Annotated in this window: 38 protein-coding genes and 1 pseudogene (2 of these 39 only partly in view); 15 read left to right on the plus strand and 24 right to left on the minus strand. The window is 47.3% G+C overall.

The window, feature by feature from the left end; genetic code table 11:
• Both LL912_RS04930 and LL912_RS04935 read right to left on the minus strand, forming a co-directional pair.
• Positions 1–2,201 carry the 5' portion of a GH92 family glycosyl hydrolase gene (locus tag LL912_RS04930; RefSeq protein WP_235552444.1) on the minus strand. 79 nt of this gene lie to the left of the window's left edge, so the window shows 2,201 of its 2,280 coding nt (coding positions 1–2,201); the start codon lies at positions 2,199–2,201; its stop codon lies beyond the left edge, outside the window.
• 2 nt (positions 2,202–2,203) lie between these two features.
• Positions 2,204–2,782 carry an RNA polymerase sigma-70 factor gene (locus tag LL912_RS04935; RefSeq protein ID WP_235552445.1) on the minus strand — a complete coding sequence of 193 codons (579 nt, stop codon included), beginning with the start codon at positions 2,780–2,782 and terminating at the stop codon, positions 2,204–2,206.
• Positions 2,783–2,967: 185 nt separating this feature from the next.
• Here LL912_RS04935 and LL912_RS04940 point away from each other — a divergent pair, with 185 nt between their 5' ends.
• Positions 2,968–6,096 carry a ligand-binding sensor domain-containing protein gene (locus LL912_RS04940; RefSeq protein WP_235552446.1) on the plus strand — a complete coding sequence of 1,043 codons (3,129 nt, stop codon included), beginning with the start codon at positions 2,968–2,970 and terminating at the stop codon, positions 6,094–6,096.
• 6 nt (positions 6,097–6,102) lie between these two features.
• Complete coding sequence (locus LL912_RS04945) at positions 6,103–6,870, plus strand: response regulator transcription factor (RefSeq protein ID WP_235552447.1); 768 nt, start codon at positions 6,103–6,105, stop codon at positions 6,868–6,870.
• A gap of 48 nt (positions 6,871–6,918) precedes the next feature.
• Here LL912_RS04945 and fucP read toward each other — a convergent pair whose 3' ends face one another.
• Together fucP and LL912_RS04955 are read right to left on the minus strand one after the other, a co-directional pair.
• A complete protein-coding gene (gene fucP / locus LL912_RS04950; protein ID WP_319941326.1) occupies positions 6,919–8,241 on the minus strand; it encodes an L-fucose:H+ symporter permease in 1,323 nt (440 codons plus the stop codon).
• Positions 8,231–11,152, minus strand: coding sequence for a discoidin domain-containing protein (locus LL912_RS04955; protein WP_235552449.1), 2,922 nt, complete (start codon positions 11,150–11,152; stop codon positions 8,231–8,233). Before LL912_RS04955 ends, fucP begins: the two co-directional genes overlap by 11 nt.
• Positions 11,153–11,290: 138 nt before the next feature.
• On the opposite strand from LL912_RS04955, the gene LL912_RS04960 reads away from it, so the two are divergent.
• Both LL912_RS04960 and LL912_RS04965 read left to right on the plus strand, forming a co-directional pair.
• Positions 11,291–13,843: a glycoside hydrolase family 38 C-terminal domain-containing protein gene (locus LL912_RS04960; RefSeq protein WP_235552450.1), complete on the plus strand. Its 2,553-nt coding sequence runs from the start codon at positions 11,291–11,293 to the stop codon at positions 13,841–13,843.
• Positions 13,844–13,853: 10 nt separating this feature from the next.
• A complete protein-coding gene (locus LL912_RS04965) occupies positions 13,854–16,223 on the plus strand; it encodes an alpha-L-rhamnosidase-related protein (RefSeq protein ID WP_235552451.1) in 2,370 nt (789 codons plus the stop codon).
• A 932-nt stretch (positions 16,224–17,155) separates the two neighbouring features.
• Here the strand turns inward: LL912_RS04965 and LL912_RS04970 are convergent.
• Positions 17,156–17,770, minus strand: coding sequence for a response regulator (locus LL912_RS04970; protein WP_235552452.1), 615 nt, complete (start codon positions 17,768–17,770; stop codon positions 17,156–17,158).
• A gap of 80 nt (positions 17,771–17,850) precedes the next feature.
• On the minus strand, positions 17,851–19,809 hold the full coding sequence (locus tag LL912_RS04975; RefSeq protein ID WP_235552454.1) for an ATP-binding protein: 1,959 nt from the start codon (positions 19,807–19,809) through the stop codon (positions 17,851–17,853).
• A 314-nt stretch (positions 19,810–20,123) separates the two neighbouring features.
• Between LL912_RS04975 and LL912_RS04980 the strand changes: the two genes are divergently transcribed.
• Both LL912_RS04980 and LL912_RS04985 read left to right on the plus strand, forming a co-directional pair.
• The gene (locus LL912_RS04980; RefSeq protein WP_235552455.1) at positions 20,124–21,287 is read left to right on the plus strand and encodes a LamG domain-containing protein; all 1,164 of its coding nucleotides are present in this window, start codon (positions 20,124–20,126) and stop codon (positions 21,285–21,287) included.
• 146 nt (positions 21,288–21,433) lie between these two features.
• Entirely contained in the window at positions 21,434–22,615 is a 1,182-nt protein-coding gene (locus LL912_RS04985) for a hypothetical protein (RefSeq protein WP_235552456.1), read from the plus strand.
• Positions 22,616–23,453: 838 nt separating this feature from the next.
• Here the strand turns inward: LL912_RS04985 and LL912_RS04990 are convergent.
• Together LL912_RS04990 and LL912_RS04995 are read right to left on the minus strand one after the other, a co-directional pair.
• Entirely contained in the window at positions 23,454–23,630 is a 177-nt protein-coding gene (locus LL912_RS04990; RefSeq protein ID WP_235552457.1) for a hypothetical protein, read from the minus strand.
• 11 nt (positions 23,631–23,641) lie between these two features.
• Complete coding sequence (locus tag LL912_RS04995) at positions 23,642–24,352, minus strand: DUF998 domain-containing protein (RefSeq protein WP_235552458.1); 711 nt, start codon at positions 24,350–24,352, stop codon at positions 23,642–23,644.
• Between the two features lie 584 nt (positions 24,353–24,936).
• On the opposite strand from LL912_RS04995, the gene LL912_RS05000 reads away from it, so the two are divergent.
• Genes LL912_RS05000 through LL912_RS05010 form a run of 3 tightly spaced genes read left to right on the plus strand, consistent with a single transcriptional unit; the run spans position 24,937 to position 27,694 of the window.
• Positions 24,937–25,827 carry an SDR family oxidoreductase gene (locus LL912_RS05000; RefSeq protein ID WP_235552459.1) on the plus strand — a complete coding sequence of 297 codons (891 nt, stop codon included), beginning with the start codon at positions 24,937–24,939 and terminating at the stop codon, positions 25,825–25,827.
• 1 nt (position 25,828) lies between these two features.
• Entirely contained in the window at positions 25,829–26,755 is a 927-nt protein-coding gene (locus tag LL912_RS05005; protein WP_235552460.1) for an NAD(P)H-binding protein, read from the plus strand.
• Between the two features lie 12 nt (positions 26,756–26,767).
• Positions 26,768–27,694 carry a helix-turn-helix domain-containing protein gene (locus tag LL912_RS05010; RefSeq protein ID WP_235552461.1) on the plus strand — a complete coding sequence of 309 codons (927 nt, stop codon included), beginning with the start codon at positions 26,768–26,770 and terminating at the stop codon, positions 27,692–27,694.
• A 365-nt stretch (positions 27,695–28,059) separates the two neighbouring features.
• On the opposite strand, the gene LL912_RS05015 is transcribed toward LL912_RS05010, so the two are convergent.
• From LL912_RS05015 to LL912_RS05030, 4 genes and pseudogenes are all read right to left on the minus strand, one after another.
• On the minus strand, positions 28,060–28,743 hold the full coding sequence (locus tag LL912_RS05015) for an MBL fold metallo-hydrolase (RefSeq protein WP_235552462.1): 684 nt from the start codon (positions 28,741–28,743) through the stop codon (positions 28,060–28,062).
• Between the two features lie 51 nt (positions 28,744–28,794).
• On the minus strand, positions 28,795–29,382 hold the full coding sequence (locus tag LL912_RS05020) for a Crp/Fnr family transcriptional regulator (RefSeq protein WP_235552463.1): 588 nt from the start codon (positions 29,380–29,382) through the stop codon (positions 28,795–28,797).
• A 234-nt stretch (positions 29,383–29,616) separates the two neighbouring features.
• Positions 29,617–30,138: pseudogene (locus tag LL912_RS05025) on the minus strand (helix-turn-helix domain-containing protein); the annotation flags it as partial.
• Between the two features lie 192 nt (positions 30,139–30,330).
• Positions 30,331–32,163 carry a sensor histidine kinase gene (locus LL912_RS05030; RefSeq protein WP_235552464.1) on the minus strand — a complete coding sequence of 611 codons (1,833 nt, stop codon included), beginning with the start codon at positions 32,161–32,163 and terminating at the stop codon, positions 30,331–30,333.
• Positions 32,164–32,438: 275 nt separating this feature from the next.
• Here LL912_RS05030 and LL912_RS05035 point away from each other — a divergent pair, with 275 nt between their 5' ends.
• Positions 32,439–33,389, plus strand: a complete 951-nt coding sequence (locus LL912_RS05035; RefSeq protein WP_235552465.1) for a helix-turn-helix transcriptional regulator — start codon at positions 32,439–32,441, stop codon at positions 33,387–33,389.
• Between the two features lie 65 nt (positions 33,390–33,454).
• Positions 33,455–33,904 carry a DUF6223 family protein gene (locus LL912_RS05040; protein ID WP_235552466.1) on the plus strand — a complete coding sequence of 150 codons (450 nt, stop codon included), beginning with the start codon at positions 33,455–33,457 and terminating at the stop codon, positions 33,902–33,904.
• A gap of 349 nt (positions 33,905–34,253) precedes the next feature.
• On the opposite strand, the gene LL912_RS05045 is transcribed toward LL912_RS05040, so the two are convergent.
• Positions 34,254–35,384 carry a glycoside hydrolase family 88/105 protein gene (locus LL912_RS05045; RefSeq protein ID WP_235552467.1) on the minus strand — a complete coding sequence of 377 codons (1,131 nt, stop codon included), beginning with the start codon at positions 35,382–35,384 and terminating at the stop codon, positions 34,254–34,256.
• 220 nt (positions 35,385–35,604) lie between these two features.
• Here LL912_RS05045 and LL912_RS05050 point away from each other — a divergent pair, with 220 nt between their 5' ends.
• From LL912_RS05050 to LL912_RS05065, 4 genes are all read left to right on the plus strand, one after another.
• Positions 35,605–37,752, plus strand: coding sequence for a hypothetical protein (locus LL912_RS05050; protein WP_235552469.1), 2,148 nt, complete (start codon positions 35,605–35,607; stop codon positions 37,750–37,752).
• 123 nt (positions 37,753–37,875) lie between these two features.
• The gene (locus tag LL912_RS05055; protein ID WP_235552470.1) at positions 37,876–38,103 is read left to right on the plus strand and encodes a hypothetical protein; all 228 of its coding nucleotides are present in this window, start codon (positions 37,876–37,878) and stop codon (positions 38,101–38,103) included.
• Positions 38,103–39,548 carry a pectate lyase family protein gene (locus LL912_RS05060; protein ID WP_235552471.1) on the plus strand — a complete coding sequence of 482 codons (1,446 nt, stop codon included), beginning with the start codon at positions 38,103–38,105 and terminating at the stop codon, positions 39,546–39,548. Before LL912_RS05055 ends, LL912_RS05060 begins: the two co-directional genes overlap by 1 nt.
• 125 nt (positions 39,549–39,673) lie before the next feature.
• Positions 39,674–40,732 carry a glycoside hydrolase family protein gene (locus LL912_RS05065; protein ID WP_235552472.1) on the plus strand — a complete coding sequence of 353 codons (1,059 nt, stop codon included), beginning with the start codon at positions 39,674–39,676 and terminating at the stop codon, positions 40,730–40,732.
• A 202-nt stretch (positions 40,733–40,934) separates the two neighbouring features.
• Here the strand turns inward: LL912_RS05065 and LL912_RS05070 are convergent, their stop codons facing one another.
• The 11 genes from LL912_RS05070 to LL912_RS05120 all read right to left on the minus strand — a co-directional run.
• The gene (locus tag LL912_RS05070) at positions 40,935–43,622 is read right to left on the minus strand and encodes a glycoside hydrolase family 127 protein (protein ID WP_235552474.1); all 2,688 of its coding nucleotides are present in this window, start codon (positions 43,620–43,622) and stop codon (positions 40,935–40,937) included.
• A gap of 59 nt (positions 43,623–43,681) precedes the next feature.
• Entirely contained in the window at positions 43,682–45,016 is a 1,335-nt protein-coding gene (locus LL912_RS05075) for a rhamnogalacturonidase (protein ID WP_235552475.1), read from the minus strand.
• A 6-nt stretch (positions 45,017–45,022) separates the two neighbouring features.
• Positions 45,023–45,814 (minus strand): rhamnogalacturonan acetylesterase, encoded by a 792-nt coding sequence (locus LL912_RS05080; RefSeq protein ID WP_235552477.1) that lies wholly within the window; start codon positions 45,812–45,814, stop codon positions 45,023–45,025.
• 81 nt (positions 45,815–45,895) lie between these two features.
• Complete coding sequence (locus LL912_RS05085; RefSeq protein ID WP_235552478.1) at positions 45,896–46,819, minus strand: glycoside hydrolase family 43 protein; 924 nt, start codon at positions 46,817–46,819, stop codon at positions 45,896–45,898.
• Between the two features lie 43 nt (positions 46,820–46,862).
• Positions 46,863–47,231, minus strand: a complete 369-nt coding sequence (locus tag LL912_RS05090) for a hypothetical protein (protein WP_235552479.1) — start codon at positions 47,229–47,231, stop codon at positions 46,863–46,865.
• A 4-nt stretch (positions 47,232–47,235) separates the two neighbouring features.
• Complete coding sequence (locus LL912_RS05095) at positions 47,236–49,221, minus strand: RagB/SusD family nutrient uptake outer membrane protein (protein WP_235552480.1); 1,986 nt, start codon at positions 49,219–49,221, stop codon at positions 47,236–47,238.
• A 30-nt stretch (positions 49,222–49,251) separates the two neighbouring features.
• A complete protein-coding gene (locus LL912_RS05100; RefSeq protein ID WP_235552481.1) occupies positions 49,252–52,509 on the minus strand; it encodes a SusC/RagA family TonB-linked outer membrane protein in 3,258 nt (1,085 codons plus the stop codon).
• Positions 52,510–52,637: 128 nt separating this feature from the next.
• Positions 52,638–54,011, minus strand: a complete 1,374-nt coding sequence (locus LL912_RS05105; protein WP_235552482.1) for a glycoside hydrolase family 88/105 protein — start codon at positions 54,009–54,011, stop codon at positions 52,638–52,640.
• Between the two features lie 41 nt (positions 54,012–54,052).
• On the minus strand, positions 54,053–56,875 hold the full coding sequence (locus tag LL912_RS05110; protein WP_235552483.1) for a glycosyl hydrolase: 2,823 nt from the start codon (positions 56,873–56,875) through the stop codon (positions 54,053–54,055).
• A 140-nt stretch (positions 56,876–57,015) separates the two neighbouring features.
• The gene (gene rhaM, locus LL912_RS05115) at positions 57,016–57,342 is read right to left on the minus strand and encodes an L-rhamnose mutarotase (protein ID WP_319941323.1); all 327 of its coding nucleotides are present in this window, start codon (positions 57,340–57,342) and stop codon (positions 57,016–57,018) included.
• A 170-nt stretch (positions 57,343–57,512) separates the two neighbouring features.
• A protein-coding gene (locus LL912_RS05120) for a sulfatase-like hydrolase/transferase (protein ID WP_235552485.1) crosses the window boundary here: on the minus strand, positions 57,513–57,671 show its 3' portion. 120 nt of this gene lie beyond the right edge of the window; the window shows 159 of its 279 coding nt (coding positions 121–279); the start codon falls outside the window, past its right edge — the gene reads right to left on this strand; its stop codon occupies positions 57,513–57,515.

Below are 57,671 nucleotides of genomic sequence, written 5' to 3' on the forward strand. Positions count from 1 at the left end.
AGCTCTAAAACACCTCCGTTTGCAATATCCGCATACCGGATCCAGTTTTTACTATACACTTTATTGTTCAGTTTTGCTGCCCTGATGTATACGTTTTGCTCGCTGTTGTTTTTTGCCAGTACTGTAAACTTTTTACCGTTTTCCAGTGTAATGGTAGCCTTGCCAAAAAGTGGGCTTCCAATAATATACTGATCTGTGCCCGGGCAAACAGCGTATAACCCCAAAGCGCTCAGCACATACCAGGAGGAGGTTTCGCCCTGATCCTCATCACCCGGAAATCCGCTGGGAGTGGCGTTATAAATTTTGCGCATGATCTCCCGCAACTGTTTTTGAGATTTCCACGGCTGCCCTGAATAATTATAAAGATAAGCCGCATGCTGCACCGGCTCGTTACCATGTGCATACTGACCAAGTCCCTGCAGCACCATTTCCTTCATTTCATGTATCTCATGACCATAAGAACCATACTTTACGGTATTGGGAGCTGTAAAGAGGCTGTCCAGCTTTGCATTGAACCGGCCGGCACCGCCCATTAACTGAATAAGGCCGTTTATATCATGAAAAACCGACCAGGTCCATTGCCAGGGATTTCCTTCAGTGAATGGATCGCCCCACTCTACCGGATCAAAGTCCGCTGGCACCCAGTTGCCGTTCTTATCGCGGCCGCGTACAAAACCCACAGTTGTATCAAATACATTTTTATAATTATATATTTGCCTTTCAAATATATCCTCATAAAATTTATTGCCGGTAAGTTTCGCCAGCTGATACGCACACCAATCGTCATATGCATACTCCAGCGATTTAGCGCCGCTTTCAGAAACCTCCTTATAGGGGATATATCCCAAGCTAAACCAATAGGAACTTCCTTCCCTGCCGCTGGAACCGCCCCAGGGGCCTTTATTGGTAGCTTCATGGTAATAGGCCGCTAATGCCTTATACGGATCAAAACTCCGGATGCCCTTCACCCAGGCATCAGTTAATAAAGATATTGCGTGGTTACCGATCATTACACCGGACATACCAGGATTTGACCATGTAGGAAAAAAGCCGTACTGCTCCTGAGCATCCAGTAATGATTGCATATAGCGCCCCTGCATGGTCGGGTGCAGAATATTGGTTAACGGGAACTGTGCCCTGAAGGTATCCCAGAAGCCATTATCGGTATACATATAACCGTCATGAACTTTATCATCATAAGGACTAAAATAATAAGGGGTACCGTCTTCTTTCAGATCATAAAATTTATGGCTGAATAAATTTGCCCGGAATACGCAGGAATAAAAGGTTGCTTTATCATCCTCACTACCGCCTTCAACCCGCACCCTTCCCAGCAGTTCATTCCATACCTGATCTGCCGCTTTTTTTGTATCTTCAAATTTTGCATACCCGCCCAGTTCCTGCTTAAGGTTTAATGCGGCCTGTTGCGGGCTGATGTAGGAAGAGGACATCTTTACCTGTACACGGGTACCCGGCCGGAATTGTACAAAAGCACCCCGTTTGTCGCCGGAATCCGATAAGGCTTTTTCATTGATACTGCGCCCCTCGTTGCTCCAGGTGCCATAATTTACGAATGGCTGATCGAACTCGATAACAAAATGATTTTTAAAATTCCTGGGAATGAAGGTTCCATTCGTTACATACCCGATCAGTTTCCTTTCTTCCGGGATGATCTTTACAAAGGAAAATTGGGTATACCCATCCAGGACCAGATAGGCATCACCTCCCTTAGGAAAAGAGAACCGCATATGTGCTGCGCGCTCTGTGGGCGCAATTTCGGTAACTACATTGTTATCGAACTTCACTTTATAATAGGAGGGTTTTGCAATTTCATTGCCATGATCGAAGGCGGTTGCCCGCGCTTCCTCATTAACCACCAGTTTACCCCAAACCGGCATTAGGGAAAAAACACCGTAGTCCCCCATCCAGGGGCTGCACTGGTGCACCTGCTGAAAGCCCCGTATTGTTTTAGCTTTGTATGTGTATTTCCAGCCATCACCGTTCTTACCGGTCTGGGGCGACCAGGAATGCACCGGAAAGGGCAATGCAACAGTAGGATAAACATTGCCATAAGATAAATCCCAGCTGGAATTTGTTCCCTGCAGGGTGCTCACATAATCTACCAGCTGCCGCTGCGGCCGCGCTGTTAATGCAATACCCATACTGAACAGGCAGCACAGTAAGAATGTCTTTTTAATCATTTCTAATTAATTGAAAAGTCCGAAACCGGTAAATTACTTTTTAAAAGGCGTAAGGCTTTGCTGATATGCTTCTCCACCGTGCTGATCGAGATCCCCATAAAGCCGGATATATCTTTATAGGACAGATCCTCATTACGGCTGAGCAGGAAAGCGGTCCGGCATTTGTCCGGCAACATACTTATGGATAGTTCGATATTGGACGTAAGATCTTTAAGCTCGCAATGATAATGACAATGATGCCCCGCAAACATATTGCGGTGGGTATGCACCTGCTTCCGGTAAGCATTGCGTACTCCGGACGAACGAAACTCATTCAGGATCTTAAATTTCATCGACTTCATAAGATAGGCTTTTAGAGACACCTGGATCTCGATCCGCAGCCGCCGGTCGAACAAACTGAGAAAAATCTCCTGCACAATATCTTCCGCTAATTGCCGGGATGTCACCATCCGTTCTGCCACAGAGGCCAACAGCTCCCAGTACCGGCGGTATAGCTCATCAAATGCCCTGGTTTCCCCATTCTGAAACAGGCGAAAAAGCACTTCATCTGTCAAAATACTGTAGGTTTCTGCTTTTATCATAGCAATCGTTGTTTTTGATATACAATCGTTTCAAAAAAAATACTGCTGCAATAATGAAAAACTTCTGACACAAATAAGGTGATTTTTGTTTCATATATCTCCGTATTTGTTCCACCTGCCGGTATTTGTCCAAAATGTCCGGTAAATTAACTATTTTGTTGTGTCTCAGCTTTGTGATCGTCATAATGAAAGAAAGGGTACTGCTCATATTTATTTTTCTGCTTTTCAGAAGCACAGGAGGCATTGCACAATCCTTTTATTTTACCCACTACCAGGTAGACGATGGATTGTCAAACAATGCCGTTCTGTGCATGATGCAGGACAAGCTGGGGTTTATGTGGTTTGGCACACGCGACGGACTGAATCGCTTTGATGGATTGTCCTATAAAGTTTTCGGAAACGGCCCCCTGGATCCGAATACGATCGGGAGCAATGCGATCATGTGTTTGTCGGAAGATACGTATAAAAATATATGGGTGGGCACCGAAAAAGGGCTTTATGTTTTTGATCAGCTTACCGAAAAATTCACACAGTTTCCAAAAGCCGGCAACGGGGCCATACAGGCGCTTAAAGTGGTCGACAACAAAGTTTACTATATAACGCTCTATGTGCTTTACTGTTTTGACATCAGGACAAAAGCATTAAAAACATACACATTTCCCAATGAAGTAACTGCTTTTTCCTTATTTAAGGATGGCGCTCTTTGGATCACCTCTACAGCCGGGCAGGTAGCACGATACAATCCCGCAACAGACCGGTTCGACAACCTGTATAATGTCTTTACCAAATCCAGGAATACGGTTTCACAGCGGATACAATCTATTTGTGAGGCCGGAGCAGGCAAAATTCTGGTGGGCACTTCCAACGAGGGATTGAAATTACTCGACACAAAGAACGGGGATTATAAAGACCTGCTCACTTACAATGTAGACAGGACCGATATCAACGTAATGGACATCCTGAACACCGGTACAGATGAGTACTGGATCGCTACACAGTCGGGTATCTATATCATGGATCTCAAAAGCAATCAGTACAGTTATATCAGCAAGCAATACGAAGACCCCTATTCACTTTCTAACAATATCGTACAATCGCTGTTTGAAGACCGGCAGGGGGGCATCTGGGTCAGCACCTATTTTGGCGGGGTCAACTACTTCTCCACCCGGCAAATGATCTTTAAAAAATATTTTCCAAAAAAAAGCGAACCTTCCATCAGCGGATACGCCGTGGGTGAAATGAAAAGCGATAAAAACGGGAAATTATGGATCGCTACAGAGGATGCCGGTCTTAACCGGTTCGACCCGGCAACCGGGCGCTTTATCAACTTTAACCCCGCGGTAAAAAAAGGAAGCATTACCTACTCCAACGTTCAATGTTTGCTGGTAAGTGAGGACTCTGTATGGGCCGGCACTTTTTTACACGGCCTGGATCTTTTAAATCTGAAAGGAGAAAAAATACGAAACTACAATACGCTTAACTCTTCCATTGGCAGCAATTTTTCCGATGCCCTATTAAAAACTTCAACGGGTGTTATTATGGCAGGAACAGACAAAGGCGTTTACACCTTTAACAGATCAGGGAATACTTTTGAGCCGGTTCGGGCATTGCCACAAACGTTCTTCAGAGCACTAGGCGAAGACAGCTCCGGAAATATATGGGCAGGAACCTACGGAAATGGGGTCTATCAATACAATCTTAACACCAATCAAACGCAGCACTACCTGCTTTCACCCGGCACTAATAAAAGCGTGGCCAGCAATACGATCAATTATATTTTTTGCGGGGCCGATCATACAGTCTGGTTTGCCACGGAAGGTGGTTTGGGTAAGCTTAACTCCCGTACCGGCGCTTTAACTATTTACACCACCCAGCAAAATCTTCCGGCTAACGTTATTTACGCCATCGTGGAAGACGACAAAAAAGATCTCTGGCTCAGTACATCAAGAGGATTGGCCCGGTTTACGCCGTCCACCAATCAGGTAAGGGTTTTCTCCAAGTCGGACGGGTTATTAACAGACCAATTCAACTACCGGTCGGCCTGCAAAGACCAGAACGGCAATATCTACTTTGGAAGTATCAAGGGGATGATCAGCTTTCATCCGGATTCCATCCGCGAAACCCGGTTACCGGCTCCGGTGTACATTACCGGATTTCAGGTGTATAATAAAGAACTGCCGATTAATGCACAGTCGCCACTCCGGCAATCCATTCTATTCACATCCGGCATCACGCTGCCATACAACCAGTCTTCATTTAGTATTGATTTTGCTGCTTTGGATTACAGCTCACCGCTTACCATAAAATATGCCTATAAAATGGAGGGGCTGGATAAAACCTGGAACGTCCTGTCTACAAACCGGAAGGCTTATTTTACAGAGCTCTCACCCGGTAAGTATACCTTTATTGTAAAAAACATCAGTGATACCGGGCAGCAGCCGGCTCATTATGCCCGGTTAACCATCGAGATACTGCCGCCGCTCTGGCTCACCTGGGAGGCGTATCTGGCCTATATTGCGGGCACATTGTCCCTTACCTATTTTTTGATCATGTTCTTTATAAACCGGTCAAAAGAACGGCACAAAAGAAGACTTGAAAAAATGGCCTTTGAAAAAGAAAAAGAACATTATGAAGACAAAATTGATTTTTTTACCAATGTGGCTCACGAGATAAAAACGCCGCTGACCCTCATAAAAGGTCCGATGGAAAACATAATGGATGCGATCGGCACTTCATCCCCCATTCAGCGGAACCTGGATCTGATGAATCGCAATACCGACCGGCTGATGCATCTTGCCAACCAGATCCTTGATTTCAGAAAGATCGAGTTAAACGGTTTTCATCTGAACTTTGCACAGATCAATATTTCGGAGCTGCTCCGGGGAATTTATCAACGGTTCAAACCCATTGCGGACAGCAATCATCTCCATTTCGCACTGGCCGCTGATGAAGAGATCTATGCCTGTGCCGATGAGGAAGCCCTCATAAAAATATTCGGTAACCTGATCGATAATGCGATAAAATATGCAGCTACATCCGTTATGACCACATTGGAATACAGCAACCATAACAACAGCTACAGAATGATGGTAACCAATGATGGCTTTGTTATACCGGAAGGCGACCGGGAAAAAATATTCGAAAGTTTTTACCGGGTCAAAGATACCGCAGCGCAGTCCGGCACCGGAATCGGGCTCACGCTAAGCCGTACCCTCGCAGAGATGCACAGTGGAACCCTGGTACTGGATACCGGGGCAAAGGAGCAAAATGTATTTATCCTTGAGCTGCCGGTGAATCCCAATAACGGAAATTGATTTTTTATGAAACCCGTAATATTATTAGTAGAGGACAACAAGGATATACTTGACTTCATTGAAAACAATCTGGAAGATCAATACGAAGTAAAAAAAACCACCAACGGGAGGGATGCGCTGGCGGTGCTTCGCAATGAGATCATAGATCTCATCGTGAGTGATGTAATGATGCCGGTAATGGATGGATTTGAGCTATGCCGGACGATTAAATCAGATGTAGAGCTCAGCCACCTCCCCTGCGTACTGCTCACTGCAAAGAACACGCTGCAGGCCCGGCTCCAGGGGCTTGAGCTGGGTGCTGATGTATATATTGAAAAGCCCTTCTCTCCCAAACATCTCAAAATGCAGATCGCCAGCCTGCTGGCAAACAGGGCCAAGATAAAAAATTATTTTGCCAACTCTCCTGTTGCACATCTCAAAACCATTGCCCATACAAAGGCCGATGAGCGTTTTTTAGAATCGGTAAACCTTATTATTGAAGAACATTTACAGGAGCCGGAGCTCGATGTTGATCGCCTGGCCCGGTATATGAATATGAGCCGCACCACCTTTTACCGGAAAATCAATGCGATATCCGATCTTACACCAAACGACCTGATCAATTTAACCCGGCTAAAAAAAGCAGCTACGTTAATGAATGAAGGATACAATATCAATGAAGTATCGGACCGTGTGGGCTACAACTCCCCCAAGATATTCAGCAAAAATTTCGAAAAGCAATTCGGGATGATGCCTTCTGAGTACATACAGGAGCATCTGAAAGGGAAAAAGTAACGCCAGATAGTCCCGTCCCCCTGTGTCCGCATTTCCAGGTAACGCGTATCATCTGGCCCGTATACGCGGTTTATAAAATAGAGCTGTAAATAAAAAAATAATCACATAACAAACCACAGGCAGATAATAGGCGGCTGCCACATCTTCATCCGCTATTTTTCCCATAAAATAAGGCATCACGGAACCACCAACCACCCCCATCGAAATAAAAGAGGACGCCTGCTGGGTGCGCCTCCCGAGATTTTTAAGACCCAGGCTGAAAATAGTCGGAAACATGATGCTGAAAAAGAAATTGATCGCAAACAGTGCACCATAGGATACCCAACCCCATTTTTGCGCAACCACCAGGCAGGATAGAATGCTTCCCAGCGAAAAAACAGCCAGCAGCCGGTTGGGAGCGATCCATTTCATAAGATAGGTACCCACAAAGCGCCCGGCCGCCATCATTGCCATAAACAGCACCATCAAGCTCCCGGCCTTTTCATCGCTTAACCCCATTACATCATGCCCATAGTTGATAAAATAGCCCCAGGTACCGGCTTGTGCCGCTACATTAAAAAATTGCGCGATGGCCGCCCAGACAAAATGCCGGTGCTTTACCAATGTTTTCCCCGGAACCGGATCCACATTCTCAGCATCCGTTGCTCCGGTATGTCCGGCATGCGCAGCGAACATCAAAGGCATCCGCAGCAGCAGGAATACAACAGCAATAAGCAAAATAAATATCCCCAGGTCTATATATAAAATTTTTACCGGGCTGAGGCTGTCCTCCATATTATTGCCGGTATTGCCCAGCAGGAGAACCGTACCGATGGCAGGCCCTACAATGGTGCCCACCGCATTAAAAGATTGCGCAAAATTAACACGCCGGTCGCTGCTACGCTGGTCGCCCAATGCCGCGGCAAATGGATGCGCCACCGTTTCCAGAGTAGCCATACCACAGCCCAGTACAAATAGAGCGATCCTGAAAAAATCAAAGGACCCCGCATTGGCGGCAGGTACAAATAAAAACGTTCCGCCCGCAAAAAGGATCAGTCCAAGCAAAACGCCCGGTTTATATCCAAAACGTTTCATAAACCAGCCCGCAGGAATACTCATTACGAAATAAGCACCGAATACCGACATTTGAATCAGCCCCGACTGTGCCTTTGATATATTCAGCACATTCTGAAAATGCTTGTTCAGTACATCACTGATGGAATGCGCAACGCCCCATAACATAAACAAAGCCGTCACAAACACAAAAACAGGGATATATTTCTTTTCTGTAAACTTTATTTTTTCTATTGCTGAGGTGTTAGCTGTTATTGGTCTGTATATTGCTTTTTCCAGGAGTGATCTATGGTTGTTAAAACAGGCTTTATTTATTATAAGGCTCGGCTTTCAGCAGGTATTCCCCGTCCGGCAACAGCTTTTCATCAAAGGTGATCGTAATCCGCTTTGATTCGCCTCCAAGCAGTGTAAAGTAATTGCTATTCATTATCGCCGGCAGGATCCTCTCGCCGTCGCTTTTGCGGTATGCCTGTACCCGTATTGCAAAAGCTACGGACTTTTTCAAGTTACCAATGACCGCACTGATCGTGGCCCTTCCGTTATCCCTGGAAAGTTTTGAACTGATTTCCAGATCCGATTTGGGTAACCTGTTTAAATCCTTATAGTCATTGGGTTTATTGCCCCGCCAGTAGAAATTATCACTGATCAGTTTCCCGGCATCATCGGTTAACCGCAGTTTAATAAAATGGACAGCCGATAAACCCGTTGCCACTTTCTTAGCGCGGTATACTTCCATTTCATATAGAGAGTATCCCCATTGTGTAGCCCGCTTTACGCCCCGCATTTTTACATACCGCGCCGTTACCGGTTTAAAACGAATGGTTTCCAAACCTCCTTTTCCGTTTGTTGTGCTATATACCTCCTGCCAGCTGGAAGTGTCTACAGCCACCAACAGCCTGTATGCCTTACCATAAGCGGCTTCCCAGTTCAGCACCACCGAAGCTATCTCGGTTGGCGCGCCCAGGTCAATACAGATCCACTCATCATCATGGTATGCGCTTGACCATCGGCTTCCCCTATTATTATCTGCAACGCATAAGGCCGGCTCAAATACACCAGGCGACGAAGATGCGGTCACTGCTTTGCGGTAAGCCAGGTTGTCCACCGTAAAGGGAATATTGAAAAATGAAGTGGATGCATTGGACGGTGCATCCGATCTCATACTTTTTGAATATTTCTGCTGCAGACGGCCGTCCATATTATATACCTCCGCAACCGCGGTAACCTTGCGTGCATCTGCCGGTGAAGTATTCACCACATTAACGGCGTTGTCTGCAGGATTCCACTGAATGTGTACCGGCTCGCAAGCCTTTTTAACGCCCCAGTAAGCACCGTTCAGATCATAGTAATAATCATAGGTCTGCCATACAAAAGACGGGTAGGCCGACTGACTCATCCAGGTCATTACACCAGACGCATCATTCCACATATGATGTTGCCACCCCTCATACAATGCTTTATTGGTTTCAATATTCAGCAACTGCGCTTTACGGCAAAAGTCCTCGATACCCGTTGCGGTTCCGTAACTTTCATTAATGCTTTTCTCATACCGGTCCGGACCACCGTTGGCTGCAGACTTTCCAAAAAAATGTTTATCCCACATATCATTGCGCGGCCACCAGTCTTTTTGAGGCATGAATTTTTTAAAGCTCTCAAATGTGGTGAAAACAGCGGTCCCGATCTCCGTGCGAAATCCCCACCCGCTATTACCTCCAAAGCCTCCGGGATATTTCGTAAAATACCAATCCGGCTGAAAATTGGTCCAGGGGCCGCTTCCGGTCAAAGCGTCGCTGTGCGAATTGGCCTGATACCAGCGGTCTCCTTTGTCATAGGCGTTCACATTCTCGCGCAGCCAGCCGTTTAACGGAGGTAGCGGATAACCCTCATTATCACCGCACCAAACGGCAATGCTTGCATGGTTGCGCAGGCGCCTGATCTTTTCCACAGCGTTCCTGTTAAATGCAAAAACATCTTCCGGCAGATTGGGGTGTGAGTTCAGCCAGAAATCATCCCAAACCATGATGCCGTACTTATCGCAGGCATCATAAAATTCTTCGTCGGTCACGGAACCGATCCAGTTGCGGATCATGTTCATGTTCATTTCTCTGTGCAGCTTTACCTTCAGGCCATATTCTTCGCCCCGGCAGCGCAACAGATATTCGCTCATGCCCCAGTTGCCTCCCTTAACAAAAACCCTTTTACCGTTAATATACAAATGAAGTACGCTTCCTGTTGTATCATACGCATATTCCCTGATCCCGAATTTTATTTCCCGGCTATCCAACACAGCACCATTCGCAACGTACTTAATGGAACAGGTGTATAAATGAGGGGCGCCATAGCCGTTGGGCCACCACAGTTTTGGGTTCTTAACCACCAATTGCTTATATGTAGCCGTATCAAAAGATGCTTCCACTTCCTTTCCGGCGGCAATTTTAAAGTTCCGGTGCAGCTCAATATTGCCGGGCTGGATATTTATAATACACTGCCCGCTGATGTCCTTTTCGCTGCCATTACGAAGACCGGAGGATATGGACACCACGCCCCGGTCGGCCGCCGGCACCCGGGTTCTTATCCAGGGATCCTCGATCGTAACGCCGCCGGTCACTGATAAAAACACATCGTCAGTGATACCGGATAGCAAGCCGGGCACAGAAGGCATCCAGTCCCATCCATCGCTTGAAATATAGGTCGGGCTCTGATAATTAGGGATGGGTGTTGGTGGATAAGCCACCAGCACGGCCAGCACATTCTTCCCACTCCGGTTCAGCAGGCGGGTTATATTAAAATGACCACGCTGCATAAATCCGTCCAGCATCCCCAGACGGTAACCATTCAAAAACAGCTCTCCTTTCCGGTTAATACCCTCAAAATTCAGCCATACATTTTCACTGTTGGAGAAAGACGGAGTATTGAATACCGCGCGGTACCAAAAATTCCGGTTATATTTATGCTTGTCTACCTGGTAAATATTGTCGCCAAAGTTGGGATCCTTTTCTATTCCGGCTTCTACATAAGAGGTAAAGACCGTACCAGGCACTACGGCCTTTATCCAGTTCTCAGCAGGGTAGTTTTCAGAGAAGATCTTAATACTGTCCCGGCCAACTTCGTCCTGTGACCGCAGCTTCCAAGAGCCGGTACCGGCACTACTGTTTAAGGAAATTACCCGCTGGGCGGCTACATTTCCTGCAATAAAAACGCAACAAAATATGAGTACAATTCTTAACATCCTTATCCAGGTTTGCATAATAGTCACCCCAACAAATATTTACCCCAACCGTTATAGAGGAAAATGTTGGTAAAGGGTACTAAATAAACAACAGCTATCCGATTGGAACGCTGCCTGGTCACTAAAATCGTTGATATTTTGAGGTATATATTGAAGTGTGCATTGGTTGTTTTAGCGGGTTTACTAACCGCACAAAAGATCAGCGCCCAAACCAGTTATTTTGTAGACGGCTACCACGGAGGGATTTACGGTCATTACCCCCTCTGGGTCACTAAATTTATTGCAGACAATGCAGACCGGGAAAAAGACTGGCGGTTAAACCTGGAGATCGAGCCGGAAACCTGGGACACAGTGGCAGAGAAAGACCCGGAAAACTATGAACGTATAAAGAGGATCATTAATGATGCTTCGCAAAACGGAATTGCCGAATATGTAAACCCCACATACGCGCAAAGCTACTTTTTTAACAGCTCCATCGAAAGTACCATCCGCCAGTTTCAATATGGCGTCGAAAAGCTGCGGCAACATTTCCCTTTAATCACTTTCACTACCTATGCTTCTGAAGAACCGTGTTTTACTTCAGCATTGCCCCAGGTATTAAAATCGTTCGGTATTCGATATGCTTCATTAAAAAACCCCAATACCTGCTGGGGTGGTTATGTAAGAGCGTATGGCGGGGAGTCGTTGAACTGGCTGGGGCCGGATGGTTCATCGATCCTCACCGTTCCAAGATACGGTTCTGAAGCCCTGGCAAAAAATTCGACCTGGCAAACAACAGCCTGGAATCATTCCCGGGAATTTGTAGCTGCTGCCCGGGAACAGGGCATTACGTACCCGGTAGGAATGTGCCTGCAAGACGCGGGATGGAGCAACGGTCCCTGGCTCGGTCATCACAAACCGGCATCCACCCGTTATACTACCTGGCGTAGTTATTTTAACCTGATCGCACAAAACCCAACCAGAGAGCACTGGCGCCTGAGCCAAGAAGACATACAGGTAAGCCTGGTTTGGGGCGCACAGGTTGTGCAGCGTATTGCGCAACAGGTACGGGCCGCCGAAAATAAATTAACGGCAGCTGAAAAACTGGCGGCCCTGGCCACTTTATACAAAGGTGCTCCCTATCCTCAGAAGGAACTGAACAGTGCCTGGAAAAACATCCTGTTGGCACAGCACCACGACTGCTGGATTGTGCCCTACAACCGGATGAACGATAAAACCTGGGCAGAGCATGTAAAAGAATGGACCGGTCTTGCAGGCGCTATTGCTCAAAATATCATACAACAGTCTGTAAAAAAAATGGCGGCCGCCGCCAAACGAAACGTTAACCGTATCCGGATAGATAACCCCACCTCGTTCAACAGGGATGAAGTGGTTGCTGTAAGCCTTCCAAACCCGCCCGGCAGTCCGTTTGCCATTGAAAGCAATGGTAACAAGATCCCCTTCCAGATGATAAATCAAGATGGCGCTGGCAGCAAGCTCCTTTTTAAAGCCTCCGTTCCCGCATTCGGCAGCAGCATTTATTCTATAGTTGCTGCTAAAAAAAAGACAGCGCCGGAGGGAGCATTCATTAGCCGTACACAGAACGGCGATTACCGCATGGAAACGGATCTGTACCAGCTGACGATCGATGCAAAGCGGGGAACTATAAGACAACTGATCGCAAAGCAACTCAATCACAAAAACTTTATTGCAGAAAAAGATACCGGGTTTAATGCCCTGCGCGGCTTCTTTTATGATGACAACAAATTTGTCTGCAGCACGGAGGAAAAGCCGGTAGTTACCATACTCGAAAACGGCCCTGTTCAGATCCGGCTCCGGATCGCGGGCACCATCAATCATAACCGCTTTTTCCAGACCCTGCAATTACAGCAGGGCGAAAAAAAGATCGATCTTACATTACATATCGACTATAAAAAAAGAGCAGGTATTGGCGACAATTATAAACAATACGGCGGTTATACCGCAGAGGAAAAACGCAAAGCCTTTTATAATGACACCTGCAAACTGCTGGTGCCTTTTCCATTAAACCTTGAGCATCAAAAGCTCACTAAAGATGCCCCGCTCGATGTTACCGAAAGCAAGCTATCCGGCACCTTTTATAACAGGTGGGATGACATAAAAAACAATATCATTTTTAACTGGGTTGATATTACAGATACCATCAGCAATTATGGAATGGCGCTATTCTCCGATCATGTAACCAGCTACTCATACGGGCAAAACTTTCCACTGTCGCTTACCGTTCAGTATATTGGTGTTGGTTTATGGGGAAGAAAGTATACGGTGAACGGTCCTACCGAAATGCGCTACGCGTTGCTACCGCACCAGGGCAACTGGCAAAACGCGCAGCTGAACAGGGAAACCGTATTATGGAACGAGCCGTTGATCGCTCATACCGGCTATACGCAACGCATTAACGCCCCGTTCATTAAACACCTGGATCCGGGGCTTGAAGTAACGGCATTATACTATAAAGGTGCAGACCTGTACTTCAGAATCACAAATACCGGCTCCTACAAAAACAGCCATCGCGTATTGCTGAACTGCCGTGCCCGCCGCCTGGATTTTGTTGAACTCGACGACAAAAGCACATCTTCACTCAGTACCGACCCGACAACGCCGGTTTCTTTTAATTGCACGATTCCCCTGTTCGGGTTTAAAACGATCCGGTTAACAGAAGCAAGACCTTAAAAAATAGTATATGAAAACTAACAAACCGCTTTACCTGGTGATCCCTTTGTTATTATGTATCCTGAATACAGGATGGGCACAGGTAGCGCCGTCACAGCAGCCCTGGAATGCCCGGTGGATCGCCGCCGGCAATGACGATGGTACGCAATACGGAGTGTATTATTTTCGAAAAGCCGTAATCCTCGATAAACGCCCCGGCTCTTTTATCGTGCACCTCTCGGCAGATAATCAGTATAAATTGTACGTAAATGATACGCTGGTTTCTGCCGGACCGGCAAGAGGTGATTTGTCTAATTGGTATTATGAAACCATTGATCTTGCTCCCTATCTGAAAACAGGTAAAAACATCATTGCAGCAATGGTATATAACGAAGCCCAGTTCCGGCCTGAAGCACAGGTAACGTTAAGAACCGCTTTTATACTACAGGGACATACCCGTACCGAGGAGCTGCTGAACACCGATAAAACCTGGAAGTGTACCCGGGACGCAGCGTTTACGCCAATACCAGGATATTATTTTGCAGCCAGTAAAGGGCAGCTGGTAGATATGAATAAGGTGATCAGTGGATGGACGAAGATTCAATACGACGACCATAGCTGGAATTTTGCTTCAGAGCTTTTTGAGGGAAAACTCAAAGGGCACTCCGACGGATTTGCCTGGATGCTGATCCCGTCTGACATTCCTCCGCGGGAAAGGAGCTACCAAAGAATCCCGGAATTAAGAACCGTTCAGGGCTTAAGAGCCTCAAATAAGTTTCCGTCTGTCAAAAGCGACCAGGTGATCCCCGCCCACAGTACGGCCGTTCTCCTGCTCGATCAGTCCTTCCTGACCAATGCCTATCTTACCCTGGTATTCAGCGGCGGAAAAAACGCCGGTATTTCCATCGGCTATGCCGAATCGTTATTCGATAATATTACAAAGAATGGTATGCGCAAGAGCAACCGGAACGAAGTTGCAGGAAAAGATTTTTCGGGCAGAACGGACAGCATTCTCTCCAATGGAACCAGCGGGCAAACATTCACTTCTCTTAATTTCAGGACCTTCCGGTATATACAACTACGGGTCAGAACAGAAGGCGATCCACTTGTTATCAATGATATTTACGGGGTGTTTACCGGCTATCCGTTTCAACAAACAGCCACCTTCCGCAGCAGGAATAATGATTTTAAACAGCTACTGGACATTGGATGGAGAACCTGCCGTTTAAATGCCTATGATACCTATACGGATTGCCCCTATTATGAGCAGTTACAATACATCGGCGATACCCGTATCCAGGCAATGGTATCCTACTACTATAGCGGAGATGACCGCCTGGCACGGCATGCGCTGAACCTGATCGATAATTCCCGCTTACCGGAGGGTATCACACTCAGCCGTTATCCTACCCACAGCGCCCAGATCATTTCTACGTTTTCACTTTGGTATATCGGCATGCTTCATGATTATTGGTATTACCGGAATGACAGTTCTTTTGTTAAAAACAAACTTGCCGGCACCAGGGCCATCCTCGATTTTTTTACCAGGTATCAGGGAGCAGACGGGTCACTATCCAATACTCCTTACTGGACATTTGTGGACTGGGCCAGCGGCAAGGACTGGTTTGTGGGCGCACCGCCCAGGGGTGATGACGGCAGCTCTGCGATCATTGACATGCAACTTCTGTGGGCTTATCAATGGGCCATGCAAATGGAAGCGCAGCTGGGGATCAGCTATTATGCAGACCTATATCAGAAAAAAGCCCGTCAATTGAAGGCCACTATTAAAGCCCGGTACTGGGATGCAGGCAAAGGGCTGTTTGCAGATACAAAAGACAAAAAACATTTCTCGCAACATGCAAACGCTCTGGCCATATTAACCGGCATCCCAGAAAAAAAAGATATTCCGTCCATATGCGACCAGCTGTTGCACAATGACGTCCTCACCCAATGTACCATCTATTTCAAATATTACCTCCATATGGCGCTGGTAAAAGGCGGACGGGGCGATGACTACCTGAACTGGTTAGATGTCTGGTATAATAATGTAAAAATGGGACTTACCACCTGGGCAGAGGTATCTGACCTCTATACAACCCGATCAGATTGTCATGCCTGGGGCAGCAGTCCTAATATTGAGTTCTTTAGAACAATCCTTGGGATAGACAGCGACAGCCCCGGTTTCAATAAAATAAAGATACGGCCGCATCTGGGCAACCTGAAAGATGCCAGCGGCGAGATACCACATCCCAAAGGAAAAATAAGTGCATCTTATCAATTAGACGGCAACAGGTGGATGATTCATATCACCATTCCTCCCGGCACCTCCGGCGCCCTGATCTGGAACGGAAAAACCTATGTATTAGATAGGGAAAGGACTCAATTACAGCTGAGTAAATAAAGCAGGTCGTAAGAAACCCAGCTGGTCGCTTCCCTTCTATCAAACGTATAAGGGATCAGGGAACGTGATCAACCCTGGAAAACCGCAGAGCCGTATTTTAAACTGAAAGGGGCACGCAATCCTTATGAAACAGCCGATATAAGCACAGCGCTCCGGTTTCATAGGCCTGAGGGGCTATGCCTGTTGTTCCTCAATGCCTTTTCAGCCGGGGTTAGCTTTCGCACCCAATTATTGCTATAGGGTTTAAAAACATTTTTCCGAAAAAAATCTGTAATCGAAATTTTGCGATCCATAGTAGCTAAAATAGACAGACACTTCTTTTCAATTTGTTGCACAAAAAACTTATATCTGTGCGGACAGGAAATAAGCGTTAAGAAGTGATAAAAATTGGCTGAAACGCAGTCCTGACATATATTTGACACATGTTACTTATAACGAATTTATAGTCCGAAGATTGAGAATTCAGTCTCGGGCACATTTTGAAGGTTGCAAGTATATACTTGCAACTTTTTTTATTATTACGTATGCCCCGAGAAGTGCCACTTGCTGCCCCCATTTACGACACATAAATGATACACAGAATGACAGACCAAGTTTTCTGGATGCCAGCAGTTCAAAGGGCATTAAATACCAAGCTCAAATATGATCAATTACAACTTCATCTAATCACACAAGGATTCCATCTTCCGAACCACCCCTTACATTAATTAAAAAAAATGAGGATTGATTTGCGATTTAAGAGAGGCGATCTATGCGGAAAACTTTCGCTTGTTGCGGTTTTATTTCAACCGCATTGGAAAACAGGATATAATTTCCCGGCACAGCTTCTTCAAATTCTTTCAGGAGTTAAAAGTAACCCGGCAGGTATTACACCGCAAGCCCAGATATCCGTCCCGTCTTTCACCGGATAACGTTGCCCGACTTTGCCAAACCTACACCATTCCCTGACGAACGGCCTTACTGATAAGGATGGCGGTGTTCTTTGCATCAAATTTTTCAAGAAGGCTTTTACGGTGGGTATTTACGGTGGGAACACTGATAAAAAGTTGCTCCGCTATTTCCGCATTGGTAAGTCCTCTGGCTATTAGCAGCAATACCTCCTTTTCGCGTCTTGTGATCGCAGGAAGGGCCTGGCCGGTTTCTTTTAATGAGGCTACGGCCTCCAGGCTAAAGTAAGTTTTGCCCGCCATCACTATCTGAATCGCTTCGAGCAGCTCTTCCTTATCGGCGTTCTTTAAAAGGTAACCGGAAGCGCCATTATCCATCATATTTCGGATGACCGCCTGTTGGTTGAACGTGCTGAGCCCCAGTACAAACACAGCCGGAAACAACCGCTTTACTTCTTTGCACAAATCGGTGCCGCTCTGGTCAGGCAAATTGATATCCATAAGCAATACATCCGGTTGTTGCTGTTTCAAAAAGACCAGGCAGGAGGCGGCACTGTTGGCGTGCCCCATCCAATCAATATCTTTTTCATGCTGCAACAACGAACGGATGCCTTCGATCACCATATAATGGTCATCCACTATAAATACGCTTGCTTTCATTTTCTTGCTCAAAGTTACCTGCATTCTATATACCCGGAACAAATTACAGACACTAAAAACTACGACACTGGTCACCCGCATCAGATATCAACCTCAATTAGAACGGATGTTCCCTTGCCCGGCTCTGAATGCAGGTCTATTTTCCCTTTCAGAAAATCAACCCGGTTCTGAATATTACTCCAGCCCATACCCCGCGCGGTAGAAAGCTGATTTTTGTCAAATCCTTTCCCATCATCCTCCACCGTAATCGTCAACCGTTTTTCGGGTCCTGATATGTGTAACTGTACCAGTATATTTTGCGCATAGGCATGTTTGATGGCATTGTTTATCAGCTCCTGTATAATACGATAAATGGTAACCGAAACCGTTTGCTCAACGGCGGCATCACCGATGCCCACCGACTGATAGCTGACATGTACGGCGCTGCTCCGGTCTATTTCATCACAGAATTCCTGCAACGCCACGTTCAATCCGTATTTTACCAGTACTTCGGGCATCATGTTATGGGCCACACGGCGCATTTCCCGGATACTGCTATCCAGCATATCAATGCTGCGTTCAAAAGCCCGTGCATTGTCAGGCGTCAGCACCATGTTCCCCTTGATACTGCTCAAAGAATACTTAACGCCGCTCAGCATGCCACCCAGCCCGTCGTGCAGGTCTTTGGCCAGGCGGGTACGCTCCTGCTCCTCACCTTTCAGCACCGCCTCTGTAGCAGCAAGTTGTTTTTCTGCCTCCAACTCATCAATTTTTGCTTGCTGAAACTTTTGGCGGTTTTTATAATTATGGTAACCAAGTATTGAAATACCAAACAGCACCAGCGCCCCGCCCGTTAGCATATAATTCAACGCATTCTTCTGGCGAATATTCAGCTGTTGTATTTTTTCATTTGCCCTTAACTGATGAATCTCCTGGTCCTTGTTGGCAACCCGGAAACGGATTTCCATCATAGCGGTTTTTTCCTGAATTTCATTTGAATACAGGCTATCAGACAACATTTGAAACTGCTTTTGATATGTATATGCCTTCCGGTAATGGCCCTGTTCATTATACCAGATGGCATAATAATTTAAAGCAGAAGCTCTATTTTCCTCAAGACTGTTCCGGCTGGCCATTTTATACAACTTATCGATATCAGCTTTAACACCTTTATGTTTTAAACTTAGTTCATAGTGTATTATAAAATCAAGTGCCTGTCCCTGTTGCCAAACATCCTCATTTTCCAGGGCATAGCTGTAGGATTTCCGATAATAATTCAGCGCCTTTAAAGTATCCTTTTTATAATCCGATTCCAAATTACCCAAACCATAATAATACAGGTAAAAGCTTTTAGAATTCTGCAATTTCCATACAATGGGCCACACAATATTTAATAAAGAGTCGGCCTTCACATAATTGTCTGTATTCATATATGCACTGGCCAGGTTCATCATATTCGTTGCCAGTGCACGGTCATCTCCAAAATCTCTTGCTATAGCAACTGCTTTTTTGGAATATTCAAATGCCCGTGAATGATTCTTTAATTTCATAAAGCAATTAGCAATGCCTGTGTATGTACTGGCCATCATTTTATGATGCAGCTCCCTGAAAATTCTTTCCGCCTGAAAATAATCTTTCAAAGCGTTTTCATAATCATCGATATTATAATACAGGTTTCCCCGGTTGTTGTACATATGCCCCATATTGGTGCGCATATCCGCAGCAGTGTCGCCCTTTGTAACAATGACAACAGAGTCAGCATATTTCAGTGCCAACTCAAATTTTCCCTGGTTTTTGTAATAGGACAGGCCCAGTATATAGGCGGTACTTAAGCCCCATTTAAATTTGATTCTTTTGCTCAAAAAAATCATCTGCTTTATATAAGGCTCAAAATCGGAGGTATTGTTATTCAGGTTGGTCTTCATATATGCATACAGGGCCGCTACCTTTAAACTATCGGTTGCTGCCCTTGCAATATTGCCCCGGAGCATATCATGCTCCGCTTCTTGCTGCGCATGCACCTGAAAATTAAAGCTGCAGCAGTATAGCAGCACCAACATTTTAAACAATTTACCATTCATGCTCTTATCGCAAATTAGGCGTTGTTTTTACTTTTTTTGTCATCCTTTTTAATGATTTTCATGATCCACTCTTTTTAAAATCATCTTTTTTAACGATTGTGCTGGCAGCTGTGCAAATTTATTTTTGGGTCTGGTATTAAAGCTATAAAAATTAATAATAAATCTTCAAAAATGAGTTCAGGATTTTTAAGTCCGTTGTTTCCTGATACCCCCTTAAAAAGAAACAAATGAAAGGCGCTTTCTATTTCCCAACAAAACCATCAACTAAAAGCCATCAAAAATTGACTAAAGTGATGAAACATCTTCTTGTCTTGATTTTTCTTATACCCGTCGCGCTGCCATCCCCGGCACAATCACTCAACGACAGTTTGTTACTTTACCTGCCCTTCAACGGCAATGCCAATGATGCAAGCGGCCACAACAATAACGGCATGGTGTACAATGCTACGCCTGCCACGGACCGGTTCGGCAATGCGAATTCCGCCTACAATTTTAACGGCTCCGACTCCCATATTGACATACCTGCAAGCCCGTCGCTTTCCAAAATATACACTTCTAATGAAATAACCATCGCAGCCTGGATCAATATCCGGAACTGGTATAACAACTGGAACGTGTTCGCTGTTTTTGAACAGTATGATCCTGCTACAGACTGGGGATCGGTACTTTTGGAGGCAAACTGGGCCTCCGGAGGTATCCTGTTTGAATCCGGTTATAATACCAACTATGTTGGCGGCAATTACACCTGGAATTTTAACCAGTGGCATCACCTGGCGGTAACTTACAGCAAGCTCACGGACTCCGCTAAATTTTACGTGGATGGCAACCTGGTAGACGCTAAGGAGTATCATGAAGCCTTTAGCCCGGATAATGTAAATACCTATTCCATCGGGCGCAGCCTAAGCGGGCCCGATGAATACAGCGATGGCATTATAGACGAAGTCCGCATTTACAACCGTGCTTTAAAAGAAAGTGAATTATTAACATTACCCATTGTTACTGAAGGCCCGCCCCTGCCCGTAACCTTTGGAGCCATTACAGCAGCCATCACCGGAAATACGTTGCTGGTTTATTTTACCAGTCTTGCGGAAAACAGCAACGACCGCTTTATTATTGAAGCTTCCCCGGATGGCAGGCAGTTTAAAGAAATAGGAACACTTAACGCTTCCCGCGGCAGCTCCGATATACCTGTACCATATAGTTTTCGTCTTGACTTGCACAATCTGGGGTTTGCCGGCATTAGCCTGTTGGCGATCCTGCTGTTACCGCTGCATCATAAACGCCGCAAGCAGCTTACGGTGGCCGTTTTTACGGGTGCGGTACTATTGCTTTCCTGTACCAGAACTTCCATGGAAATGCCATCTAAAGCACCCGGGAATATGTATATACGAATCGCACAGGTAGACAAGGACGGAACAAAAACATACAGTAAAATCATACTGGCCTCCAGGAATTAAAAATCATCTTTTTTGATGATTGTGATCGCACCCGGTGCAGCCTATTTTTATAGCCGGAAATTTAACCGGCACGAAACAGGCATCAGTAGTCGGTCCATTTAAAAAAATCAGAAAATAGGGACTTCATTTTTAAAAAAAACATGCATATGAAAAAGATATTCCACCCGCTATTATTGATTGGTCTGCTTTTAGGGCAGGCCTCCTGCAAAAAGAATGCGTTAACAAATGAAAAGACAGCCATAGCCTCGGCGATCAATAAGAATCTTCTCATATCCAAACCAGACTCAACCCGGTATCCAACCATCTTTACCAATATATCTCTTGAAGAAATACAGGTTCCGGCAAAAAACGATCAGGAACTATTGATGAAAAAGATATCAGAAATAGTGGCACCGGTAACAGAGACGCTGCGCAAACTTATGGAAGCGGAACCCGATATGTACAAAGGATATCAGGTTGCTATAAAGGCCGTTGCTGATGCAAAAACAACCGATGAAAGAAAATCGAAAGCTGACTATGTATCAAAAGCCTATTATCCGTTTATAAAGAAGATCTGGACGGAGGCAAAAGTTGACGAGCCCGGTTACCAGGAAAAGATAAAGGCGTTGTTCCCTTCGGACCAACGGGAGTTCATTAAATTTGACGAGTTTCTCCGGTTTCAGCTGGTGATAGAAAAGCCGGTTCAACCCTATACACCAGGCGGAGGCAGTCAGCCATCCGATCCAACGTCGCTGGTTTCAAAACCAGACGATCCCAATCCTTTTCTATGTGTAAGTGATATTCCAACCTCTTTTTTTCTTTTTGATAATTACAAGTCCGGGATCGGAACAGGATCGCATGGTAGCAACCGTAATTTCACCAGTATTGGCAACCCTTATTGCGGCATTGATACGAAAACGGATACCCAGGGGCCCTGGGGTTCACGCTCCGAATCGGGCATCGTAATTGATACTTTTCATATACCAGGAAGGTTCCCGCTTGATGCAAGGCGTTTGCAGAGTCGTTTGGTGTATGATTGGGGAGGCTCGGCCTATGCTATTTCCGCTTTGGGAACTTCAGTGGCCAGCTACTACGCAACACCCGTTTTTGAAAGCAGCTTAAATAAATGGCGCAGCTCAAGAACGATCTGTTCCCCGGTAACTTTTATGATGTTTTCATATTTCAGTGAAGACGCCTCGTTTACTTCCCCTCTTAGCACTAAACAGTCCGGAAAGGTACTCATATTTGGATACGGCTCAGCCAATCTGAGTTCTGCCTCCGGCATCGCCTTTGCGGGGGCTACCAGCTTTGCGGAAAGCCAGGATTGGAAGGTATGTGAAATGCCGTGAGACCCAACCAGTCTTTTATTTCTGAGTGTTTGCGAAAATGATCCAATCCTTCGGCAGGCATTTCGTTGGAAAACAATCATCCGTCATCAGACTAAAGTTACCGGTTCGGCATTTTTTCTTTGAACCACTTCTAAATAGGTGAAGATGGGATCTATCGTCTCCATTGATTGTTGTTTGTATTGTAACCAACGATCAATGAAGAAACTTCAATCCTATATACGCACTAATCTTAAGCGGCGGATAGACAATAACCTGCCAACTACCGGCGGGAAAGATTTTCTCAACTTTATCAAAAACAAACTCATTCCTTTTGTAGACAGGAACTACAGAACTCAGCCTTACTGCATACTTTCCGGGCATTGCCTGGGTCGGTATTTGCCGTGTACCGCAAAGAAGCACCCGGGCCCGTGATCAGCCAGGCTATCTATGGCGGGAATACAGAAATCCCCTGCCGGTTTTCCGGTTTCCTGAGGGTGCGCCCCGGGCTACCAATACACCAAGAATAAGCTTTCTTTAACCAATAATAATGCAACTCTGAAGTCTGTTTACCTGGCATGCATCAAAAAATGGACAATGCCTTTCAGATTTGAGGCATTGTCTTTAACCAGTTCTTGATTATTTTTGGAGACCGGTTGAAGGCATAAGTGCTACGATTATTTTACCTCGATTTAACTTACACACTTTTCGGGTACTTCTATTTTTTTTAATTCTAATCCTCTTGAAAATCTTAGAAACCATTCCTTCCTGATCAAATCGCAACTTCACACAATCCCTGACCTGAATCCGACTTGATCAACTACTCATCCCTGTTTTCTCCAGTGGCGTTCATGAGGAATATTTAAAAACGTATTCCATTTTTCTTCATCTCTTTGACCAGTTTTTCGGGGATCTTTCTGCATCCGCAATGCTTCTGATGTTCAAGATGCCACTGCACCCGCTGTTCAAAACTGGGGTTGGCCGGCATGGGATGTGCTTTATGCCACTCTGCATTTAATTTTTTTATTCCGGATTTCATATAGATTAAGTTTATTCACAATCAGACAACATATTACCGATTTCCCCCGGCGGCATGGTCGGTTTTCTTCGTAAAAGGGCAACAGCCAGTATTATGATCCAAAGCATAAAAACGCCGATATTAATACGTTCCCATATTCCGATCCAGGGTGTAGGCAGGTTGGCAGCGATCTTTGATCCCCCGATACTACTCAAAAGACCTGCGACAACAAGGGTTACCAATGTGCCGGCAGAATAAATACGAAACCACCCGCTCAAAGATGCACCGCCGAAAGCGATGGCCAGTATGATAAGAAAAACTGCTGCTATAGTAAAAACGATATGCAGTGTATCGCTTAGCGTTGCGCCACCAGCTGCCAGCACTTCACGTTGATGCATTGGAGGCCAGAAAAAACCGATGACAGCATTAGCAATCAGTATGATTCCAACGATTTCAAGACGACGATAGCCCCTAGCCGATTGCCTTACTCCCCAGCCAAAAACGACCATCAATAACGAATAAGGTACCATCAGAGACACCCATAGTTTCCGAGTAGGAGCGCCTATTGCCGATAGCTCACTTACAGTTTGGGATACCGGGCTATAATTTTTATACAGCAATACACAAATAACATTTGCAGCAATATAAACGACTGAAGACAGAATGCCGCAGCATAACAGCATTTTTTGCATCAGGCTGAGTGGCGGCAGTGCCTTATTATCATATAACGAGAGTGATCTCATACCAGCCTTGTTTTTTGAAAGAAATTGTCAAGCTAAAATTCGGACAAAAAACAGACTTACAGTATGACGGCAATTAGCGTAGAGCCTGATCTTTATCAACAAGCGCGAAAAGCACCTAGCCTATTCCTGCAAAAAATGTACCGCCTTAAGCCTAAATATCATAACTGTCTGCCAACAATTATAACCGCCAGACATTACAGAATCCCAAGGGATATTCGGAAATATACCGGAGTTATGCAACACGTAATACAAGAAATGTAGCAGTATCATTCAAAAGAGAAGCATGAGGGGTTTTCAGTAATCATTACGCAGGTGATAAATGAGTGATGAATAATTTTTCCATGGTTGAGGCGATTAAATTTCCTGTGTTAAAGAACTGCTTGCATTACGGGTCCCTCCAAGTCTGAAAAAACGGGAAGGTGCTGTTGCCGCGCCGTTTCTACAAAGCACAGCGGCGCAACACCAAAAACGGTTCTTTCTACCACGCTGACAAAAAGTATGGTTTCGGCTAAACCAAACATGGATTTGGATAAATCTTTCTCCCCGTTACAGCGGTACTTTGTGTCAATAAAAGCAATTAACACATGAAAGTATTTGTTACAGGAGCCTCCGGCTTTGTAGGCACCGCTGTTGTACGGGAATTATTAAAGGCGGGCCACCAGGTGCTGGGGCTGGCGCGATCAAAAGCATCTGCAGACCAATTAGAAGCAGCGGGCGCTCAGGTTCATTACGGCAACCTGGAAGACCTGGATAGTCTTCGACAAGGCGCAGCCGAAAGCGATGGTGTCATCCACTGCGGTTTTGTCCACGATTTTACCCGCTTTGCCGAAGTTTGCGCCATCGATGAGCGGGCCATAGAAACGATAGCCAACGTACTGACGGGTACAGACCGCCCGTTAATTGTCACTTCAGGGACTGCATTGGTAAGGCCTGGGAAAGTTGCGACTGAAGACATGCCTTCACCATTCAACCCCGCCTGGCCCCGTGCTTCAGAACACGCGGCGGAAGCAGCCACGGTTGCAGGCGTGCGTGCGGCTATTCTGCGGTTGCCGCCTTCGGTGCATGGGGAGGAAGATAAACACGGCTTTATCCCCATCCTGGTAAACCTGGCGCGGGAAAAAGGTTTCTCAGCCTACATCGGCGAAGGCCAGAACCGCTGGAACGCCGGGCACCGGTTGGACGCTGCGTTACTGTACCGTTTAGCGTTGGAGCAAGCAACGCCCGGAGCACGTTTCCACGCCAATACAGAGGAAGGTGTAACCGTTAAAAGCATTGCCGAAGCCATTGGTCAACAATTGAACCTGCCAGTAAAATCCATCTCCGCTGAACAAGCCGCCGAGCATTTTGGCTGGTTTGCCCATATGGCAGCCATCGACTGTCCATCTTCCAGCAAATGGACGCAGGTACACCTGAACTGGCGCCCGTCAAACCCGCTCTTGTTAAATGATATCGAAAACGGCATTTATACTCAATAAAATGAAACTTATTATAACTGGCTCTTTGGGTAATATCGGCAAACCGCTGACGGAAATACTGGTAGCCCAGAGACACGATGTAACTGTAGTGAGTAGTAACAGGAATAAACAGGCAGCCATCGAAGCCCTGGGGGCTTCGGCTGCCATCGGCTCCATCGCCGATGTTGATTTCCTTACAGCCCTGTTCCGGGACGCGGATGCGGTTTATGCGATGATCCCGCTCAGCTTTACCGAACCGGATGCCGGCGATTATCTACGCCGGATGGCTCGGAATTACGTACAGGCACTAAAGGCAGCAAAGACGAAGCGTGTTGTCGTAATGAGTGGTTGGGTAGCCGATCTGATAAAAGCCGAAAATGTGGAAAGCGAGTTTGAGGGTCTGGAGGCTTCTATTACCGCTATGCGTCCCGGATCATTTTACACAAATTTTTACCAGAGTATCGACCTGATCAAAGGGAAAGGCCTGATGGGCAAACTGCTTACGCTACGCTATTCAGGCCTTTGGGCATTACTGACCGGAAAGACCGGCCTGCTGATGGGCAACTATGGCGGAGATGACCGGATCATTTTTGTTTCGCCAAAAGACATTGCCGATGCAGTTGCCGAAGAACTTGTATTGATACCAGAGCAAAACACGATCCGGTATGTGGGCAGCGAGGAACTGACCTGTAACGAAGCGGCCCGCATCATCGGAACGGCAATTAATAAGCCCTGGCTGAAATGGGTATTACTGACAGATAAAGCCATGCTGCAGGGGTTAAAAATGGCTAAAGTGCCCCAAAAGCTAGCCGAAACACTGGTGGAGATGCAGGCTGCCATGCACAGTGGCAAACCACTGGAAAATTTTCATCGAAATCAACCGAAAATGGGCAACGTTAAACTTTCAGCATTCGCAAAGGAGTTTGCCCAGGTATACCAGCAAAAATAAGTATCTTGTATCATGAGCAGTACACCGCTTCTTCGTTTCAGCACAATCAGTGAGTATCATTGTGCCGCCGGCCTGTCCAAACCGGCTCATCCGCTGATCAGTGTTGTCCGCATGGAAAATGTCAATATGCCAATTGCCGAGATCCCCTTCCGTCTGGTCGGTGATTTTTACTGGATCTCGATGAAAAGGAAACAGCATATTAAATTCCGGTACGGTCAGCAAACCAGCGACTTTGATGAAGGTGTATTGTTCTTTATGTCGCCAGGTCAGTTGTTTGGCGTGGAAAGTGTGGAGCATGCCGCGAATTTTCAAAAGCCCGAAGGCTGGATGATCCTGATCCACCCTGATTTTTTATGGAATACATCGCTCGCCAAAAATATCAAGCAGTACGAATTCTTTAGCTATTCAGTGAACGAGGCGCTGTATCTTTCCGAAAAGGAAGAATGGATGCTTACCGCGATTGTGAATCAGATCGAACACGAATACAGCACGGCTATTGACCACTTCAGCCAGGATGTGATTATTGCACAATTGGAGTTATTGTTAACTTATTCTCAACGATTCTATCAACGGCAATTTATTACCCATAAAAAAGCCAATCATGAACTGCTGACACGCCTGGAAGATTACCTGAGCAGTTATTTTAGCAGCGGTGCTTTAGCAAGCCAGGGCCTGCCGAGCGTAACGCGTATCGCCGAAAAATTGAACATTTCGCCAGGCTACCTGAGCAGCATCCTCAAAACGCTAACCGGGCAAAACATGCAGCAACACCTGCACCATAAACTGATCGAGCTGGCCAAGGAAAAACTCACCACCACCAACCTCAGCATCAGCGAGATTGCTTATGAACTCGGATTTGAGCACCTGCAGTCCTTCAGCAAATTGTTTAAAACAAAAACCAACCTGTCGCCGCTGGAATTTCGGACGTCATTCAATTGAAATGGCCTGGATATGCGGCCGGGCTGTCTGGAATAGGCCCGGTAAATCCGGAAATCTTGCAAAGACTACCAAAAAACCCAAAAGCCTCCGGAAGCTTGCAATATTCGGTGGAGAAGAGGGATTTCGGACAGAACCCCCTTCGCCGGAGATGATCAAAAGACATCATAAGACCGAACCGCTGACCGGCCAACACTATCCTGTCCGTTCATAATCAGCAACGGCACTGTTGCGCTTAAAACTCATTTCAAACGTAAGAATTTACGTTGCGATCCCTCCTAATGCCTTCAGCTCTTATTATAGCACTAAATTTAGGCACCGGATATTCGAAGGATAAAAAAAAGAAGCAAAAGACAGCACCGTTATCTTTAAACAGCCGCGCAACATTTAGCCACAAATTGTTCAAACTTCCGATCTGTATTCCGCATGATCGGTCCGTGACCGAAGCAGACAATGGAAGGGTTTAGTTTTGCTAACTTCTGGAGCGATTTAATGTTGCGTTGCTGATCCGAGGTGAATATGTTGGGCGGAAGCCGTAGACCCGTTGCGGTTGTGAGCAGGTTCATATTTGTCGCCGCATCTCCCATTATCAGCACACCGTCTCGCTCACGGAATAAAGAAATATGACCCGCCGAATGGCCGGGCGTCTCTATTACCCGAAAGCTTCCGATCCTGTCGTTTTCTACAATTGTCCGTTCGACTTTATGTCCCTGCCCTGCCCAGTACTTTTGTTGAAACTTTGCTACCCAATGTTGTGGAGTGGGATAGTCGTTGGTTACCATACCCGTTTCTGTCCTGAAAACTTCATCGGGATGACAGCGTAAGGGGATCGCGAACTCAGCACATATCTGATCGCTACAGCCCTGGTGATCTGCATGCGCATGCGTTAGTATATGTTGATAAACGGGAATTTTCCGGAGCGCGCTCTTTACAGTGGTATAGGAACTTCGTATTCCGGAGTCTACCAATACCCCTTCGATAATATAGCAATTGATACTATTTCGCGGCATCAGTGAAATCTGGAACACTTCGGGAGCAATTTGACGTAGCATTTTTTTGTGCAAATCTACATCGCTGATCAGGACCGGATAAGGACATTTGTCCTATAATCCGTTGGGTCTGTGTATTTGTCCTTTTGCCCGCGTAAGCGATCGCTGCGTGATGCCCAGGTATGATGCCAGATCCTGCGTCGATATGCGCTGAATGAGTATCGGTTCGTCAGACAGAACATGACGGTATTTATCCACAGCCGACCTGTTATTGTAATTCAGCAGATACCGTTCCTTTTGGTTATACTCCTGCTCCATCACCGACTTTATAACTTCGTTCCAGGCGGTCACCTGAGCAAGCAGATACTGATAGTCCGGGTAGTTTATCCTATAGATGACACTATCTTCTACAGCGCTGATACTTCTCCTGGATTTTTGCTGCGCCACAAACTCCGGAAACGAGGTGACAAATTCATTTTCAAATTTGAAGCAGGTTATATTTTCTCTTCCTTCTTTGTCGATAGCATATGCTTTTACAGCACCGCCGGCGATAAATCCAATATGACGGCAGAATTCATCTTCACGGATAAAAAAATCACCTTTTTTTAAGCGGATCGGTTTGAAGAATTGCTTCGAAAAATCGATTTCCCCGGCTGATAATCGTCCTGTTGAGGATAGGTAGTTCTCAAATACATCATGCATTTCGTAATTCTTTTGGTCCTTTTATTTTCTTCTTAATTATCTATGGATTGCATACTTAAATCCCGCATCCAAATCTAAGAACTATTGTACATTCGAAGCTAATAATTACTGTATATTCAATAAAACGTTCCAGCTGCTCGTATGACCGTCCTTTCAAAGGATGATATTTATCAACAACTTACAGGTGAAGGATACCTGTCCCCATCATGAGGCCAGGCAATCAAAAAAATATGCAAAAAGCTTTGCAAAGACTACCCGGCTATAAGTGTCGATAAAGGCCTGCTGGTAAATACGCCCAACACCTTTGATCGTTCCAACATAGTAGGGGTCCTGGGAGCCAAGATAACCCGGGTGCTCCGTCTCTATTTCGCCATGAGCCTACTGCTTTTCCGTCTACATTCCATAGCCATCATCTGGGCCTCTGTTAACACCAGGCTTTCCTGAGCCATCCGGGCTTCTAATGCCTTCAAGCGTTTTTCAAACGTTTATAAATCGTTACGTTGCCAAACGCACCGAACACCTGCTGCTGAAATAAAAATCCCTTCCCGGCGCAGTTCATTACTGGCCCTTAACTGACAAAAGGCAGAATTGACGAAGGACTTTCTCGCCTCCGGACTCGTAAAGTAGTTTGATGCGATAAAAGCTATCCCGACTTATACCCATTAATTTGCAGGCGCGGATCACATTGTTTAATTGTTCCGCTAAATTGAATAATCCAACGCGGGATTTGATTAACTTAATCTCTAAATTCATAATCTGGCTTTTTGGGGTTAATTAATATATTAAGTGGGGGTTACTTAAAATTAATCCCAAACTGTCAAATCAAATCAAAACTATTTCAATTTATTTCACAGCAGGCATTAAAGATTTCGGTTTGCGGGCCTTTATTCACGAGGCGCCCATTGGCGCTTGTGTTCAAAACTGATATCGTCGCTATTGCTGAAGAATTTATCTTAACAATACAGATAACTGTATCGAGTACCCGTTGGGGTGCTGATTCCGTATGCTGTAATCCCCGTTGAGGCCGTTGATCCGTTCTTCAATATTTTTCAGCCCCATACCTTCGCTTTTTTTGCCGCCATCCCAACCTTTGCCATTGTCTTTATAAGTAATAGTAAGCCGGTTATTATTTTGTTCAAAAGCCATTTCAATTTTGCTAAACTCGGCATGTTTAATCGTATTGGTAATGCATTCATTTAAAATTGCTTTTAGTTCAGCGTACTGGTAATGACTGATAAAGCGTTTTTCATTCAATGGCTTTCCAATGGAATAAATAAAACTGTTGTCGGAATTTAGCTTCCGCAATAGCTGTCCGGTATCCTCAATGAGGCTGGCAATGGTATATTGCCGATCTGACCTGAGATCATGCGACAGACTGCGGATAAGCACCATGGTATGATCGATCTGTTTTTCCAGTTCGGCCTTTTCGCTGCTGTTGCCTGTTGCCTGTGAGCGCACCAGGGCCTTGGCATACAAAAGAGCCGGGTTGGTTTCATCGTGTATATTACGGGCAAGGTTCATTTTGAACTTTAAAAACCGGGACTGCTGCCTGTGACGAGCAAATCGTATTATAAAAACACCCAGCAACAATAAAAGCCCGAGCGCCAAACCTGTCAGCATTAATTTGCGTTCGGTTGCTTTCTGCTTTACGGAGGCTTCTTCCAGTAAAAATTGTTTTTCCTCTGCCGCCGCTTGTGCATACAGTATGTTATCTACGTCCTGTGCAATAAGCGAACGGGACGAGTCGAGGATTGCTATCGCCCGCGTCAACGTATCGGCACTTTCTTTAAAAAGCCCCTGGTTATACAGTGCTTGTGCTTTGTAGTTTTGATACTCGAACAGCAGGTAGGGCTTTCTGCCGTTTTCTATAACGCGCCCATAAATCTCAAGGTAACGGGCCGTACTGTCGCGGTTGCGCTGCTTTAAAAAATAGTTGAGTTTCCAGAAATTAAGATTGATGTCAATAAGGTTTCTTCGTTCCTGAGGCGTTGTTGCACTGTTCCGTAACGCCTCCAACTGTTGTATGGCTTTCCACTGTTTCCTGGCATCTTTTGTTGCAGATGCCCCTTTAATAGCAGTAAGGGTCTGCACATGACCGAGGGCACTCATTAAATTGTTGTCTGTGCCGTATTTTTCTTTTGTGATGCGAATGATTTGCTGCATTACTGCAGCTGCAGCATCGCCATTGGTTATCTGCCCGAGATCGTAATAAGCAGCTGCGGTAAAATAAAGAAAAATGACAGCCTGACCCAGGTTCTTCCCGGTCATGGGCTCTTTTCTGGCCAGCTGTGGTATGGTATCTATATAGGTCTTTGATTTTTCATAAAGTGCAATTATTTTCTCCGGCGAATTAACTACTTCGTAATATGAGGCGAGGGAGGATAAAGCTGAAAGTGAAGGCCTGTTGTGATTGGCAGCACGCTCCAGTTTGTCAATTTTCTCCGTGTAGTACAACTTTTCCCCCATACGGCTGGCCATATGGGCCTGGGAACTTAAAATAGCGTAATAGTTGCGCTTCTGTTCATAGGTGTTTTCCTCCTCCCATATTGTTTTTCGGTATTGCCTTAACAGTTCAACAGCTTCTTTGTTGGTAAAGTTAATGTTGGCTGACAGCAGCAAGTTTACCGTCGCGTAAACAGAATCGAGATACACTTTTCTTTCGATACGACCGCTCGCATAGGCCTGATCGATCCTTGAGATTGCTCTCCGGGCTGAATCTTTTACATTATCACCATATACCGCCGGCGAAATAAAATGGAATAGAAAAAAAATGATCAGCATCCTTTTTAACCTGTGCCTATTGAAAATCGAAACGCTATCAATTTTCTTGATCGACAGAAGCGGGTTCAATAAAACCTTCATTGTTAAAATATTACTTTATTTTTTAAGTTCGGCTGACGGCATACACAAGCAGCTTAAATGGCTTTATCCCAGGCGCAAAGAAAAGAAAAAATATTTAATTAATTGAATACTATAATATTGTGCAAACAGGTATTATTATATAATTTTTAGCCATAATTAATTTAATTTAGTGATTGCGGTTATACAGAGCCAACATGGAGCTGGCTGTTGAAATAGCAGCATCGGCATTCGAAGTTAGTGTCCTGATGCATCAAGTATATTTTCCTGAGTCGTTCCACTACGGAGGTTTTGTATCAAATGGAATAAACAGAATAAAACAGAATAAAATGGATTACAAGGTGATGCGTCCGCCACAGCAACTTGCCGACTATGTGAGGTTTATTTGGTTCTTGGAAACGGATGTTTCAACAGACAGACCATTTATTCATCATGCATTTGCTCATCACTGTCCTGAGGTCCTGTTTTGCTACAAAGGTCAATTCCGGCACCAATCCGGGTTTAAAGAGGAACAGAAACTGATTTCAGGAGTCTATGGGCAAACGCATACCTTCAGTAAAGTTGTATCTAACGCAGCTTTTGGCATCTTTGGATTTTACTTATATCCCTATGCCTTTACTCAGCTTTTTTCTGTGCCCGCAAATGAGCTCACGAACCAGTCTGTAGATATAAAAACGCTTTGCGGTAAAGAGGGAGAAATCCTTGAAGAAAAAATGATGCTGGCCACAAACAATGATCATCGGTTAACCCTGGTGTGTGATTTTTTGGAGGCGCGCTTAAAAAACATTCGAACTGCCTACAACACTATTTGCGCATCGATCAAAGCAATTTCAAACGCCTACACGGAAATTTCCGTACGATCGCTGGCAGAAACGAACTTTTTATCGCTCCGGCAATTTGAACGAAGGTTTAAGGAACTTTCCGGCTTTAGTCCCCAATTATTTTTAAGGATTGCAAAATTCAATTCACTTCTTGGAAAAGCCTTTCAGAACAAATCGCTGACCGATATTGCCTATGAATACGGATACTACGACCCGGCACATTTTACGCACGATTTCCAAAAGTTCTCCAATCAGACTCCTAAGGCCTATTTTAATGCGCAAACAATATCAGCATCCGATAGAGGGACGGTCGACTTTGAAATATAAAATGTCGTTTTTATACAAATTTGCCTCATACGCTAACTTTAATTTTACGCTAAAATAGTATTGTAATGAAGGTTATTTTACGCGTTATCCCGGCTTGCTTATTCATGGTATTTATAGTTGGCTCAACTGTGAAAGTGTTTTCACAAACCAACCAACCAGAAGATAAAATGAACCTGACCAATGACTCAAGCAAAACAGCTCACAAAGCGGCCAATTATGTTAAAGGCCTTACGGCTCCGAGAGCTATTGCGCTGGCAGAAGGGCTATTGGGTTTGATGAGTATCATTTCCGGCTGGCGGGCTAAAAAACGGCCAACAAAAAAAAGCGCAAAGACGGCTATACTATTCGGTTTGCTTGCGATCATTTTTGGTATTGTTCATCTGGCCATTACTTCCGGCGCTGTCTTTGGATCGGGCAGCGGAAAGGCGGGTTCAATTTTTGCGCTGCTGTTGGGACTTATCGGCGTAATGCTTGGAGGGCGGATCCTACGTTTATTACAAAACGAACGCCTGTAGCCGCTTGGTTAGCCATAATTTTACCAAACAGGCAAACAAATAGCATACGATTATAAATATACCATCGCCTGGCCGATACGGTTTGCTTTTAGCCATACCCAACAAACCAGTCGCGGGCAACTGCCGGCATCTGGCCATACCATATCGGCGTTTGGTCATTATATAGATCTTTAGTCCCGGTTATTCCGGTTTCAGCCGCTTCTCCTGTAAGTCTAACAGATACACAACTCCCGGCGAATCAGTTCTTCATTTATACCCGGCTCTTTATTTAGTTCAGAAAGATATTTCAGCCGATACCAGGAAACTGCCCTACCGGATCTTTTACTCTTAAAACGCCCTATGCATGCGGTTATCGCAACCGGTACAATTCACTACCTGCCAGCAGAAAACATCCCAAACCATAGTCTTCGAAATCAGGCCGGCTAGCATAAGTTACCGGCTGGCCATCCTTCGGCTCTTTACCGGTTCCCTGCACGTAGCCCAGGAAGCCATTCTTATGTACCGCATCTCTTACCATGGTATTCCATGCTTTTGAAGCGGCCGGCAGGTACCGGCTCCGGTCCAGGATCCCACGGCGTACTCCCCAGGCAAAACCGTATGTAAATAAAGCACTGCCGGTGATCTCTTTTCCACCGTAATGACCAGGGTCAAGCAGACTGGCGGTCCACAAGCCATCGGGCTGTTGTACCGTTAACAACGCCGCAGCCATATCTTTAAAGTCCTGCAGGTATTCGTTATAATGCGGATCCGATTTGGGTAAAATATCCAGCACTCTTACCAGGGCTGCAAAGACCCAGCCGTTCCCCCGGCTCCAGTAACAATTCCGGCCGTTGGGTTCTTTGTAGGGCGGAACGAAATCTTTATCGCGCCACCACAAATGTTCCTCCTTGTTGTAAAGCCCGTTTCCTCCGTGATTGTTTTTTGTAAACGCATACAGCGCATACATCTTGTCAGAATATTTCTTATCGCCGTATACCGCTCCCAGCCTGGCAAATACCGGCATGGCCATTTGTATGGCATCGATCCAGCTCCAGGCCTCATTTCCATCTTTTTCCACCACGCGGTCTATACAGGTCTTTATATCCCGGATGCGTTCGCTTTTTTTATCGATCTGGTAAAGATCGATATAGGTTTGCCCGCAGCATTGATTATCTGCGTTTTTTGTACCGGTACCTCCCCACAACCCCCACTGGTGTTTTTCACCCCAGTTAACCACGTATTCATAGTACTTTTTTTGCGGATCGATCGCATACAGGGCCATCAATCCTTCGTAATAAACGGCACGTGTCCATAAATTGCTGGGGCGCTCCTTATTGGTGACCACGGGTTTCCCGGGGTCAGGCCATTCGTTCATAAAATAGTTGTTGGCAAGCCGCAACACCGTTAACAGTTGCTTTTTTGAGGGAAGCCGCTGTGCTTCAACCGTACATATATTCAAAAAAAAAGTCAAAAATACAATTAAAATACCGGTTCGTTTCATGGCAAGATAATTTTATGCGTTTGAATCATTGCTAAGATACAGCAGGCCAATGCCAGCGCCATCCTGTGGTGTCCTGAAACGCAAAGCAAACAAGCGATGCGGCTGCCTGCAGCAGGAAGGAGCAGGATTGTTGTTTTACCGGAATTGGTACATTTGCACTTGCTGAAACGTTTGATTTCTGTATCAGCTATTTTCAAAAGTCCCTACGATTCCCAAGCATATGAAAAGAGCGCTTCAATTCCTGTTCCTGCTATTCGCAATTCCGTTTTTAGCAAAGACCCAGCAACTACCCCGGGGCAGCATCAACAGGAAACAACTGGTCGAGCGGCATACGGTACGCGTTGAAACAGCAGATACGCTGTCTTCCCTTTCAGTAGGTAACGGTGCATTTGCTTTTACGACGGATATTACGGGTTTGCAAACATTTCCTGAAGTTTATTCCAGGGGCGTGCCACTTGGAACGCAAAGCGAATGGGGCTGGCATAGTTTTCCCAATACGCAGCATTATGCCTTCCGGGACGCACTAAAGTCTTACCAGCTTAACGGAAGGGACGTATTATATGCAGTGCAGTGGAGCGGTGGTCCGCCGGCTCATCATCAGGCAGCCGACTACTTCCGGCAAAACCTGCACCGGCTGCAGCTGGGCAATATCGGGTTCGACATCCGGTTGCGGAACGGCGCACCTGCCCGAATCACCGATATCCGCAACATCACGCAAGAATTGAATATGTGGACCGGAGCCATCACGTCTTCTTTTATGGTAGAAGGTATCCCGGTAACAGTGTCCACCTTTTGTCATCAGCAACAGGACGCCATTGCCGTACAGGTTCGCTCCACCTTATTGACACAGGGCCGTCTCCGGATCCGCATCCGCCTGCCCTATCCTACCGGTACATGGGCCGATATGGGCACTCACTGGAACGAAGAACAAAAGCACCAGTCTGTATTGACCGGCCTTTCAAAGAACTGTTCAGTGATCCGGCATACATTGGATACCACAATCTATACGATTACCACTACATGGACCGGAGCCGCTACAATAGCTGCAAAAGCACCCCACGATTACCTGCTGACACCGCAGCATCGCGATCATTTCGAATTTACCTGTGCATTCCGTTCCGGAAGCCAGGCAGCACCCACCCCTTCCTATTCAGAAACCGCGGCGAACAACCGGCAGCAATGGGCACAATTCTGGAAAAGCGGAGGAGCTGTTGATTTTTCGGGCAGCACCGATCCCAGGGCAGCGGAACTGGAACGCAGGATCATCCTGTCTCAGTATCTTACCAAAATTCAATGCGCGGGCAATAACCCTCCCCAGGAAACCGGCCTTACCTATAACAGCTGGTATGGCAAACCCCATATGGAAATGCACTGGTGGCACGGCGTGCATTTTGCATTATGGGGACGTACGGCCTTACTCGAAAAAACGCTTGCGTGGTATGCGAAAGCCGCAGGCGGAGCCCGGCGGATTGCTGAAAGGCAGGGATACCGGGGACTGCGCTGGCAAAAGATGACCGACAATGAAGGCCGTGAAAGCCCTTCCTCTGTGGGCGCGTTCCTCGTATGGCAGCAGCCGCATTTTATTTATTTTTCGGAGCTTTGTTACCGGGCGTACCCGGATATTCAAACGCTGAACAAATACAAGGACCTTGTATTTGCCACAGCTGATTTTATGGCCTCTTTTCCCTATTACGATACGCTGCAACAACGCTATATCCTGGGCAAGGGCATTATTGCAGCGCAGGAACGGTTTAAAGCGGAGGAAACCTTTAATCCAACTTATGAACTGGCCTACTGGCGATGGGGCTTACAGGTGGCGCAGCGTTGGCGCGCGCGCCTGAAACTTCCCCGTGAAAAAAACTGGGACCGGGTGCTGCAGCAACTTTCAGCACTTCCCGTACAAGGTGATAAGTATCTTTTTACGGAAAGTGCTGCCGATTCTTATACCAACCCGGAATATAAAACGGACCACCCGTCCGTTTTCGGAGCATTGGGCATGTTACCTGAAACCGCCGGTGTTAACAAAAAGATCATGCAGCATACCTTTGACTGGATCTGGAACAACTGGAGCTGGAAAGACACCTGGGGCTGGGATTTTCCCATGACCGCAATGACCGCTACCCGTCTTGGAATGCCGGAAAAAGCGATCGATGCCTTACTGATGCCCATACCTACCAATACCTATTTACCCAACGGACACAATTATCAGGATGAGCGTCTTACCTTATATCTTCCCGGCAATGGAGGTTTGCTTGCAGCTATTGCCATGATGTGCGCCGGGTATGATTACAATACCCGGGTCCTTCCGGGCATTCCACAAAACGGACAATGGATGGTGAAGTGGGAAGGGTTAAAAAAAATGCCCTGACCATTAAAATAATTGTCTTTTTAACAAAAAATTTTGCTTCGCAATCGTTTGCGCAGGATGGAGCAGGATGATCACCGGTTTTAGTTGATTTATTTTAGTATGGTTCCATTAAAAACGAACCATATGACCCTAAACTCAATGATTGCGCGAAGCCTCGCATTGCCGATAGTATCCTTTGTGTTCACGAACCATACATTTACACAGACATTCCCCATCACCGGAAAGATTGCCGTTCATAACGAATACGTTTACCCGTATACCAATACAGGTACACCCATCCGTTGCACCTTCCCATCCGCGTCCGACGCATTTCCTAATTTAAAATATACCAAATGCAAACACAATATCTAATGAAACACAGGCTTTCTAAAAATGCAGGTCTGGCCATCCTGGCATTTCTGATCTGCTCCTGTCAGAAATCAGTTGTCAATAACCCCGTTCCGCTGCCTAACGGAAGCAGCAAACAGGTCCTTAGTCCTGCAGCGTTGGCCAATGAACGAACTCCGGCATTCCCCGGGGCAGAAGGCTTTGGCCGGTTTGCCACAGGCGCCCGGGGAGCAACCGACCCCGCTGTTTATACCGTTACCAACCTGGAAGACAGCGGCCCCGGTTCATTCAGGGACGCCGTGAGCCAGCCCGGACGATTCGTGGTCTTTGCCGTTACCGGTATCATCCGGTTAAAATCGACAGTGGCCGTAGCCCCCAATACAACGATTGCCGGGCAAACCGCTCCCGGCAAAGGCGTGGTCATTTATGGAAGGAAGGTTTCCTTTACCGGCGCCAGCAATACCATCGCGCGCAACCTGCGCATCCGCCTGGGCTCCAATGCCGGCTCCTCCCGCAGCGATGACGCTTCGGGAATCGCCAATGGAAAGCATATGATCTTTGATCATGTTTCCTTTACCTGGGGCCAGGATGAAGTTTTTTCCATCAACTGGGATAATAAGCATATCGAGCCCGACAGCATTACACTGCAGCACTGCATCGTTGCCCAGGGGCTTAACAAAGTAAATCACTCTGCCGGCGGACTGATCCAGACACATGGGAGGATCAGCATTCTCAAATGCCTTTATGCCAGCAATAAGACCCGGAATCCAAAAGTAAAAGGCATTAATGAGTTCGTAAACAATATCGTTTACAACTGGGGCAACCTGGGCAATCCCAAGGGCCACACCGTTTCCGGGGAAGCCTATATTATGGGTGGATCGGAAGGTGTATCCAATGTCAATATCATAAACAATTATTTTATACAGGGGCCGCTTACTCCCGACGAACCCACGCCGTTTTCAAGGGGAACCGGCACCTTTTACCTTTACACAGCCGGCAACTATTTCGACCGGAACAAGAACGGCCTGTTGGATGGCACAGAAGTGTCCCCGGATTCAACCGGTTATCCGGGTCTGGAGCCCGGCAATTTTATGCCGGTGCCCTACGCTTATCCCTACAGCACCCCTGTATTGTCTGCAACCGATGCATTTAAATATGTAGCAAAAAACGCCGGGGCCCTGTATCCACACCGGGATGATGTAGACAAATTACTGATTGCGGAATTGCAGTCCCTGGGCACAGCAGGCCTGTATGTGTATACAGAATCCGACCTGCCCCTAGTCAATGGCGGCCTGGGCGATTTCCCCTATGCCAGTCCGCACAAAGACAGTGATGGAGATGGCATCCCGGATAGCTGGGAAAAGAAACTGGGGCTGAATGCCGCCGTCCGCGACGCATTGCAGCCAAACAGCGCAGATCCGCGTTACCTGAATATCGAAGTGTACATCAATGCGCTCGTGCGTAAATGACCGCGATCAAATCTTCTTAATTTTGGCCCTGACAACCTGCAGGCAGTTGTTCGCTAAAACTGCCGGGCGTGATTCAAGCAGCCCGGGAAACAGCTTGTTAGGGCCTTTCAAAAAACAGTGTTACATTGAACCGCAAAACATTCGTACAACAACTTTCGGTTTTAAGTGCCGGTGTGTGTATTCATACCGGAGGCCTGATGCCTTCCGGTCCTGCGCCTTCAGCATTCAGTAAACACCTCAAACCCCTGGGGCGGGCACTGGAGCTGGAAGGTTTTTATGTCTGGTGTAACAGTCCCATTACGGGCCCCGACGGCAAAACGCATGTATTCTTTTCGAGATGGAATGCAGCCAAAAAGATGAGTGGCTGGATTAACGGATCGGAGATCGTGCATGCCGTTGCAGATAAGCCGGAAGGTCCATATGAGGTGCGGGGTACCGTACTGCAACCCCGCCCGGGTTACTGGGACGCAACCACCTGCCACAATCCCTTTATTACTACCTTCAACAATAAGTACTACCTGTATTATATGGGCAATGCCAACGGAAAAACCAATACCAAACGGATCGGTTTGGCCGTGGCGGATACGTTGGATGGGCCCTGGGAACGCATGGACCACCCCCTGCTGGAGCCCGGGCGGAAAGGCAGCTGGGATGACCATTGTACCACCAACCCTTCCGTAATCCAGCACCCGGATGGCCGGTACTGGCTTTATTACAAATCCTGGAATACCCGGGAATACGAAACACAAACCGGCGCCGTACGAGGGAACCGGAAATACGGCCTGGCATTCAGCGACCAGCCCGAAGGCCCGTTCAAAAAATATGAAGGCAATCCCATTGTTGATTTTTCAAAAAGAGGGAACAACGCACAACTGGAGGATGCTTTTATATGGCAACAGGGCAATACATTTTATATGATTGCAAGGGATATGGGGTATTACAATCATGAATGCGGCATCATCCTTACTTCCCGGAACGGTATGGTATGGGGCAAGCCTAAAATTGCATTTTACGGGGCAGAGCGATATCTGCAACAACCACCGGCCCCACCCCACCTTAAGCGCTATGGCCGTTTTGAACGGCCACAACTGTTACTGCAAAAGGGGAAACCCACACACCTGTTCACTACCAGCCAGGGAGGAAAATACCATACCGCCTCTTCGTTTATTTTTAAAATCACCTGATATAAAAATGCCCCTGGCTTTGAGACCGATCGTCTTTTTCCAAGCGTCCCTGCAGTTGTTTGCGCAAACAGCCGGGCGGGTCAAAGACCGGCATTTACAGTCTGATCGGCGCTGCCATCCCAGCGGTGAAGGCAAGCACAGCACCCCGGTAATGGATGGGCCTGATCACATTTATTATTTACATCTCAATACCTGTTCCGATTTATTCTGATGTATGGGCCGGGATCCAGATTTTGCTCAGGGGTTCCCGCGCGGCATCTTCTGCCGGCAGGGGTGTTGCCGCCACCCGGTTCATCCGGCTATAATTGGGGATCGCCAGTAACGGCGATCCATCTGTCCAGCTCCCCTTAATCACCATAACGCCGCGTAGCAGATCGGGTCTCCATTGCAAACTCAACGGCCCGTTACTGATCGTTTTTTTGATATCCTGGTCGGCGGCTTCCACATTATAAACAAGCGGGCCATAACGAAGCGCCACCTTCCCTTTATCGGCGGCGATGCGCGCATCAGCGGTTACGCGTTGTATTTCCATTGGCAATTCCAGGTCGATCTGATCTCCTTTTTCCCATACTCTGGTAACCGCCACGTAACCCTGATGCACTGTTGAAGCAATCATCCTGCCGTTTACAGACATGAATTTCAGCCCCTGCACCAAGGGCACGGCCCTGTACAGTTTGCTGGTGCTGCGATTGGGCACACGGATATAAATCGTAAATGCTTTTTTTTGATCCGGATTTACCGTAATACGAACCTTTCCGCTCCAGGGGTAATCTGTTTTTTGTATCATCTCTACGTCTGTGCCCGCAACCTGATCCACTTTGATGGTACTTCCTACAAAAAGGTTTACATAAAGTCCCTGTTCGCCCCTGACATAGGTCCAGGTGGGCAACATCAGCAGCGTGCGGGGAATATTGCCTACACAGCAGGGACACACATGCCAGGCGTATCTTGGCTGACTGGTAGACAGCGCATTCGTATACGTAAAGTATTTGCCATCGAGCGATAAGGACCCCAGCAAGGCATTGTACATCGTTTCTTCATAAAGGTCTGCATATTTGGCATCATGGTAGGCCAGGTTCATCTTATACTGAAAAAATATGAGCCCGCAGCTGGAGCAGGACTCGCAGTAAGCATCATTGCCTAATGAAAAATCAGGACCGAAACCTTCGGAGGTTTCACCACTTCCGATTCCGCCGGTGATATAATATTTCCGGTTCACCATATTGTCCCAAAGCGACATTACCGCACTTTGATAATCCACATCACCGGTTTCTGCGGCCACATCTGCCATGCCTGAATAATTATAGGTGGCGCGCACCGCATGTCCTACAGCTTCATACTGTTGCTGCACCGGTACATGGCTCTGATCATAAGAACTTCCGCCATTGCGGTTATCCAGCAGGAACCGGGCCAGCTTAATATAGCTGTCTCCATGGCTTTGATGTCCCTCCATATCATTCACAAACCGGCCAAACCGCACCAGGGCCTGCTCCATTTCCTGGTGTCCGTCGTACCAGGCATTTTTGCCCGGACCAATGTAGGCGACCCAGCAATCCGCCAGTTTTTTGGCCGCATTGTACAGGCGCTTGTCCTTACCCTCTGTAAGCGTGTAGTGATTGATCGCCGATTCAATAAAGTACCCCGCCACATATCCTTCATGGTTCCCCCGCCCCTCCGGAGACCAGCGGTTATGCCACCTGTTGGTATCGCGCAATGTAAAGGCCGTTTGCAGATAGCCATCGGATTCCTGCGCCGCCAGGATGATGGGGATCCACCGGTTCAGGGTTTTCTGCATTTTCTGCTGGGCTGCAATCATCTCCTGGTCACCCTGCGGATCCACCATAAGGGCTTCGCACATCGCCTCCACCGTCTGGTGCACCCAGGCATTTGAGAATACGTAGCCCTTATGCGGTCCGTGCGGCGCTCCACGCAGCGCTTTTGCGGCCTCAATAAAATTATCAATACCTCCGTTTCCAACGGACAGATCGGTGCGTTCGCATTGATCGATACAAAAGGGAATCCAGCTAACGATCAGTGCTTTGACCCGGTCGCTCCATAACTGATGATCTACCCTATAACGGCGTGTATACACCACATCCAGGCGCCGGGCCGGTGGCGGTGAGACCACTTTTACTTTTATGGAAGATCTGGCCTGCAGCTTGCCGGAAGCGGCCTCAAGAGAAAGCACATAATCGCCGGTGGCGGAGAAAACGGCCGTACCTGTTTTATCCTGCGCATTGCTGAAAGTAACCGTTCCCGGGCCTGATAACTTTTTCCATACAATCTTTTGAACCGGTGTTGATGACCGTACGCTACCCGAAAGATATGTTTTCCCATTTAACATTACATTCCGGTCGATGCCCGCATCCACAAGCGGCGGATAGGCGGCACCTTCGACCTGGTAAACCACCCATTCCTGCAACGACGGCACCTGCCGGTAAGCGGCATCTATCTCCAGCCGCAGGCGGGTGGTTTTTATTTCATCAAAACGGCTATGATTGAACACGTCGTTCTTTAGTCCCAGTCCCGTAACATTCTTCACCGGCACAAAACCCTTACCATTCCAGTATTGAATGCGGTACGCTGCGGGTATGGGTTCACGGCCGTTAAAATTGTGCCAGTACAAGGCGATCTCTTCTATCGCCACCGGCTGTTTCCACTCGTATTGCACCCATTGCACCTCCGGACGGGATGATCCGCCATGCCCGGCCGGAGCGAGGTCGCCCTTATTTACGGGCATCACACCATCATACAAATGCGAAAAATCGTCCCCCGACCCGGAGGGCATTGCTATCATCGCCAGGTTATGCCGTTCCGGCCCCTTCTGCTGCGCAAGGCAAACGGGTATCCAAACAAGCATCAGCCAACATACACAGATACTTTTTTTCATATACTGACCGTTCATATAAAACATAAATACATCTTTTTAAAAATTATTTTACCCAATCCTCACCTGCCCCATTGTTTATCGTTCACCGTTATATTTTTCAACTGCAGGTTTTTAATAAAGTCCAATGCGGTATCGGTCCCCTCCGGAGCGGTCATGCGCAGCCGCTCCAAGATAAAATCGGATAGGGTGTATTGCCTGGAGGATTTAATGTTAAGAAACGTATTACAGCTCACCCGGCAATTGCGCATGGTAATATGACGAGCAAAAGACCGGGGTTCCGGCTGCCCTTTCAGATCGAAGAACTGTGTCCAGGGGCTTATAGAAAGAAAATTGCGTGCCGTACCGGTAATATCCTCTACCAATACGTATTCATGCTGTTGCGGTGTATCGGGGCGCATCTTCAGCAGCAGCACGTGCGATGTGTTCTTTACGGTGCAGCGCCGCATAATGACATTGTGTGTAAAAACCGATTCACTCCCCAGCGTTAATGAAGGGCAGTTATCAAAGATATTGTCTTCCACAATAATATTTTGGTTGGCACCGTTGCTGGCATCCTTGTCGGCCTTGGGCCCCTTGCCTCCTTTCAGACAAACACCATCATCGTTGACCGATATATAGCAATTTTTTATCAACACATTCCGGCATACATCCAGGTCGATCCCATCGGAACTTGGGGCGCGTACCTCGAATCCGTTATTGGTACCTGCCAAGATCCGAACCCCCAGGATTTTCAGGTTCTCACATTTATAATAATGCGAAGTCCAGAACGGCGAATTCAGCAACTGTACCCCTGAAACCTGCACATTCCTGCTGTTTGAAACAAATAAGAGCCGCGGGCGTTGCTCATCCATATTGGTGCATTCAGGATTCCACTGGCGGCGCAGCCAGAATGCTTTCCAGCAGTTCAGTCCATTGCCATTAATGGTACCCTTGCCCGAAATCGTAAACCCGTCCAGCCCGTCGGCATTCACCAGGGCTGCGAAATATTTCAATGACTGTCCCTCGATCCGGGTGGTAACCACCTTAAAATCGGCGATACGATCGCTGCATTTGAGGGTGGCGCCTTCCTCCAGGTATAAATGTGTTTTTGGCTTAAAAAACAGGGAACCGCTGAGGAAAACACCTTTCGGGATGATAATAACGCCCCCTCCTTCGCCGGCCGCTTTGTCAATCACTGCCTGGATATGCCCGGTTTGGACTACTGTACTATCGTTCCTTACACCATGATCTGTAATGTTGTACTTTTTGCCCAATGTATGGAGCTCAGCGACAGCCGTATCAGAGAACCAGGCAGGTATAGGCGTACTATCGGGGAAGCGTTGCGCCGTGCTCTTTAAAACAGGAACCGTAAGCACCAGCACCAGTATAAAAATGATTGTTTTTTTGTTCTGCATGTTTGATCATTTAACCTTACCTGGCAGATTGATAAACTCCCGGAGCCCGCAGTTTTTCAGGGCGGTTATGCCGGCGATCACCATTTCCGCATTCAGCGTAGAACCTTCAAGATCCGGATGCGTATGATCTTTCGGGAAGAATTTATTGACCGCCTCCGCGCCTAAACGGTCGTATTGATCGGCAACGCGCTGGTTCAGATCGATGAAAAACGCACCGGTTTGCTCCGCTACCTGTTTTGCCCAGAGCCCGTAATCCTGGTCGCCGCGTTTCACTTTTCCGTCGTTAAAATTATTGCGCGGAACCGGTGAGCAAATAATGGGGATGGCTCCTTTTTTCCTGGCTTCGTTTACAAATCTGCGCATGTAATACCCGTAAGTATATACCGTTTCATTGACCTTGCGGATGGGATTATAAATCGTTCTGCGCTCGTCACCAATCCCCTTAATAGTTCCGCGCGCCCTTGCGGTGTCATCCAGCGGGCTGCTGTCGTTATGCCCAAACTGTATGAGCACATAATCGCCTTTTTTAAGAGTTTTCAAAATGGCATCCCATCGCCCGTCCGTAATAAATGTACGGCTGCTCCGGCCCCCAATGGCATGATTTTGCACCTCTATTTTTGCCGTATCAAAATAGCTCCCGATAAGGCTTCCCCACCCCCAGAGCGCATCTGCTCCTTTTCCGCTTCCGTTCTTAACGGTTGAATCGCCAATAATGTATAATACCGGCCTTGGCTTCAGATACGAAAACGAGACCAGGATGATGCTGACAACAGCCAGGAGATATTTGAAGTATTTCATGTTTATTTGATTGAGAAGTCAGATTTGAGATTCGAGATTCGAGATTTGAGACCAGAGATTTACTATTCATCTTCTCCACAGTCATTCTTTAAAAAATGTTTCAAATTCCTTCTGGGTAATCATAAAAACGGTTCCGTGTTTTAAACCCGTTGGCATGCGGAGCTTGTCGGAAACATCCACCCAGTTTTTCAGATCAGCGGAGCGGATCGCTCCATAACTATGATCGCGGTATTTATCAAAATAAACGATCCACTCCCGGCCCATTTGTAACACGGTGGGGCCTTCCGCCCAGTAGTTGCCGGTAACAGGGGCCGAAGGTGCACCATAATCTTTATACAGGTATCTACTGGCTGCAATTCGGATATTCTTCTGCGGTACCGGCAACTTTGTCTCATCTTTAAGAAACATCAGATACTGCCCGTCCTGCTCCTTTATGGTGGCATCAATAACCGTAAATCCCTTGTTATACAATATTTCCGGCTTTGAAAAGGTTTTGAAATCTTTTGTAAACACATAGTACATCCGGTGGTTATACCGGCCATCGCCGGACGAATCTGTGTCGGGGAACCGGCCGGGAATAGTAGTGGCCCAGTAGATCATGTAGCGCTTATTTTTTGCGTCGTAGTTGATTTCGGGCGCCCAGCAATTCAGCGCATTTTCATGCTCCATTAAAGGAAGATAGCGTTGCGCACTCCAGTGCACCAGGTCTTTTGAAGCGGCATACCCGATGCCTTTTTCATTCCAGCTCACGGTCCACACCATATGAAACAAACCATCAGGTCCTTTAATGATACAGGGGTCGCGCATCAGTTTATCCTTACCAGCGGCCGGTGTTAGAAAAGACCGGTCATCCCGGAGCGCTGTCCACTGATATCCGTCCCTGCTATAGGCCAGGTGTAAACCATCCTGTCCATTATCTTTAAAATAGCAGAACATATATACGTTATCCTCCTGGGCCATAAGCCTCGTGGTAATAAAGAAAAGGAATATCATATATTTTCTCATCGCTTGCTTTTTTAACGCTTCAATAGCGGTTTATTAAAATACATTATCCAACCGGGGGGCGGTTGTGTGGTTCTTTGGCGTTGCTGCTCTTTGACAAACCGAAGTAAAAATACAGGGTTCTTTTTACAGCCCCTTGAATTCTTGCCGGTTTACTCCGGCGACCCAATGAAACCATATTCCGGTTCAGAGCCAGTACCAGCTTGCTGTCAATCGGCGGAATGGCATCCGGAAAGGAAATATCCTGGCGGCAATTTTGGAACAGGCGGGAGCAACGGACGAACCCTAATGGTACCGGATCATCATACCGCGGTTTGGGAGCAGTTTGCCCCGGCAGTGTTACTGGTGCCGGCAAGACGAGCATCGCCGTAAAGATGCTTTTAGTCTTTTTTATTGCTGGTTTCAATACGGTCATACTACTAGTTATACCCCGGGTTTTGATAAGCAGCCATTTCTTCAGCCGTCATCGGCTTGCCATTCATCTGCTGCGCCAGCATCTGTTGGTAGGGAATCGGCCGGCGTTTATGGTACCGGGCAAAGGAAGGGCTGATATCGGCGTTGAAGAGCCGCGTGCGGTCATACAGGGTTTCTGTACGCGCCAGGTCCTCCCAACGATAAAACTCTCCGCACAACTCTCTTGTCCGTTCGTTCAATATAAAGTGAATGAACCGGTCCGTGGTTGAAGTTACGTTATCCGGATAAAGCTCACCCGGCGCATTGGTGGTAAATAGCTGTTCTGTGGCGAGGTTGGCGGTCTCGGTATTATCCAGCGTATTGGCCCCACCCAGGTATTGCCAGATCTGCGGGCTCCGGCTTTCATTGGATTTGTAGGCTGCTCTTTTCCGAAGCACGTTCACATAATTAAGCGCCGTTGCATAATCCCCTTTGCGGCCATAGGCTTCCGCAATCATCAGGTAGGTTTCAGCAAGCCGGGCATAGGTGCCGTTCCGGATTCCTCTTGCTTCATTGTTGGTGGTCGTAAGACGGATGGGATCCGAAAATTTTATCATTGAAAGGTATTTGTTGGCATTGAAATCGGAAGACACGGCTCCGCCAACGGCGGTTTGCTTGTAGCGTGCGAATACTGCATAGTAACGCATAGCGGCAATCTTTGAAGTAAGAACGGGATTACCGGCCGGGTTTACGATAAACAGGGCCGCCGTATCCCCCGGCATTACGCGGGGCTTACCGATAAGCGAGGGATTGGGCGCGTCTGCCGCCGTAAATTTCGGAAGCGTTTCTTTTTCAGCATAGGGTACATTCCGGTAAAATACGGTTTGAAAAGTTTTAAAGAACCGCGAGTCGTGCACTTTATCAAAAATATCAATAGTATAATCGGTAGGACGCAGCCGCCGGTAGGGTCTTCCGTTAAAGAAGTCTCTTGTCATGCCCGGCATGCCGGCATCATACTGCGTTGGGTAATACAGATGTGTGGTATTATTGGTGCCTGCCAGGCTAAGGTTACTGCTGAATTGCGCAGCAAAGATGATTTCATTGCTGGCATTATTGGCATCAATCTTTGCTTTACTGCCTGTGGGCGGAACCCCGGCCTGCCCAAGCGGCGCAATGATCCCATCCGGGTAGCCGGCATTAAAGAGGTTGCCATAATCGCTCTCCAGTGTGTGGCCGCTATTGGCAATGACCTCGTTGGCGTAATAAATAACGCTGTCCATATCTGTGGCTTTTTGTCCGCGTTGCTCGGTAACAGCACTGCCCCGGGTAAGGTATACCTTAGCCAGGTAATGATCAACCATTGCCCGGGTGGCCCTTCCGCGATCGGTTCCGCTATAACGCCAGGGCAATACCGGTCCGGCTTCCTGCAGGTCTTTAATGATCTGATTATATACCGCAGCCTCTGTTGCCCTCGGAAATTCATACTGAGGTTCCTTTGGTACGGTTAGTACCAGGGGTACCCCTCCCAGCTGTTGTAAGAGCTGGAAATAATAAAATCCCCTCAATGCCTTCAATTCTGCAATGCGCAGGTCTTTCTTTGCCTGGGTTCCCAATACAGCCGATGACGGGTTATCATAGGCGGTAATCAGCTCAATACCCTGGTTGCAACGCCGGATGCCCGCGTAGTCGTTCTCCCACAGATCATTTACAAACGGGTCGTTGGAGTTCAGATTGGCATCGTAATCGTTATATCGCACGTTGTTGAACTGATCACCCTCCCGAAACTCATCGGTACCGAAATTGGACATACAATAAGACTGCTCACCCGTAAATTTCCACTGCAGCGGCGCGTAAGCCGATTTCACCAGGTCCTCCAGCCCCGCATCGGTTTTATAATAGTCTTCATTGAGCGTGGTTACCAAATCTTCTTTTATAAATTTCTTACAGGATACCGTCAGCACCATCAAAATAGCTAACATCATCCATCTTCTGTCTGTATATATATATTTCATATCAGGCTTTTTAATTAGTATATATTTAAATTACAGATCAACCCTCACACCAAGTACAAAACTCCGGTAGCTGTAAGAGTTGGGGCCCACCTGCCCGGTGTTTGAAACATCCACAAATTCCTTGTAAGGCACCGTTTCGGGATCATAGTTCTTATCGGCATTGTGGATGAGCACGGGGTTCATGGCTGTTACATATACGGCCATATTGCTCATATGGGCCCTCTCGGTGAAATGCCTGGGCAGGCGGTACGTAAGCGTAATATTTTTTACCCTGATGAAAGTCGCTTTGCGGTAAGTAAGCGCTTCCCAGTACAAGGGAATGTCGCTTGTTTGAGTGGGTTGCTGGTAATCATTGCTGGGATTCGAAGGCGTCCAGTAATCGACCTTACTGGATTGATAACGTCCTACCAGTCCCGGACGGGGCACACGGTACAGGCCTCCCACCCGGAAATAAGTGAGAAAATTCAGCTCAAAATTTTTATAGGTAAATGTATTATTAACGCTGGCAATAAAATCGGGATTGTGTGAGCCCAATACCACTTTATCGATGGGGCTAAACGCCGAATCTCCGTTGGCATCAAAAATTTTAATCTTGCCCGGCTGATAAGCGCTGTTGGTGCGCCCGTTCTTGGGCCAGAAAATGGCAGACAGGATCCCGTTTGCGGCCGTGTCTGCGTACTGGAAGATTCCCTCTTTCTTATAGCTCCAGTACACCTGCAGGGGTTGGCCCAGGATCCACAGGTTTGCATAATTGCTGTTACCGGAGCCATCGATATCCACAATCCGCTCCTTATTTTTGGTAAACATAAAGTCCGTAGTCCAGCTAAATTCCGGCCGGGCAATGTTCCGGGTCGTCAATGCGATTTCGATGCCCCGGTTATTTACCTTGCCAAGATTAAAATACATCCAGGTAACACCGTTTGCGGCTGGTATGGTACGTTTTTGTAACAGATCCGTGGTATTGGAATTGTACAGATCCACCGTACCGGTGATCCGGTTGTTTAGCAATCCAAATTCCAGTCCCAGGTTGGTGGTAGTCGTCTTTTCCCAGCCCAGACCCGGCGTAGGAAAGGTAGAAGGCGCTGTACCGATGGCAGCCGTGCCATTTCCCCAGTTATAATTGGTAAACGCAAGAGGACCACCGGTCTGATAAGGGTCGATAGAAGCATTTCCAACACGACCGATCCCTGCGCGGATCTTTGCACTATTGAAAAAGCCCTGGTTGCTAAAAAACGATTCGCGATCCAGCTGCCAGGCAATGGATCCGGATGGGAACCAGGCGCCTTTATTGTCCTCCGACAACACGGATGAATTGTCGTAGCGGTTGCTGAGGGTCAGCAGGTATTTGCTCCTGAACCCATACTCCACTCTTGCCATATAAGACAGGTATTGCGAAGCCGAAAAATCGCCACTACCGGTTACCGTTGCGTCGGTGTTCCGTTGCAGCGAATACCATTTCTGCGATTCGAAGATGAGGTTGTTCGCGCTCATGGTCAGCGAAGAGGAACGGTTCAGGCTTTGCATCTCGTGCAGGAGGGTTACGTTCAGGGAATGGTCATTCTTAATACTCGTGTTATATGTTACAATATTGTCAAATACCCATGAGGAAGCCCTGTTATCTGTTTGACTGGCACTTGCCAGACCACCCAGCCGCACTGAAGATTCGGCGCCGTTAAACTGGCCGCGTACGGAACTGCGGATGTCGGCGCCGAACATTGTACGGTATTTCAACCCTTTCAAAAGCGTTACCTCGGCATATACATTTCCAAAAATGCGGTTGGCCTTGGTTTCATCAAAAACGGTATTGCGGTCATTAATGGCGCTGCGGATCTGCTGGTCGCCATTCGGATAAAGCACCCATTTGCCGGCCGAGTCATAAGGCGTCACCAGCGGGATCATGCCGGAAGCATTGCCAAAGGAACTGGTGCTTGAATTGGTAATGCTGTGGGAAAAGTTGATACTGGTACCGAAATTCAAAAATCTGGCAGGTTTGAAATCAACCGTATTGCCGATGGAATAGCGCGTATAATCCTGCGCCCATTCAATGCCTTTCTGTTTAAAATAACCGGCACTGAGGGATGCTTTTATTTTTTCGCTCCCCCCGGATACCGAGATGCTATGATTATCGGTCGACCCGTTCCTCAGGCCTACTTCATTTTGCCAGTCGTAGCCTTTTACTTTTGAGGGATCATACAGGTCCACACTGTCCAGCTGGGTAGTGATGCCCAGCCCCTGCATCAGGGCTCTTTCTTCAGCGGTGGTAGCCCTTTTCCGGGCCCTGAAGATATTGTTCACCGGATCATATACATCCCAGGTATAGGCGTCTTTGACTGCATTCCACTGCGCCTCGCTGCCAAAGCGCTTCCAGAACAGCGCAATATCATTCACAGCCGTGGGATAATAATACAAGGGATTGCTAGCTGAAGCGGTACCCCTTGTTGCCGTATACTGGCGGTCTGCAAAAAAAGCCTGCCTCCAGGCATCGGCAATCTCGGCGCCGTTAAAAACGGGCAGCGGGCGGGTAACCTTCTCGATCGATTTACTGCCCATGTAGGTAACACTTACCTTTCCGGCCCTCCCCTTCCTGGTAGTAATCTGTACCACTCCATTGGCACCTCGTACACCATAAATGGCCGTTGCGGACGCGTCTTTTAATATATCCACGCTTTCGATATCGGCTGGGTTCAGGTCATCGATGGTATAACTCACCGGGAACCCATCCACTACATATAAAGGTTCGTTACTGGCATTGAGGGAACGGTTTCCGCGAATGCGGATGGTGGCGCCGGCACCAGGTTTAAAACTGCTTGGGGTGGCCACCACACCCGTGATCCTTCCCTGGAGGGCCTGTGTAAGGTTGGAAGCAGGTACAGTTCTGAGCTTATCACCGCTGATGGAAGCCGTAGCCCCAGTTACATCCGACTTCTTCCGCGATCCATAACCAATGACCACCACTTCATCCATTGAACTGGTTTTTTGTTTCAGTACTACGTTTATCGCCGGCCCGGAAACGGTTAGCTCCTGTGTTTCATATCCCACGCTGGAGATCCCGACCACAGCGTCCTTCGGGGCCGTAATGGTAAACCGGCCGGCATCGTCGGTGCGTGTAGCGGCGGTGGTTCCTTTTACTTCAACAGAAGCTCCCGAAACCGGTTTACCGGCTTCATCCGAAACGACCCCTTTCACTGAAATAGTTCCCGGAACCTGCGCCCAAAGCCCTCCCGATACGGTTGCCGCCAGCAGGATCAGCATATACAGCAATTTTCTAAAGATTAAGTTTTTTTGCATCGTTTTATATTGGTTTAGTTAACATATGTATTAAATAATTGTAATTATCACAATTATTACTATTGACAATAGCATGATGCAGATGCCGGAAACAGCTGAACCATCAGCCGGCAACCCGGTATCCACTGCTATTTCATCTGCACCGCACTGTCATTGATCTCAAATGGATGCTGTTGCAGCATCCGGAAGATTTCGGCACCAGCCAGTAAAACAGGACCATAACCATGTGCCGCAAAATTGTTCACCGGCCGGTAATAATAAAATGCCGGGTCAAAGCCCATCCCGGTGCCCACACAAACGCCGGCGATCTGTCCCCCGGAAGTCACTTTAGTACTTACTGCATTCCAGGCCAGTAACGCTGCAGGTCCGTAAGCCCTTGCATCCAGCCAGCCCTTATTGATTCCCCGGGCGATGCAGTAGGTATAAATGGCCGTAGCCGAGGTTTCGAGATAGGAATCATTGCGGTCCAGCAACTGGTGCCAGAAGCCGGTCTTATCCTGGAGCGCCGCGAGCCCGGCCACATGTTTCTGAAACATGCTTAGTATTTCCTTTCTTCCCGGGTGGGTAGCCGGCAGGGCATCGAGCAGCTCTGTTTTTGTAAGCAGCGCCCACCCGTTTGCACGCCCCCAATGGAACTGCGGGTGCGGTTCCATCCCCTGTACCCAGCCGTGCATATAGACCCCTTTTGTTTCATTAAACATGCGTGCCGCAAACTGCCGGTATTGTTTTACAGCCTCATCAAAATAGCTGGTTTGCCCGGAGAGCAGGCCCATCTGTGCCAGCGCCGGTAAACTCATGTATAAATCATCAAGCCACAGCGTATTAGGCAAAGGTCGGTTCCTGGCAAAAGTTCCATCCGGAAGACGGAATTCCTTATGCAGTATATAGTCTATAAAATGATCGATCATCGGACGCGTCACCTTTTCATCAGCGCCTGCCCGCAGGGCCTTGATCATCGCCGCGGCCATGGAGCCAGCATCGTCCAGCGCATGGGGACGGATGACGGATGTTACCGGAACCGTTCCGTTTTCATGCTGTTTCAGCAATGCCTTATAATGCTGTACTACCTTCCCGATAAAATTGATCCGGTCAACAGCGTATCGGGCATACCGTTTATCACCGGTGGCAGCAGCCGCTTCCAGCATACCGGTATATGTAACGCCCCATTCATAACTGATGAGCCGGAAATCACCCGGCTTCAATATGCTGTTAAAATCAGCATCATCTAGGCGGCCAACTATGGCTCCATCCGGTTTATTGATCAGTTGCATGGGCGTTACAGCTTCGAGATACTGATATATTTTATCCAGCACTTCTTTTACACGCTGCGGCGTGGTTTCGCCATAAGGCGTACTGTAATCCGGTTTTAGCAGATGCAGCGGCGTTGTTGCATCATTCCCCTTCGCCGGCACGTATTGCGCGCTGACAGTGCCGGCAGCTGCTGCAATAAACAGCCCGGCATACAAAAGGCGTGGTCTTAAACACTTTATACAAGCGATCATATTTTTGGTTTATTTTTGAAACACTGCACCCTGCAGTGCCGTTATTGTAAGGGCGTAAGCGTAACAGGGCCCAGAAGGCCGGAGGGCAAGGGCTTCCAATGCGCTGCATTAAACAAGCCATTCTTTCCATTTTCCTTTAGCCGGGCTGGCATATTGACGTTGTAAAATATTTTCCAGGGTAATTGCTCCCGGTCCATATAAGCGATGCGGTTGGCCATCCGGTTGGCTACCACAATTTCCAGCCGGTTTGTTTTCTGCAACGCCGATGCCGGGATCACTGCTGTAAATGAAGGTCCGATCAATGTAGCCAGGCTCTTGCCATTCAGGATCACTTCGGCCGTTTCATGCACCGTGCCCAGGTTCAGCAGGTATTGCTCCGCATTGCCGGGCCTGTCAAAAGCAATCGTATATTTTGCCGTACCGGAGAAGTTCTTTACGGCATCGCCCGGTGCATCCGTCCAGGAGCCCAGGGTGCTGATGACCTGGCTTGCGGGCAGTACGGGACCACCTTCCAGGAAACTGAGGTTCCAGTTTCCCTTAACGGGGATGGCAGCTCCCGCACTGTTTTTATAAGGAAACGGATCCCCGTCCCGTTTGGTATCAAAGGTCTGAACCAGCATGGATGCATGAGGCTGCAACTGCACCCGTACCTCAATGCCGTTTTCTTTTTTACGCCAGTTGGCCAGCCCTTTCTCACCGCTCATCGCGTCAAATAAAGCCACCGATGCGGCATCAGCCGTCAGCGGCAGCCACTCTTCTGCAACCCGTTCCGTGCGATTGTTAATAAAATAAATACGGCCATCCATATTTTTTTGCCGAAGGATGTAGATCTCCTTATCTGCCGGCTTTTCTTTTCGTATGGCCCCGGCCTGCATCAGGGTTTCCAGGTCTTCACCTACCCAAACGGAGCCCTTACCGATGACAGCCTTCTGTGCATTCCCCTGTTGGGTGAACCGGAGCTGGCGGATCAGGCCGGAAAGCTTGCTCCGCCGGGCGTCCAACTGATACAGCCCCGGCACATCCGAGGGAAGCTTCTTATATACCAATACCGTTGCACCGGCCCGTGCCAGCGCCAGTATTTTGCCAAAGCTTTCATCCGTAATAAAATGATTAGCCGGCAGCATGATCGCTGTATATTGATTGCCTCCGGTGACGATATGCCCCGATGCAACCCGGAATTGCTGCAATTGCCGGTCTGAAAAAAAGTCAAACCCATATCCTTTTTCAACCATGGCGTTCGACACCTGTTCAAAACCGGTATGCTCAAAATTTTTCTCCATGCCGTCAAAATGTTGTAACAATGCGTTTCCCGGCGCTGAGTAGCGATCGATGATCGGATAATAAAGCAGGAGATCATTATCCGGTTTCCCCATCTGTAAAAAACTTTGAATACGTGCGATATAAGTGTTCAGTGCATGGAAGTCTTTCCATTGCGGGTTAACCGGCTGAAAATGCACCGCTGCATAAAACAACCAGCCCGGCCAGGGAGCCTCCCTCGGTGAGTAGGCGGTGCCATGATAAAAAACATGATTGATGCCGCCCAGAAAATACAGATCGATCGCTTTCTTTACATCACCCCAGGATGAAAGAAAATGTTCGTTGAGCCAGGTGGCTGATTCTGAGGAAACCAGTTGCTTACCGGTAACATGGGCCGCTGAACTTGCAAATTTAAAGCGCAGGATATCGTTTCCCTCCGTTTCCGGTATATCCACCACGCCATACAGATCCAGCGTATTTGCCGGTGAGCCATGGCTTTGATTGCGCAGCATCTTTCCTTTTCCATCGCTCCATTTTTTCCACTCCATTGTAAAATGCTCCAGCAACAGTTCGTCGATCACGGAACGGTAGTCATAGCGTACACGGCTGTTTTTATCTGCTTCATCTTCCCCAAAGAGCGCCGGCAGCTCATTACGGAGGTCGTAGCCTTTCCGTTTTTTAAACTCAGCAAAAAACTCCGGTGTCCAGTTGGCTTGTCCGCGTGCATCATCTACCTCATACGAGTCGTTAAAGAAGGAACGCAGGTAACTGATGTCGGATGCTTTAAACGCCTGATCAAACCGCTTAAAATAATTTGCTGCAGCCTGCTTTGAAAAGTGGTCAATAGCATATCCTTCACCACCCGGTGCGGCCCGCTCTACCATTTTGCCATGCAACCCCTCAAACAATGCATAAAGGGTCCAGTTTTTTGCGCCCGGAGGGGCCGTCCAGTTGAGCTTACCGGATGCTTCCACTTTTGCGGTAAGGTCTACCGGAGCGCCCTTGTCCGGGTAGGCCATCAGTGTTTTTAATGGCAGCCGTCCCGGAAACTGTACCTGATCCAGCGCCAGTGCCTGCAGGTTTTTATTATCCGGAAGCGGGTTCTTAATCGCTGCCACTATTGCCGGTTTGTTATTGGCGGTACGCACAAAGCCCTCTTGCATATATAGCACCGGTTCTTTTAACTGTTGATTCCCATTTAAGGCATAGGTTTTATAATAGATAGATTTACTGGCATCGGCATCTTTCACCCAGGGGCCGCCAAAAGGCCATCCGGTGCCGTTGGCCAGGTCCACCCCCAGGCCCAGGCGTTTGCTTTCTTTAAGCGTGAATGAAAACAACTCCATCCAGCGTGGCGACAGAAAGTCAACAAATTTTTGTTCCTGGCCATGAATACCGTAGATGGGCGTGATCTCCGTACCTCCGATGCCAGCCTGCTTGTATTGCTCCAGGTTCCAGGTCAGTTCTTCCTCGTTTACCGCACTTCCCTCCCACCACCAACGGGTCCAGGGTTTACTGGTTGCTGTAATTTGCGGCCAGCTAACCTGTGCCTGCATTATAACAGCAACTGCACAGGCAATCAGTAAGCATATTATGTTTCTTATCATTTTGTCCAAATGGCTTATGCAATTTTTTAATGTGGGCACATTACCGGCAGCTGGTCTGCGGGATTCTGGTTCGCTGTTTTCTGCGCCCCCGTAATGACCCTGCCGGCTAACGGCAGCTTCAGGTTTTATATCGCATCCCGTTATTCAAGATAGAATACTTCCTGAAGCGGAACGGATACCGGCGACTGGTCGGTATTCGTTTCCATGATATCGCACATATAGGCCCACCACTTCTGCATTACCGGGTGCGCGGGCAGATCTTCCATGGTGCGCCCCTGTTCAATCTTTAATATACCAAACAAATCGCAGGTCCCCTCGTCTAGAAAAATGCTGTAATCGCTGATACCTGTTTGTTTTAGCAGCTGCTGCAATTCGGGCCACAGAGCGCCGTGTCTTTTTTTGTATTCAGCTTCATATCCTTTAAATAATTTCATTTTAAAAGCAATCCGTTGCATATTACCAGGCATTATTGTTCGCAATCCATAGGGCCATCAACCAGTGATTAAGAGGCACTAAAATAAATCGTTTTTTGCTGTTACCCATCCTGCGCCATCCTGAATCTTGTTTTTAATTGTAAATTAAACAAATATTAATCATGAACGCATAAAACCGCATCCATTTCATTGAAGCGGTAATATCATACGGTGCTATTTGCTTTTTCCAGTCGGCCTTCTACCGGGAAACCGGCGTTTCTGAATATACCCGTTTCCATAACAGCCGCTTTTGCCAAAACAATATCCGGATATGCCGTCATCAGGGGCAACCGGGATGGTGTACAAACCGCAGCGCCTGGATA

The sequence above is a fragment of the Niabella agricola genome (genome assembly GCF_021538615.1).
Lineage (GTDB): Bacteria > Bacteroidota > Bacteroidia > Chitinophagales > Chitinophagaceae > Niabella > Niabella agricola.

Excerpts from the sequence above, each read along its gene's own strand:
- LL912_RS05030 (WP_235552464.1), bottom strand. The coding sequence starts at position 32,163 with ATGCTGATCATTTTTTTTCTATTCCATTTTATTTCGCCGGCGGTATAT.
- LL912_RS05015 (WP_235552462.1), bottom strand. The coding sequence starts at position 28,743 with ATGCTACGTCAAATTGCTCCCGAAGTGTTCCAGATTTCACTGATGCCG.
- LL912_RS05090 (WP_235552479.1), bottom strand. The coding sequence starts at position 47,231 with ATGACCGTATTGAAACCAGCAATAAAAAAGACTAAAAGCATCTTTACG.
- LL912_RS05100 (WP_235552481.1), bottom strand. The coding sequence starts at position 52,509 with ATGCAAAAAAACTTAATCTTTAGAAAATTGCTGTATATGCTGATCCTG.
- LL912_RS05010 (WP_235552461.1), top strand. The coding sequence starts at position 26,768 with ATGAGCAGTACACCGCTTCTTCGTTTCAGCACAATCAGTGAGTATCAT.
- LL912_RS05005 (WP_235552460.1), top strand. The coding sequence starts at position 25,829 with ATGAAACTTATTATAACTGGCTCTTTGGGTAATATCGGCAAACCGCTG.
- LL912_RS05095 (WP_235552480.1), bottom strand. The coding sequence starts at position 49,221 with ATGAAATATATATATACAGACAGAAGATGGATGATGTTAGCTATTTTG.
- LL912_RS05070 (WP_235552474.1), bottom strand. The coding sequence starts at position 43,622 with ATGAAAAAAAGTATCTGTGTATGTTGGCTGATGCTTGTTTGGATACCC.
- LL912_RS05040 (WP_235552466.1), top strand. The coding sequence starts at position 33,455 with ATGAAGGTTATTTTACGCGTTATCCCGGCTTGCTTATTCATGGTATTT.
- LL912_RS05035 (WP_235552465.1), top strand. The coding sequence starts at position 32,439 with ATGGAGCTGGCTGTTGAAATAGCAGCATCGGCATTCGAAGTTAGTGTC.
- LL912_RS05085 (WP_235552478.1), bottom strand. The coding sequence starts at position 46,819 with ATGAGAAAATATATGATATTCCTTTTCTTTATTACCACGAGGCTTATG.
- LL912_RS05110 (WP_235552483.1), bottom strand. The coding sequence starts at position 56,875 with ATGATAAGAAACATAATATGCTTACTGATTGCCTGTGCAGTTGCTGTT.
- LL912_RS05105 (WP_235552482.1), bottom strand. The coding sequence starts at position 54,011 with ATGATCGCTTGTATAAAGTGTTTAAGACCACGCCTTTTGTATGCCGGG.
- LL912_RS04985 (WP_235552456.1), top strand. The coding sequence starts at position 21,434 with ATGAAAAAGATATTCCACCCGCTATTATTGATTGGTCTGCTTTTAGGG.
- LL912_RS05080 (WP_235552477.1), bottom strand. The coding sequence starts at position 45,814 with ATGAAATACTTCAAATATCTCCTGGCTGTTGTCAGCATCATCCTGGTC.
- LL912_RS05060 (WP_235552471.1), top strand. The coding sequence starts at position 38,103 with ATGAAACACAGGCTTTCTAAAAATGCAGGTCTGGCCATCCTGGCATTT.
- LL912_RS04940 (WP_235552446.1), top strand. The coding sequence starts at position 2,968 with ATGAAAGAAAGGGTACTGCTCATATTTATTTTTCTGCTTTTCAGAAGC.
- LL912_RS05075 (WP_235552475.1), bottom strand. The coding sequence starts at position 45,016 with ATGCAGAACAAAAAAACAATCATTTTTATACTGGTGCTGGTGCTTACG.
- LL912_RS05050 (WP_235552469.1), top strand. The coding sequence starts at position 35,605 with ATGAAAAGAGCGCTTCAATTCCTGTTCCTGCTATTCGCAATTCCGTTT.
- LL912_RS04975 (WP_235552454.1), bottom strand. The coding sequence starts at position 19,809 with ATGTTGGTGCTGCTATACTGCTGCAGCTTTAATTTTCAGGTGCATGCG.
- LL912_RS04990 (WP_235552457.1), bottom strand. The coding sequence starts at position 23,630 with ATGAAATCCGGAATAAAAAAATTAAATGCAGAGTGGCATAAAGCACAT.
- LL912_RS05000 (WP_235552459.1), top strand. The coding sequence starts at position 24,937 with ATGAAAGTATTTGTTACAGGAGCCTCCGGCTTTGTAGGCACCGCTGTT.
- rhaM (WP_319941323.1), bottom strand. The coding sequence starts at position 57,342 with ATGCCTGGTAATATGCAACGGATTGCTTTTAAAATGAAATTATTTAAA.
- LL912_RS04995 (WP_235552458.1), bottom strand. The coding sequence starts at position 24,352 with ATGAGATCACTCTCGTTATATGATAATAAGGCACTGCCGCCACTCAGC.
- LL912_RS04980 (WP_235552455.1), top strand. The coding sequence starts at position 20,124 with ATGAAACATCTTCTTGTCTTGATTTTTCTTATACCCGTCGCGCTGCCA.
- LL912_RS05055 (WP_235552470.1), top strand. The coding sequence starts at position 37,876 with ATGACCCTAAACTCAATGATTGCGCGAAGCCTCGCATTGCCGATAGTA.
- LL912_RS04965 (WP_235552451.1), top strand. The coding sequence starts at position 13,854 with ATGAAAACTAACAAACCGCTTTACCTGGTGATCCCTTTGTTATTATGT.
- LL912_RS05020 (WP_235552463.1), bottom strand. The coding sequence starts at position 29,382 with ATGCATGATGTATTTGAGAACTACCTATCCTCAACAGGACGATTATCA.
- LL912_RS04945 (WP_235552447.1), top strand. The coding sequence starts at position 6,103 with ATGAAACCCGTAATATTATTAGTAGAGGACAACAAGGATATACTTGAC.
- LL912_RS04970 (WP_235552452.1), bottom strand. The coding sequence starts at position 17,770 with ATGAAAGCAAGCGTATTTATAGTGGATGACCATTATATGGTGATCGAA.
- LL912_RS04955 (WP_235552449.1), bottom strand. The coding sequence starts at position 11,152 with ATGTTAAGAATTGTACTCATATTTTGTTGCGTTTTTATTGCAGGAAAT.
- LL912_RS05045 (WP_235552467.1), bottom strand. The coding sequence starts at position 35,384 with ATGAAACGAACCGGTATTTTAATTGTATTTTTGACTTTTTTTTTGAAT.
- LL912_RS04935 (WP_235552445.1), bottom strand. The coding sequence starts at position 2,782 with ATGATAAAAGCAGAAACCTACAGTATTTTGACAGATGAAGTGCTTTTT.